Source organism: Gillisia hiemivivida (genome assembly GCF_007997295.1).
Classification (GTDB): domain Bacteria; phylum Bacteroidota; class Bacteroidia; order Flavobacteriales; family Flavobacteriaceae; genus Gillisia; species Gillisia hiemivivida.
Window position 1 is genome coordinate 1 of sequence record NZ_VORY01000023.1, and the last position, 45,962, is coordinate 45,962.

Below are 45,962 nucleotides of genomic sequence, written 5' to 3' on the forward strand. Positions count from 1 at the left end.
TATAAAAGGATAAGGTCCTATCTATCGGTCGATATATCTTATGATTATCTAGCCATCGGTTGACTCTTACCCCCTTTCACTTATATCTGTAAAACTAGAAATTTATTCCAAATGCAAACATAGGAGCCATCGGGATGCCTAGAATTTTTAAAAATATTTTCCTCCCAAACCATCGGGACATACCTCGTGGGCTTGCCCCGAGGTTCTTGATTCTATCCTGCTCTTTAATGGAAAATACCTTTTGGGTTTTCCCGAGATTTTTAAATTAATTTGAAATTATCACTTTTTTGGAAATTATAGTATCATCCTTATTAGTTATTTTAAGAATATATAATCCTTTGCTCAATTTTCTGGTAGAAAATTCATGGTAATTCTCGTTGGTAATTCCTTTTTTCTCAAAGATCTTCTTGCCTAAACTGTCAAAAAGTACAATATCTCTCGGAGTAGATTTATCAGGAATTCTTATTTCTAATCTAGATTCGGGATTGTTCTGGAATATGCTGAAATTGGTAATATCTTTTACTATATCCCAATTTATATAGATCTGCTCCTTGTTTGTGTAGGTGATTTTAAATCTTTCAGAATATTCGCCAGCCTCCAAATTAAACTTAATTGGCCCATTACTTAGATTGTAATACTGGTTAGTAGAAGAATCCAATAGAAATACTTTGGATGTTATTCGTTTTATTTCAGCAATACTAAAAACGATCTCTGAAGTTTCTGAAAGCACTATAAAAAGGGGGATTTCTTCAAGCTCATCTAATGGCCTAACATTAATAATATAATTCTCGTCTTCAATCATCCAACCCGCATCAGAGCTCAAGTATTCAGGATTAATGGCATCCATTGCATGATCTGCTGCTTTTGTGGCGTTATCGCGCAGCACCAAAAGTATTTGCCTAATGTAGTTGTTCTGTAATTCGATATTTAACCTTAACATGGGGAACTCCTCCTCAGTTTCTAAGCCTTTTCCGCCTCCTTTTTTGGATTTGAACTCAGATAAAAGCTGATCTTCTTTTATAAAGTTCCGGTATTTATTATCGAATGTGATTTTTCCATCTTGGCTTCCAATTACAATAAAGCCTTGACCTATTGGAGAGAACCTTCTGGCGTAATAAGCTCCAATAGTTCCTCCTTCTGAAATTGTATTCCCATAGCCATCAAACTTATTGAAGATAGCCGGCACATATCCGTAAATCCCCCCTCCCGGAGAATAGGCGCCATAACCGCCCTCATATTCTTTCAAATAGTGAGAATCTATATTTTTAGAATCCCAGAAATAAGCAATTCCCGTAGTGCTTTTATTATCCTGAAGAAAGGCATTAAGGTCTAAAGCAGAAGGGTAGGGGTTCCCAATAAGTTTATTGCTTTCTTCCTGAATGTCTAATTCATAAACTCCTGAATTTGGTTTTCCTCGGAGATCATAACGTTGTTGGTTTCCAGGGTTGTTAGGGATATTATAGATGTTTATGGAGGTGTTCGTACCATTCACTCCCTTCATGGTAAACCCTTCTCCTGGCTGAATATTAAAATTGTTCCCAATAAATTCCCAGTCGGAATATTCGTAGCCAGAAAATTTATAGATCCATTTATTAGAGATGCTTAATGGTTGAGAAGTTCCATTATAGTTTGAAGTGATTATTGCTGGCTGACTTTCAGTTTTGGTAACTGGATCAAAAAATAGATTCCCGAAGGAATTATTAGAGCTAGTATTACTAACCGGCATGCTCCAATAATTATAAGTAAAATCACTTGCATTTCCTTCTTGAAATAGAGAGATAATTCCATCTCCACTATTTTTAGAATTGGATTTTCCTTGGATTAACTGTGCTTCTTTTCTTAAATAAATACTGGGTCTTGGTTTCTCTCCAAGATTAGATGTTAAATGAATTCCTTGTTCTACATACACCAGTGCACCTTCAGAATACAAGTAGGTATCTAAATCTTGATATGGTTTTATGTTTAATTGACAATGTGCGTAGAATGGTACAATAAATAGTACTAAAATGTATATTTGCCTCATCGCCTTAATATTTTAATTAAAAATAGTGCTTTAATCCCTCATTGAGGGTTTGATTACCCGAGGCCAGCCCAAAAAGAATTTCATTCAGGCGGGCTTGCCTCGATTATTTAAAAGAATTTTCGGATTCCATACCTTGTGTGCTTGCCCCGAAGTTCTTATTTTAAGTGAATATAGGTATTTAAGTCTTTAAGTGTTAATTATCAGTACATTATGAATAAAAAATACGGTCAACTCATCAATACAATCCTTATCGTAATTGGGGGCGCAATAATAATTTATACTATTTCTGAAGAGGATAGAAACCAATATTTACAGGTCTTGGGTTTGGTCATCATTATGTTTGGATTGTACCGAGCTACCAATTTTTGGATTGAAACAAAGGATGATGAGGACGAAAATAATGAAGAAAAATCTTAAGTATGAAGTTTGAAGTTAATGATAGAGTAGAGGTATTGGATGATGCTTTAAAAGGAAAAGTTATTAATATAGATGGGGAAACTATTTATGTAGAAACGTCTGAAGGTTTTTTAATGGAATTTCATGCTTCAGAATTAGTTAAGATTGAAGAGGAGCAGAGTAGAATGATAGCTTCAGAGAATATTTCTATTTCAGATATAATTAAGGAAAAGCAACCTACAAAACGGGCGAAATCTGTAAAAGTAAAACCTAAAGAACGCAACGCTCCACCTATGGAAGTGGATCTGCATATCGAGAAATTGGTGAATTCCTATAGAGGAATGAGCAATTTCGATATCTTAAACATTCAGTTGGAAACAGCCAAACGACAGATTAATTTTGCTATTAGTAAACGAATCCCAAAGATCGTATTTATACACGGAGTGGGCGAGGGAGTTCTAAAAGCTGAACTAGATTATCTACTAGGGCGATATGATAACCTTAAATTTTACGACGCGAATTTCCAGAAGTATGGCTTAGGAGCTACCGAAGTTTATATTTATCAGAATTCTTAGTTATCAGTTTCAGTTGGTGTAGGTGCTATAATTAAATCTGTAGGGATTGAATTAAAATCTCCCAAATCATAGGATTGGAAAGAGATCACTTCTCCAGTACCATCTTGGCTTTGTAGTTGCAGATTTTCTATGGTAATTATAGATCTATATTTCACCGAAATTTTATTTTCCTTTACAAATGTTACTTCCAGAAAACTATTTGTAACAGCTGGATTTAAGTAATTAGCTAAACCTTCAGCATTAGCGTTTTCTTGAACATTAGGATCTTGAAATGCCTCAGTAACTTCAAATTTAGTCTTTACTTCATCTCCATCGTCATCTTCATCTAGATAATTTGGAGTGCCATCTTCATCGGTATCCCTAAATCTTCCGACAACAGGATCGTCATTAGCATTAGCAGTTTCATTTTTAGTCAGTACATTATCTCCATCGTCGTCAATATCATCAACGTTCATAATCCCATCATCGTCTGTATCTTCATCTAATTCTTCTGCATCTAATACACCATCACCATCTTTATCTGTAACACCTTCTAAATTTCTGTTTGTTGTTATTATAACTTTTCCCCCAACACTTATAAATTCCTCATTTACTTGTGGAGTACTTGGTGGAATATCGGAACAAAAATAAGTTGATGGTACAGTTCCATCATAGGTTCTATAAATAAGCCTGTTAGTGGAGGAGAGGTCAAATTCAATAGTGGGATTGGTAGTTAAAACTTTAGATATCTCGGAAAAAGATGTACTAGTAGCTTGTAGGGAAATGGTTTCGAAAATATCATCATTATTTATTATGTATAAAACCTTTACTTTTCCTTCTTTCCCACAACTTACTAACTGAGCATCATCAAAATCAAAGTTGTTTATTATAATATCACCATCATCACAAGAAGTAAATCCAATAAATAAAAATGCTATATAAAAATACTTGCGCATAGTTTTCGTTTTCAACAAAAATAAAGCATTAGGATTTTATAGCAGAGCATCCCTAAAATAATTTTATTTCTTTTATTTTTGCACCCGATGAGAAAAGTATATTTAGATAGTGCCGCAACCACGCAAATCCGTGATGAAGTTATAGATAGAATGACGACCACAATGAAAGATTTTTACGGAAATCCTTCTTCTATACATAGTTACGGTAGGTCATCTAAATCTTTAATTGAGAACGCTAGGAAGACGATAGCTAACATATTAAATGTAACTGCTGCTGAAATAATCTTTACATCAGGGGGAACCGAAGCCGATAATCTGGCTTTGAATTCTGCCGTGCGAGATCTTGGAGTGAAAAGAATTATCACTTCTAAAATAGAACATCACGCGGTTTTGTATACTGTAGACCAGCTTAAGGAGAGCTATGAGATAGAGGTAGAATATGTAAATATAGATGCTAAGGGTAATGTAGACCTTGTGCATTTAGAAGAATTACTAGCCAATACTGAAGTAAAAACTTTGGTGAGTTTAATGCATGTAAACAACGAAATAGGGAATTTACTGGATGTTCAAAAAGTAGGAACCTTATGCAAAGACCATAAAGCCTTATTTCACTGTGATGCTGTGCAATCTATAGGGCATTATAATATAGATCTTAAGGAAACGCCTATAGATTTTACAGCCGTGAGCGCTCATAAATTTCACGGTCCAAAAGGTGTTGGATTTGCATTTATTCGTAAAAACAGCGGACTTAAACCTTTGATTTTTGGAGGAGAACAGGAACGTGGGCAGCGTGCCGGGACAGAGAGTGTGCATAATATTGTTGGCTTGGAAGAAGCTTTTAAACTGGCTTATGCGAATCTAGAAGAAGAGCAAGCCTATGTGAGTTCTTTAAAAACTTATTTTATAGAGCAATTAGAAGAAAATATTCCTGGAGTTAAATTCAATGGGAACTGCAAGGATTTTTCCAGAAGCACATATACTTTAGTAAATATTTGCTTACCAATTCCACCGGAAAAAGCCTTGATGTTATTGTTTCAATTAGATCTTAAAGGAATTGCTTGCTCTAAAGGTTCTGCTTGCCAGAGTGGAAGCGACAAAGGTTCTCATGTTTTAAGTGCTTTTCTTTCTGAAGAAGATATGAGAAAACCTTCTCTTAGGTTTTCATTCTCAAGATTCAATACAAAAGAGGAGTTGGATTATGTGATCTCTGTACTCAAAGAATTTATGGAGGGTTAAACCCTCATCGAGGGCATATTTCCTTCAAGCCTTTTTTAATATTTAGAAAATATTTTTTATTCTATTTCCTAAAGAAAGTAGCTTCGTAGGTATTGCTGTTACCTACATTATCTATAACGATCAGCTTCAATTTATTTTCGGTTTCAGTAAGTATAGCATCACTAAAATCATGTGTTAAAGTATTGTTCTTATATTCGTATTCCATCAATATGAACTTTCCATTAACAGTTGCTCGATAACTTTTTATTCCTGAAAGATCGTCGGATATTCTTACTTTCAAATTTTCATTACTGGAGATCCATTGCCCATCTTTAAAGTTTACAGGAGATATGGAAGGTGGTTTGACATCTGAAGCCAAAGTATAATCTCCAAAAGTGCGGACACCGGTAGTGAACCTATTCTCTTTTTTATAGGTAGTAGAATAGCTGAGTCTTCCTCTATATCCTAATTTGGCAATAAACATCTTTTCCTTACTTTCTTCAGAATACTCGCTTACATCAAAACCAATAGTGATATTGCTATGGATGGGAGTATTGTCCTCGTGAAAATGAATGGTGTCTCCAGTGAAAGAAATATCCAGAAAAGTATCTTCATATAAACTTCCTTTTGGAATATATACATCAATCCCGTTTTCTTCCACAGTAAATGCTTCATTAGCTTTTACCAGGTAATCGGTCTCTTTGGTGTTTTTCGTGATCGTATTGGTGGGTTGCTGCCCTTTAATAGGCACTCGAATTATTCGCTGATTCCCGGCAAAATCAAGGATAGTAATATTATACAAATAGGTTAAACTATCTTGAATATTAATAGTTCCTTTATCTACAACATTTCTATATACACTTAAAGGATTACTCGGTTGTACGTATAATCTTGTGATCCTGCTTTTATTGTTACTGAAATATTCATAATCTATCAGCTGATTTAAATGTCTCGTTTCTGCAAATGAAAAACGATCGAAATTTAGCTGAAAAATGTTATCTCCATTCAGATTTGTATCAATCTGATAGATCCCATTGTTATTTGGAGCTCCATCCAGTTTATCTGTAGTATTTACGCCAAAGCCAATTTCTCCACAAGCATCTACTTGTTCAGCTTTAAAAGAACCATCTTTTAGCGGAGTAAGTTTTACTCGCTGTCTCTCTCCAGAACCATTTACATGAGCATTCTCTCCTAATGGATATACCCACAAGCTATTTACAGTGGGAGCTTGTGTATCCTTGATCTCAATTCCGAATAAATTAGGATTCATAGGTCGTTGTTGCCCATCCCTTATTTCAAAATGCAAATGCGGACCACCGCTTCCTCCCGTATTACCACTCATAGCAACTAATTCACTGGCAGAAACTTTTAGTTCATCTGCTTTTGGAAAAAGCTCAATTTCATAGGTTTCTTTCGCGTATTGCTGCTTTTTGATATAGGCTTCTATTGCTGGAGAAAATTTTTGAAGATGTCCATAAACAGTAGTGTATCCGTTTGGATGTTGAATATAAAGGGCCTTACCGTATCCGTAGTGCTGGATATTAATTCTGCTTACAAAGCCATCTCCTGCGGCCAATACTTGCAATCCTTCACGTTGTTGTGTCTTTATATCCATCCCAGAGTGAAAGTGATTGGAACGCAATTCTCCAAAAGTACCTGAGAGCACTAAGTCTACAGCTAGGGGGTTTTTAAAGAAATCTGCAGGTATTTTGGATTGAGCTTGAATAGCAGCAGTAAAAAGTAATAATGTTAGGGTTAGGGTCTTCTTCATAGTCATATAAAACAGCATTTTTATGGGGGGATAAATATAATTAAACTTTTAGAGATAATTAAAGCTTTGGTTTAATGTAACTTAGATTAAATTTCACCTATTTTGAAAATAGCTATAAAAGTATTGGGAAATTTCAAGCGGTATGTTAACTTTGTGAATATTAGTAGCGCGTTAAGCTTTTATGAGTGATCTAACCGAAATAGTTGATAGTCTTGAAAATAGAATTAGCAAGTTGCTTCATAAGTATGAAGCTACAAAGCAGTCACAACATTCAATTCAGGAAGAATTAGCAATTTTGAAATTGGAAAATGAACGTTTATCTGAAGAAGTGAAAAATTCAGAAAAACGAATTCATACACTAAAAGCCGCCAACGCGATGCTAGGCAGTAACGATTATAAGAAAGAGACTAAGCTCAAAATAAACGGTTTAATAAGGGAAATTGATCAATGTATTGTTCAACTTTCAGAATAAAAAGAATTAATGTCCGACAAGCTTAAAATTAAATTATCTATTGCAGATCGCGTGTATCCTCTCACCATTCAGGCTGAACAGGAAGAAGGCTTACGTATAGCTGCAAAGAAGATAGAAGCGATGATTAAGCAATTTGAGCAAAGTTATGCCGTAAGGGATAAGCAAGATGTTTTGGCTATGTGTGCCTTACAGTTTGCGGCCCAGACCGAGCAAAAATCTATAGATAATTCTAGCGAAGTGAAACTGATGGAAGAAAAATTGAGGTCACTCAATAATCTTCTTCAGGAACAATTAGCTACCTAGTTCTTTTAAATAGCATTAAGGTTTACTGCCTGTATTAGTGATATATATTTGATAAACTCAACACGAATTCTTTAAAAAGGGTGAGTTTAAGTTGTAAAAGCGAGCCGTCTTCGAGCGGATACTTGATCAGCTTGTTAACCCTATACTTATTTTACGGAGTTTATACAAAATTTGATCTAGTACAGGCTTTTTTATACAATTAAATTAAATATATGGAATCAATAATTATTATGATAGTTGTGGGGATAGTTGGTTTAGCAATTGGATTTGCAGTAGCTAAGTATCTAGAGAAAAATAACGCTTCAAAAATCACTAAAGGTGCTAAAAAGTCTGCAGCCGCCATTTTAAGAGAAGCAAAAGCTGATGCCGAGAACATTAAAAAAGATAAAATTCTTCAAGCTAAAGAGAAGTTTATAGAATTAAAGTCTGAGCATGAAAAAGTGATCCTTTCCCGAGATAAAAAGATCCAAGAGTCTGAAAAAAGAACTCGTGATAAGGAGTCTCTAGTATCTAGTGAACTTGCTAAAAATAAAAATCTAAATAAAGAGATAGAAGACAAGATCAAAGACTACGATCACAGAAACGACTATTTAGAGAAGAAGAAAGAGGATATAGATAAATTGCATCACAGTCAAATCCAGCAATTGGAAGTGATATCTGGATTATCTGCTGAAGATGCGAAGTCTCAGCTTACAGAAACTTTAAGAGATACTGCAAAGGCAGATGCAATGGCGCTTATTCAAGAAACTATTGAAGAGGCTAAACTAACCGCACAGCAAGAAGCTAAGAAGATTATTATAAATACCATTCAAAGAATTGGTACTGAAGAAGCTATTGAGAATTGTGTTTCTGTATTCAATTTGGAGAGCGATGATGTTAAAGGTCGAATTATTGGTAGAGAAGGTAGAAACATTAGAGCGATAGAAGCAGCTACCGGAGTAGAGATCATTGTAGATGATACTCCTGAAGCAATTATTCTTTCTTGTTTTGATAGTGTACGAAGAGAGGTTGCAAGATTGTCACTTCATAAATTGGTTACAGATGGTAGAATACACCCTGCCAGAATTGAAGAAGTGGTTAAGAAAACCAGAAAGCAGATAGACGAAGAAATTATAGACATAGGAAAACGTACTGTTATTGATCTTGGTATCCATGGATTACACCCTGAATTGATCAAAGTAGTAGGTAGAATGAAATATCGTTCTTCTTATGGTCAAAATTTATTACATCACTCAAGAGAAGTAGCTAAGCTATGTGGAGTGATGGCGGCAGAACTTGGTTTGAATCCTAAATTGGCAAAACGTGCAGGACTTTTACATGATATAGGAAAAGTACCAGATACCGAAACAGAAGTACCACACGCGGTGCTTGGAATGCAATGGGCAGAGAAATATGGAGAAAAGCCAGAGGTATGTAATGCAATTGGTGCTCACCATGATGAAATAGAGATGACTTCTTTATTATCTCCAATTATTCAGGTATGTGATGCGATAAGCGGAGCAAGACCTGGAGCAAGAAGACAAGTATTGGATTCTTATATCCAAAGACTTAAAGATCTTGAGGAGATCGCATTTGGATTTGGCGGAGTTAAGAAAGCCTACGCGATTCAGGCAGGTAGAGAGTTGAGAGTAATCGTGGAGAGTGAAAGAGTAACAGATGATAAGGCTGCAAATTTATCTTTTGAGATCTCTCAAAAGATCCAGACAGATATGACGTATCCTGGACAGGTTAAAGTTACTGTGATTAGAGAAACCAGAGCAGTAAATATTGCGAAGTAAATTTAGTATCAAATAATAAAAAAAATCCCGCAATTTGCGGGATTTTTTGGTTTTATAGAATAATATAATTGCTTATTCTTAACCGTCATTCTGTCCCGAGGCTTCGGGAGTTTCAGATTCTATTAATACTATAAATGAGCAAAATAAATGAGACCCTGAAATAAATTACCATTGACATGTTTTATAATTTTCTGATTTATAGATAATTAATACACCTAATTTCTTATTTATTTTTAATACGCTATTTGTTATCATTGATGAAATTCCAAGAATTTGTAAAACAATCCCTTTGGTCTATAACGCTTTGATTAATTTCAATGATTGTTCATTTTTTTGCTTGTCCAAAAAAACGAACCAAAAAAAGGACACTTTTTTGTAGGTGTTTCCAATTATGCTACCGCATAATTAGAACCGTACTTCCACGGCTAAATTTTCTCCAAGGCTTCGAAAATTTTACGCCGTGGAAGCACTACACTTGCAAAAAAGAAGTTCTTAAGAAGATAAATCTACTAGAAACCATTATACGTCAAAAACCTACGCTCTATAAATTTTTTATCACGGGTTACAGGGACTAGATATTATCACGACTGAAGACGGATATACACTAGAAAAATCCTATTGTTCGTCGTAAATATCACTATAGCTATTTCCTTTAGTTACAAAGAATTCTCCAGTAACATATCTAAAGTGTTCATCCAAAGAAGCGATTTGTTTAAGATCTTCTTCATCTAAATTCACTCCCGTACTTTCCATATTCTCTATTATTCTCCCTTCATTAGTAGACTTCGGGATTACGGCAGTTCCACGTAGAGTGTTCCAATTAATTAAAACTTGAGCAGGGGAAGCTCCATGTTTATTCGCGATTTTTTGGATGACCTTATTTTCTAAAAGAGAAGGCTCATCTGCTGCTTTCATAGCGTCCACTCTGTCTCCACTTCCTAATGGAGAATAAGCGGTTAAGTGAATACCATTTTTACTACAAAATTCTATCAATGAGTTTTGTTGCAGGTAGGGATGCAATTCTACTTGATTTACTTCCGGTCCATCCTCGGTTTTAGATAAGAGATCCTTTAATTTGGTTGCGCTAAAATTAGAAACTCCCACATGTCTTGTAAGACCTTCTTTTTTGGCCTCCAGCATCTTGTTCCACGTATCTATGATAGGTGCCTCCTCGAGCGATAAAAAGTCCTCATCCTTTTCCGGGTTAGCTACATCTGGTTTAAAGGCTACTGGCCAGTGTATAAGATATAGATCCAAGTAGTCTAATTGAAGATCTTTTAAGGTTTGCTTAAGTGCTGGAATTACATCTTCAGACTTATGGGCGTTATTCCAAAGTTTCGAAGTGATCCAAAGATCTTCCCGCTTTATGATTCCTTCTTTCAGGACTTCAGAAAGCGCTTCCCCAATTTCAGCTTCATTCCCGTAAACAGCTGCACAATCTATATGTCTGTAACCGTTCTTTATAGCAATTTTTACCGCCTTTCCTACTTCTCCTTTATCAGATTTCCAAGTGCCTAGTCCAATGGAAGGCATTTTATTTCCGTTTTTAAAATTTAAATACTTCATTGTTTTAATTTTTATTGAATTTACTCAGGAAGAAGCTCAATAAAAAATTAATAAGAAGGTTTAGCAAAACATTAATAATTGCTTCTGGGGTGAAAACTATGCATCACTTGTTTTAAATGGCTTTTATCCACGTGCATGTAAATTTCGGTAGTTGTTATGCTTTCGTGTCCCAGCATAAGCTGTATGGCTCTTAAATCGGCTCCATTTTCTAATAAATGAGTAGCAAAGGAATGTCTAAAGGTGTGCGGACTTATTTTCTTCTGAATTCCAGCTTGTTTTGCAAGATTTCTAACGATTGTAAAGATCATCGCTCTGGTAAGAGAATTGCCCCTTCTATTTAAAAATATGATATCTGAAGCTTTTGGATGGATAGTATAATTATTTCTGGAATTTTGAAGATATTCTGTAATATAATTCTCTGTGATGGAACTCACTGGAACAAAGCGTTGTTTGTCTCCCTTCCCGGTAACTTTTATAAATCCTTCTTTAAAGAAAAGATCAGAAATTCTAAGATCTAATAATTCAGATACTCTGAGACCACAGCCATACAAAGTTTCAATAATCGCTCTGTTTCGTTCTCCTTGCGCATTACTTAGATCGATAGCCACTATCATTTTATCAATTTCAGAAAGTGAGAGTACATCTGGGAGTTTCCTTCCAATCTTTGGAGATTCAATAATTTCCATGGGATTATGTTCCCTATATCCTTCAAAGATCAAATAATCAAAAAAACTTTTCAAGCCTGAAATTACTCTGGATTGTGATCTGGGATTTAAAGATTTAGCTATTTCAAAAATAAATTGCTGGAGTATTTCCGCAGAGATCTTTATAGGAGAGATCGAGATCTTATTAGTCTCCAGATGGTTAATAAGCTTATGAATATCTAAAGAATAGTTGGCCACAGAATTATCTGATAGCCCCCGTTCTATTAGCATATAATTCTTATAATCTAGTAAAGCTTGTGCCCAGGTCATATTTATGATTATTAACAAAAGGGGATTTTACAATTGGCAATACTTTAAGTTTGAATAACACTTTCTTAACAAATGTAGGACTAATTTTGCTCGTGAACTTAAAATTTAAACAAATGAAAAAGTCAATTTTATTAATAGGAATAGCTTTGTTAAGTATGGGTGGTTTAAGCGCTCAGGAATATGTAATGTTTGGGGTAAAAGGAGGTATTAACTCCAGTACTTTTAGTGGAGATGGATTTGGAGATTTTGACAATCCCAATTCCAGAACATCTTTTAATTTAGGTCTCTTGGCAGAGATCCCGGTTTCAGACAAATTTTCTGTACAACCAGAGGTCCTTTATTCTGGACAAGGATATGACATTGCCAGTAGAAATGACGCCAATGATGTAGAATATCAATTAGATTATATCAATGTGCCGATATTAGCTAAATATTATTTGATAGAGGGACTTTCTATAGAAGCAGGGCCTCAGATAGGGTTTTTAGTGAATAGTGAAATAGATTCTAATCCAAGTGGAGATAGTGGAGATATTTCCTTAGATGAAGATCAGTTTAATAAAGTAGATATTAGTTTAGGACTTGGAGCTTCCTATAAATTTAGAGGTGGATTTTTTGTGAATGCACGTTATAATTATGGTCTTTCTGATGTTTATGATGATTCTTTTTTCAATAACAGTGATGTAAAACATTCTGTATTTCAGGGTGGAATTGGATTTATGTTCTAGAAAAGAAATTTAAAATGTTTTAAATGCGGAAGATTCTCTTCCGCATTTTTTTTGCTCTCATTTTATTAGGTGTAAAATTGATATTTATGGTACTTTTATTTTTTAAAAACAAGGATATGCCAAGAATCGCTTTATTCATTTTTATAATTTTAACTTCAACATCAATTTTAAATGCACAAAATAGAAGGTCTAAAGACACCAAAGTTGGATTTATTGGGGGCTATGTGTATGCCGAAGTAAATGGAGAAAAAGAGAATGCAAAGTGGAACGATTACGGCTCAGGAGGATATGCTGGCGCATTTGTAGATATTTATATTAACGAAAAATTCCATTTACAACCTGCTGTAAATTTTGCATACGTAAATGACTTTAATATTATTTATTTACCACTTATGCTTAAATATCAAATTGGGCAGAAAGGCTTTAATGTACAGGCAGGAACCCAAGTAACTTATTTATTGGGGGGTGAGGATGATATAGGGACTAAAGATCAATTTGGTTGGGAGCTAGGCGCAGGATTGGGTATGGATATTACCAAATCTATATTTATTCAAGGTAGATATACCTATGAGGTGAGTAGAAGAAAAGTAGATGATTTTTTGGGGTTGCCCTCTCAAGATTTTAAATTCAATAATATAATGATCGGTATTGGTTATAGGTTAAGTCCTGTAGACAGACTATAATAGAATAATCAAGAACCTCAGGGCAAGCCCACGAGGTATGAATTAGAAAATACTTTCAAAAATTCGAGGCAAGCCCGCCTGAATGTTTCGGGCAGGCCTCGGGGAATTAAACCCTCAATGAGGGATTAAATAGCCTCACTTTATCACTAAGTTAATCCTATGAAATTAATTATAATAAACGGTCCTAATCTAAATCTGTTGGGAACTCGAGAACCAGATACTTACGGAAATCAAAATTTCGAAGATTATTTCTCCAAACTTCAATTTCAGTTTAGAGATGCCGAGCTGTCGCATTTTCAGAGTAACATAGAAGGAGAGTTGATCGATGAACTCCAAAAAGCAGATAACGAATTTGATGGTATTATCTTAAATGCCGCGGCTTACACTCATACTTCTATAGGAATAGGAGATGCGGTTAAAGCTATCTCTACTCCAGTGGTAGAAGTCCATATTTCCAATACGTTCTCCAGAGAAAAGTTCCGCCATAAATCTTATATTTCTCCTAATGCTAAAGGGGTAATCCTCGGTTTTGGATTACAAAGTTACGATCTGGCGATCTCGAGTTTTATAAAAGGATAAAGCACATGTACAAAACCTATTTAAATTGGAGTAGTGGAAAGGATGCCGCCTTGGCATTATATAAGCTTCAAAAGACCAAGGAATATCAGGTAGAAAAACTCGTCACTACTGTTAATTCTGAAGTAGATAGAGTTTCAATGCATGGCCTAAGAACCGAGTTACTAGTCAAACAGGCAGAAAGTATTGGTGTGCCCTTAAAACTAATAGAGCTAAAAGAAACAGTTTCAATGGAAACGTATAATGCTGCTATGAATGAAGCTGTTATGGAATTGAAATCTGAAGATTATTCTCATAGTGTTTTTGGAGATATTTTTTTAGAAGATCTCAAAAAGTACCGTGAGGAGCAGTTGGATAAAATGGGAATTGAGGCTGTTTTCCCTCTTTGGAAAAATGATACAAAGGAGTTAATTATCGAATTTATTGACCTTGGATTTAAAGCAATCACGCTATGTATAAATGCGAAAGTTTTAGATAGGTCTTTTTGCGGAAGAGAAGTAGATCTGGAATTTATAAATAGCTTACCTGCAAACGTGGATCCTTGTGGGGAGAATGGAGAATTTCACACTTTTGTTTATGACGGCCCCAATTTTAGAGAGCCTATAAAATTTGAAATTGGAGATATTATCGAAAAAAAATACTCACCTTCTAAAACGGAGGATGATTGCTTTAAAGATAAAACCCCATCTTGGGATACGGCTTTCTGGTATTGTGATCTTATTCCAAAACAATAAATTTTAAACATAAAAAAACTCCGAAATTTAGGAGCTTTTTTATGTTTAAAATAATATAATTATATTTTAATTTTAAAATATTCTAGTTTCCCTGAGCGTAGTCGAACGGTCAAAAACATCTCGACTACGCTCGATGTGACATTTTAATTTATAGATATCAATTAGAACGCGAAACACACACTTTTATAAGTGGATCACTTCTCCATAAGCTGCAGCAACAGCTTCCATCACTGCCTCACTCATCGTTGGGTGTGGGTGAATTGTTTTTAAAACTTCATGTCCTGTAGTTTCTAACTTTCTTCCAAGCACCGCTTCTGCGATCATATCTGTTACCCCGGCACCAATCATATGGCAACCTAACCATTCTCCATATTTAGCATCAAAAATAACTTTTACGAAACCATCCGGAGTTCCGGCAGCTTTTGCTTTTCCAGATGCAGAGAAAGGAAATTTACCAATTTTAAGTTCGTAACCAGCCTCTTTAGCTTGCTTTTCTGTCATACCAACAGATGCGATTTCTGGAGAAGCGTAAGTACATCCAGGGATGTTTCCGTAGTCTATCGCTTCAACATGAACTCCTGCAATCTTTTCTACACAAGTAATACCTTCCGCAGAAGCTACGTGAGCTAATGCAGGACCATCTGTCACATCTCCAATTGCATAAATGCCGGCAACGTTGGTTTGGTACCATTCATTAACAACAATCTTATCTTTATCTGTTTTTATACCAAGTTCTTCTAAACCGATGTTTTCTATATTGGTTTTTATACCAACTGCAGAAAGTACGATCTCTGCTTCAAGAGTTTCTTCCCCTTTTTTGGTCTTAACTTTAGCTTTTATTAATTTTCCTGAAGTGTCTACACTCTCTACCGAAGAATTAGTCATTACTTTAATTCCGGCTTTTTTCACACTTCTTTCAAACTGCTTGGAAACTTCTTCGTCCTCCAAAGGAACAAGATTTGGTAGAAATTCTACTATGGTAACATCTGTTCCCATGGCATTGTAAAAATGGGCAAACTCCACTCCAATTGCTCCAGAACCAACCACGATCATAGATTTTGGTTGTGTCTTTAAAGTCATTGCTTCACGGTACCCAATTACCTTCTTACCATCTTGTTTAAGATTTGGCAATTCTCTAGATCTTGCTCCGGTTGCAACAATTATATGATCTGCTTCAACATCTTTTGTCTTATTATCCTTATCTGTAACCTGAACTTTCTTTCCGCCTTTAAGTTTTCCAAAACCTTCAATAACGTCTATCTTGTTTTTCTTCATTAAGAACTGAACTCCCTTGCTCATTCCATCTGCGACATCTCTACTTCGCTTTACAACAGCTCCAAAATCTTTATCTGGTTTTTGAAGAGTAAGACCATAGTCTTCGGCGTGTTTTAAATAATCGAATACCTGAGCACTTTTAAGTAAGGCTTTGGTTGGGATACAACCCCAATTAAGACATACACCACCAAGTTTTTCCTTTTCGATGATTGCGGTTTTAAAACCAAGTTGTGAAGCGCGAATTGCGGTAACGTAACCTCCTGGACCACTTCCTAGAACAATGATATCGTATTTACTCATATTTCGAAATTTTTATGACATTTTTAGAAGTTGCGAATTTAAGGAATATAAGCCTAAACTGAAAGAATTAGAATTAGTGATATTTCTAGAATGATCATTAAATTAAAAATGGCTCTCCAAGTTAGGAAGAGCCATTGAGAAAATAATTAATTTTTATCTACTTATTGTTTGATCACATCTGCTTGTCTAATATTCAACTCCTTCATAACTGCATTCATATTAGTGAGATCTAATTGTTTTCTATTCTCAGCAAAAGCTGCTGGTAGAACAATAACTCTGAATTTTTGATTTAACCTGAATTCTGAATCTAAAGCGGCGAAATCTAAAAGTGTTCCATTAGAATTAACTCCATCTAAGAAGATAAAAACATCCTCGTAAGTGAAGTCAAAATTATACTGAATCGTTTTGTCTCCTTGAAAATAGGTTTGCGGTAATGCTCTAAATATTTCAATAGGATTTCCGTCAGCGTCGTCTTGTCCATCGCCAACTTTTACATAAACTAATACAGCATCCGATTCGAATACTTCTAGGTTTATATCATCAAAAAATAAGGATAGAGTATAAGAGTTATCTGCAGTGAAATCTCCAGTTACATCTATAGCAGTTCCAATAAATCCACCTACTCCAGTAGGTCCTTCTGGTCCCTGAGGTCCGGGAGGTCCTTGTACACTATCTGAAGTACAAGAAGTAAGTGCAAAAAGAGCACATATTATAAGAGTGGATAATTTTTTCATAATTTAATTTTAAGTTTTAAGAATTTTTATTGAAAGCTATACTTGCCGAATTTACACAAAATCTTTGACCCGTAGGGGTAGGGCCATCGTCAAATACATGACCTAAATGGCTGCCGCAATTGGCACAAAGAATCTCAGTTCTCATCATTCCAAAAGTTTTGTCCTGTACATATTCTACAGTTCCTTCTATAGCATCATCAAAGCTTGGCCATCCGCAACCGCTTTCAAATTTGCTATTGCTTTCAAAGAGTTTTGATTTACAGGCTGCACATTGATATTCTCCATTATCAAAATGAAGATTGTATTTCCCGGAATTTGGAGCTTCAGTACCTTTCTGCCTTAGAACCTTAAATTGTTCTTCAGAAAGTTCTTGTTTCCATTCCTCTTCGGTCTTCTCTACATTATATTTTTTCATATCTAATAACTTATTTAGTATCTGGAATAAACTTCATGGCATCTCCATTTATACAATGTCTTTTTCCAGTTGTTTCACGAGGTCCATCATTAAATAAATGGCCTAAATGCCCACCACAGGTACCACAATGAATTTCATCTCTGGTATATCCTAATTTTGAATCGGATCCCATTTCTATACCGCCTTCAATTGCTCTATCAAAACTTGGCCATCCTGTTCCGCTCATAAATTTGTGCTCTGTTTTGTATAACTTAGTTTCACAGGCAGCACAAACAAAAGTTCCTGGTTCCTTAACATTGTTAAGTTCGCTCGAAAAAGGTCTTTCTGTTCCAGCCTCTATAAGAATATGATATTCTGCGGGGGTTAAAATCTCTTTCCACTCCGCATCTGTTTTTGAGACTTCATATTTAGAAGCTACTTCCTTTGAATTTGTTTCAGTATCACTTTTTTGAGCACTGCTATTACAACTAACAGCAACAACTGCTAAAAATGCAAAAATTAAATTTTTCATGTTTTTTATTTTAAAACTACAAAGATTATACCGTGATGAATGTTGTTATTTTGTTAATTACTTCAGAATCTCCTAAGATCTTTCTGTGCCCTAGACCTTCGGTTATAAATAACTGGCTGTCATGTAGATTTTTGGAAATTTCGTAAGCAGAACTCACGTGTACATCTACGTCATCTTCATCATGTATAACTAGTGTAGGAATTTTGACAGCTTCCGCAGAAAATGCTCCGGAGTAATTATCCATATCTTCTCCAAACTTTGAATCAAAATAGGATTTCATCTTTTTAGCAACCTCATCATTTAGTTGCATATTTTGTGCAAAGTCCTTTGTAATATGGGTTACGCTATTGGCTGTTCCAATAACCACCAGTTTGTTCAAGGATAGACCATCTTTTACTGCCTTTAGAATAGACATACCTCCTAAAGAATGTCCTATAGCCGCGTGAAATGGACCAAAAATTTTTTCTAGATGATGGATAGATTCAATGAAAAATGGCATCATACTAATTTTACCGGGTGCTTTTCCATGAGCTGGAGCATCAAAAGTGATTACTTCAAAACCCTTTTCCACAAGTTTCTTTGCAATAAGTGCCATTTGAGTCCCGGTACCACTCCAACCATGAATTAGCAGTACCTTATGTTTAGCTTTGCCATAGTGATAAACTACAATTTCTCTATTTATCGAAGGGACATGTATAGATTCTTGAATAGAATTAGTGTCCATCTCTTTTTCTCTCTCCGGTATTTTATATTTAAAGGGAGTTAAAAAGAGTCTTGCTGCAAATCTGCTAGCAATAAAAGGAGAGATTGCGGTTAAAATTTTACCAATTCTGAGTATATATTTTGGAACAAGTAAGACTTGAACTGGTTTCTTTTTATCAGTCATTTGAGTCATAAAATAATTTAGAAGCGCCAAGTTAAATAAATTTCCAAGAGAATAGGATTAAGAAGTATAGTAAAGAAATATAATAATGGTATCATTTTTGAAAAACGATAACTGTTAAAGCAAGCATAAACCTTCTTTACTGAGGGGCGTTGTTTTGTATTTTTATCAACCTAAAACCAAAAATCATGAGAATTAAAAATTTATTTATAGCAGTTTTTGCTGTGTTTGTTATGCTTGGTTGTAAAACCAATCCCTTTACTGGAGAGAAAAACTTGAATTTTGTATCTAACGATCAAATATTTCCTGCAGCATTTGCTCAGTACGATCAGTTTTTATCTGAAAATAAAGTGGTAACAGGTACTACTGAAGCGAGAATGGTGAAAAATGTGGGACAGAAAATAGTTACAGCTTCTGAAAGATATTTAAATGCGAATGGATACCAAGGATATTTAAAAGATTTCGCTTGGGAATTTAATTTAGTAGATGATGAGGCGGTGAATGCATGGGCTATGCCAGGAGGAAAGGTAGTAGCTTATACAGGTATTTTGCCAGTTGCTGAAGATGAAACAGGCTTAGCTGTAGTTATGGCTCATGAGGTTGCACACGCTTTGGCCGATCATGGTGCACAACGTATGAGTGCTGCACAATTACAACAGTTAGGAGCTGTAGCAGGAAGTGTTGCAGTTAGTGGAAGAAGCCAACAAACTCAACAGATATTTGCTCAGGCCTACGGATTAGGTTCTCAGTTAGGAGTAATGTTACCTTTTAGCAGAAGTCACGAAACTGAAGCTGATAGAATTGGATTAACATTAATGGCTATAGCTGGATATGATCCAGCTGAAGCTGCAGGTCTTTGGAGAAGAATGGCTGCGCAAAGTAGTGGGCAGGCACCACCAGAGTTCTTAAGTACTCACCCTTCTTCTCAAACCAGAATTAATAATCTTACGAAATGGGCTCCGGCAGCTAAAGCTGAAGCAGCTAAATATGGTGTGACTTCATTTAAATAAAGGGTTCATTACAAATTTTTTAAAGCCGTTCTTATAGAGCGGCTTTTTTTGTTATTTTTAAAAAATGAAATATCCCCCTAAAGGAAGCAAGAAATTATTAAATGCCTGGGCATTTTATGATTGGGCCAACTCTGTTTACAGTTTGGTGATCGCTTCAGCAATCTTCCCGATTTTTTATGGTGCTATTACAATTGTAAAAGATAGCGATGGTAAGATTATAGATGATACCATAAATTTTATGGGATTTAATTTTAACAACGACTCTTTAATTAGCTATGTTACCGCCTTAGCATTCTTGGTAGTTTCTATTTTTAGTCCTTTTTTGTCTGGGATCTCAGATTATGTTGGGAATAAGAAATCCTTTTTAAAATTCTTTTGCTATTTGGGAGCTATTTCTTGCATCGGCCTTTTTTGGTTTAGTCTAGATTTTCTGTGGTTCGGTTTGTTATGCTATTTCTTTGCACTTATAGGCTTCTGGTCTAGTTTAGTGTTTTATAATTCATATTTACCAGATATTGCTTTTCCAGAGCAACAAGATAAAATTAGCGCGAAAGGTTTTTCTTTGGGGTACATAGGAAGTGTGATCCTGCTGATTATATGTTTGATCATGATCATGAAATATGAATGGTTTGGGTTTGAAGATGAGGGTTTACCAACAAGATTGTCTTTTGTTTTAACTGGAATTTGGTGGATTGGATTTAGCCAATACACTTACAAGTATTTACCAAAAGGGAATAAGAAGGAAAAGCTTACTAGGAATGTTCTTTTTAATGGATTTAAAGAAATAAAGAAAATTTGGTTTGCTCTTAAACATCAGGTTAGGCTTAGCAGATATTTAATGGCTTTTTTTACGTACAGTATGGCCGTGCAAACCATTATGCTTATTGCTACCTATTTTGGAATAGAGGAATTGGACTGGGGAGAACAAGATGCTACAACAGGTTTAATTGTAAGTATTTTACTGATACAGTTAGTCGCAGTTGTAGGTGCAACTTTAACTTCTAGAATAGCCTTGAAAATAGGAAATATTAGAACTCTTATATATTTGAATATTTTCTGGATCCTAATATGTATTTATGCATATTTCATAATAACCCCACAAGAATTTTATGTGGCTGCGGCAGCGGTAGGTCTAGTAATGGGCGGCATTCAGGCTTTATCTCGATCTACTTATTCTAAAATGATTCCTGAGAACACTTTGGATACGGCAAGTTACTTTAGTTTTTATGATGTTTCTGAAAAGATCGGAATTGTAATTGGGATGTCTATGTATGGGATAGTTGCTCAATTAACAGGAAGTGTTCGTAATGCCATCCTATTTTTAATAGTCTTTTTTGTAGCTGGGGTGTTTTTGTTATTGAGAGTACCAAAAACTAATAATCCAGTAAAAGTAGATTAACTCTTACTGGATCATTATAGTTTATAGATCTAATTTTGAATATTAATTTCTAGATATATCTCCAGAACCAGATGTTTTAAAATCCTGTTTTTCTGGATTTCCTTTATAACTTATATCGCCAGAACCAGAAACGCGAGCTTTCAAGGATTGGGATGCGGAAACCTGAATATCTCCAGAACCTGAAACTGCAGCTTCTACAATTTCAGCATTTAAACTATAGGCCATAAAATCTCCAGATCCGGTTACTTTGCAGTTGAATTCTCTTGCTTTTCCATTTAATTTAATATCACCAGAACCTGTAATAGATCCCCATAATTCTTTTGCTTCAACATTAAGATTTATATCTCCAGAACCAGTAACTCCTACTTTCAGCTCATTAGCCCTTATTACACCAGTGTTGGAAACATCTCCAGATCCGGTTACATAAAGACTACTAATAGTCTCTACAGGAACAGTCACTCGGATACTCATATTTCGGGATGGATTTAAAGACACATCCTTTTCAACAGAAATTTTGAGTTTTCCATCTTCAACTTCAGTTAGAATATATTCCTGTAAATTACTTTCTGCTTCTACTTTAATTTTCCCCTCGGTGCCAGAAATAATTTGAACATCTAAAGAACCCACTAAGGCAATTCCGTCGTAATTGGAAGTGCTGCGGGTATCCGTTACCATATTGCCATTTCCATTTACTTTTTTATTTCCCCACCATTGGGCATTCATAGTGGTAGACCCCATAAGTACAAGAGCTAATAAAAGAATTACTTTTTTCATGATTGATTTGTTTTAGTTATTGGTTTATTTTTTTTGAAATGTGATACTTGCGTAGTTGCTTCTTACCACAATGTTACTCGAGTTTCCAGATTTTAGATAATACCCAGAATAACTTTTTTTATTTGATTCATCATTTTTCTTTTGAACATCTAATCCATCCATCCCATCAATTCCTCCATAAGTGGATACGATATCAAAATCGAAAGCTTGATCCATTGCATAGCCAATTTTTACTCCAGCGTAATTGGATTTAATTTTAATGTCTCTAGCTCCCTTCATAATTTTATTTATTTCGAGACTTCCATAGTCTAGATCAAGATCTAAAGATTGATAAACTTGTCCAATTTTAGTGCTTACATAATCTGCGTTTCCATCAAGTTTTCTAAGCTTGTCTATATTTAAACTCCCATAATCTCCATTGTATTTTAGATACTCTACTTTTCTTATTTTGCTTTTAGAATAATCTGCATTGATATCTAGCGTTTTTGCGTCCTCTATTTCAAATTCAGAATAATCTGCATTTATTACTGCATTTTTAACAACTCTTATATGGCTGTTTCTCGAATAGTCAATATTAATTTGATTACTATTTCCTAACAGTTCTCCGATATCGATGCTTCCATAATCACAATTTATTTTTGCGTTCCCAGTTAATTTATCCAGATAGATATTTCCGTAGTCATTAATAAGATGGACATTATTTGTAATGGGGGCCTTAATAATATAATTTATCTCCATATTCAAATTATTATTTTCTCCAAAGATCATATCCCACCAGGATCTATTTTCTTCTTCAAAATAGGTTTTAGCACTTACCCCTTCAGAAGATTGATCAAATTTCACGAAGATCTCTTCTAGCTTTTCTTTTACTTTTTGTTCGTCATTTCCATTTACTTTAATGACTACTTCAATCTGAACTTTATTCTGGCTCCAAGTAGAGACATCTATATTTCCATAGCTATTGTCAATCTTAAGTAGGGCATCTGCAGCTACATCATAAGATTTGGAGATCTTTTTCTCTTTAGTATGTTTGCCAGAAACTTTATCTAAAGTTGTATCGTTCTCAACGGAATTTGCAACTGCAGGATACGTTACTGCAAGGATTAATATATTAAATAACAGTGCTTTCATTTTTATAGTTTTTTAGTTCTTTAATTTCTTCAATTTGGGTTAAAACGTCATTTAGGAGATCTATACGTTGTTGCAAGTTGGAAACCATTGCAAATACTACTCGCTTATCCTTCCCACTCTTAGAAAGGTCTACTTTAAGTTTTTTATATTCTTTATCTAAACGTTCCAGTTGCACTAAGGCATCATCGATTATAATTTTCGTTTCAGGAGATTTAGAAGCATTTACCTTTTCCAGTTCTGCTCTTATAGCATTCGCATAAAAATCTTGCGTTTCTTTCATTTCCGGAGAAATAGCAGCAAGCCCTGCAGGCTTCGATAAAATGTTTGAACTTAAAAAGCTGCCAGCAATAAGTATTATAAAAACAATACTCGCAGCAATGGCTATCCAGGATTTCCATAAAGGTCTAACAGGACTTTCGCTTCTGGAGCTTTTTAATTTTCGGGACTCCTTTAATTTATATAGAAAACGTTCTTCATGACCAGTTTCTGGCTCTTCCAGATCGCAGTCTTCGTTTATAAAGAGTTTATATAATTCTTCATCTTTCATTTCCTGATACTATTTTTCTTAATTGTTCTTTTGCTCTAGAAATGGTAGTTCTACAATTAGCAGGGCTTAATTTTAGGATCTCACAAATTTCATCATAATCATAGCCTTCAATTAAATGAAGGCTAAGAACGACTCTATAACTTTCTTTTAGTAATTCGAACTTTTTTAAAATATGCTGAATTTTACACTTGTTTTCCTCTTCTTCAATAATACCTATTCCGTCTCCTTCAGTAATTTCATTCCTAAATTCATCATTATAGGAAACCTGTGTGTATTTTATTCTTTTGTTATAGGCATTGATACTTAGGTTTACTACAATTTTCTTGATCCAGGCCCCAAATGTCGATTTCCCTTCAAAAGTATGTATCTTAGAAAAAGCCTTGATAAACCCTTCTTGCATAATGTCTTCAGCTTCCGCAGAATCCTTTACAATTCTGAGCGCTGTATTATACATCGCTTTGTAATATTTCTTATATACTTCTAATTGTGCTCGATGCTCCTGTTTTTGGCAACGTACAATCAAATCTTCTGTGTAAGTAATACTTGGTGTCAAGAAATTTCTATTAGGCTTCTACTTTAAAGATACCTATGTTTTTAAATTGTTACAGTTTCTGAAAAAAAAGTTGAATTCTTTTTGGTGGCATAACAATTGAAATAAAAGATTAAAATAATACCCGCTACGTGCAGAGGCAGTAGGATTAAACCCTAGCAGAAGATTGTACGTAGATATAAATAATAAACTGTAATGACAGTTTGACCTAAATAAAGATATGGCTAAATCTAAATTATTAAATATTGACAGTTTGTCATTTCAAGGAATCGATGAAGATGCAGAGTTAATTCCTTTGATGACCCCAGAAGATGAAGAGGAGATAAATAAAGAAGAACTCCCCGAAATTTTACCAATACTACCCTTAAGAAATACTGTGTTATTTCCAGGTGTTGTAATTCCAATTACCGCCGGGAGAGATACCTCTATAAAGCTTATTAACGATGCGAATAGCGGAAATAAGGTAATAGGTGTTGTAGCACAAAAGGATGAGGATGTAGAAAATCCAGGAGTAGATGATATTTATAAAACCGGAGTAGTAGCAAGAATTTTGCGAGTGCTTAAAATGCCCGATGGAAATACTACGGTGATCATCCAAGGGAAAAAGCGATTCAAAATAAAAGAGGTTATTTCTGAAAAACCTTACATGACTGCTTCTGTAGATGAAGTGGCGGAAGTTAGACCAGATTTAAAGAATGCTGAATTTGGAGCAATTATAGAATCTATTAAAGATCTTGCGCTTCAAATCATCAAGGGAAGTCCGAATATCCCGTCGGAAGCTTCTTTTGCTATAAAAAATATTGAAAGTCCTTCTTTCTTGATAAATTTTGTTTCTTCTAACATGAATTTGAGCGTAGATGAAAAGCAAAAATTATTGAAGACCAATAATTTGAAGAACAGAGCGCTGGATACTTTAAAATTCATGAACGTTGAGAATCAGAAACTGGAATTGAAGAATGTGATCCAGAGTAAGGTTCAAAGTGACATGAGTCAGCAGCAGCGAGAGTATTTCCTACATCAGCAACTGAAGACCATCCAAGAGGAACTTGGTGGGGCTTCTAATGAGGATGAGATGGAAGAAATGCGCGTTCGTGCTAAAGATAAAAAATGGGACGAAAAAGTTGAAAAGCACTTTACTAAAGAGCTTGCTAAAATGCAGAGAATGAATCCTCAGGTTGCTGAGTACTCAATCCAAAGAAATTATTTAGATCTTTTTCTGGATCTTCCTTGGGATAAATTTAGTAAAGATAAATTCGATTTAAAACGAGCTAAAAAGATCTTGGATAGAGATCATTATGGTTTAGATGATGTAAAGGAACGAATCATTGAATATCTAGCAGTTTTGAAGCTAAGAAATGATATGAAATCTCCTATTCTTTGTCTATATGGACCTCCGGGAGTTGGTAAAACATCTTTAGGGAAATCTGTTGCAGAAGCTTTGGGAAGAGAATATGTTAGAATTTCTTTAGGTGGACTAAGAGATGAAGCAGAAATAAGAGGTCATAGAAAGACCTATATTGGCGCGATGCCAGGAAGAATTATTCAGAGTCTTAAGAAGGCTGGAACAAGTAACCCAGTTTTCGTACTAGATGAAATAGATAAACTTAATAGTGGTCATAATGGAGATCCGTCTTCAGCATTATTAGAGGTTTTGGATCCAGAACAAAATAGTGAGTTTCATGATAATTTCTTAGAAATGGGATATGATCTTTCTAAGGTGATGTTCATTGCAACCGCCAATAGTTTGAGTACCGTTCAACCTGCTCTTAGAGATAGAATGGAGATCATTAATGTTACAGGATATACCATAGAGGAAAAGGTAGAGATCGCTAAGCAGCATTTATTGCCTAAGCAACTTAAGGAGCATGGACTTACTAAAGAACACATCAAGATTGGTAAAGCTCAATTAGAAAAAATTGTTGAAGGTTATACCAGAGAATCTGGAGTGCGTGGTCTAGAAAAGCAAATTGCAAAGATGGTGCGTTATGCAGCCAAGAATATTGCGATGGATGAAGAATATGTTAAAAAGATCGCTAATGAAGATGTGATAAAGATTCTGGGAAGTCCTAGAATGGAACGTGATAAATATGAAAATAACGATGTTGCCGGAGTAGTTACAGGATTGGCCTGGACGAGTGTTGGTGGAGATATCTTATTTATTGAATCTATCTTGTCTAAGGGTAAAGGGAATTTAAATATTACCGGAAACCTTGGAAAAGTGATGAAAGAGTCAGCAACCATTGCAATGGAATATCTTAAGTCTAATGCTGAGTTGTTAAACTTAGATCCTGAAGTATTCGAGAAATATAATGTACATATTCACGTACCAGAAGGGGCAACTCCAAAAGATGGTCCTAGTGCGGGAATTACAATGCTTACCTCATTGGTATCCTTATTCACTCAGCGTAAGATCAAAAAGAGTCTTGCAATGACAGGTGAGATCACTTTGAGAGGAAAAGTATTGCCTGTTGGGGGAATCAAGGAGAAAATTCTTGCAGCCAAAAGAGCAAGAATAAAGGAAATTATTCTTTGTGAAGAGAACAGAAGAGATATAGATGAGATTAAAGCTGAGTATGTGAAAGGTCTTACTTTTCATTATGTTAGTGAAATGAAGGATGTTATTGAACTTGCTCTTACCAATGAGAAAGTAAATAATCCTAAAGAATTATAGGATCATAAGCCCTGAAGCAATTCAGGGTTTATTTTTTTGTTCCAATTAAAATCTGGTTTATTTATCTTTGAACTTGAAAAGTAAACAGGATTAATCCATTAAATCTAATAGCTTGACAGATCATAAAATTACCATAGCAATAGACGGTTTTTCTTCCACAGGAAAAAGTACGGTTGCAAAACAATTAGCCAAAGAATTAAGTTATGTCTATGTAGATACAGGCGCTATGTATAGAGCTATTACGCTTTATGCAATGCGAAAAAAATATATTACGAAGGATTCCTTTGATGAAGAAAGTCTAATTAAAGACTTGCCTTCTTTACACTTAAAATTTGTTTTTGAGGCTTCTCGAGGTTTCGCTGCTATATATTTGAATGAAGAAAATATAGAAGATGAAATTCGTACAATGCAAGTTTCTCAGAATGTTAGCAGGGTATCGGCTCTATCAGGAGTTCGTAAAAAACTAGTTTCTCAGCAACAGCAAATGGGACTTGAGAAAGGAGTGGTAATGGATGGTAGAGATATTGGAACTGTAGTTTTTCCAAATGCCGAATTAAAAATCTTTATGACCGCTTCTGCAGATGAAAGAGCAAATCGCCGATTTAAAGAAATGAAAGAGAAGGGGCAAGAAGTAAGTTACGATGAGGTTCTTAAAAATGTAGAGGAGAGAGATCTTCTGGATACTACCAGAGAGGATTCTCCATTAGTGAAGGCAGAAGATGCTATTGAGATAGATAACTCTACTTTAAATATAGACCAACAGTTCCAAAAAATACTTCAATTAGCAAAGGCTTCGATCGAAGCTCATAATAAATAAAACATCTTCCTATTTTATTTAGTTTCAGACTTTTGAAATAAAGAAAATAATATGTATTTTTGCACTCCTTTTTAGATAAAGAAATGGAAATAGAAAAGGACTGAAAATCAAATATATAATCACTTCTGTGTTTAATTATCTGAAATTTCCATAAAGAACTCAGAATACAAATATTACAATCAGCAATGGCTGAAGAAACCAAAAATCCAGAAGTTGAAGAGTCTAACTCTGAAGTTTCAAATCACGCAGCACCGTCTGCACAACAGGAAAACCCTGAGCAATTCTTAAAAGACTTTAACTGGCACAACTACGAAGAAGGAATAGATCCTGTAGATGATACTAAGTTAGTAGAATTTGAGAAGTTAGTAGCTGAAAATTTTGTAGATACTTTAGATGATGAAGTAACTACAGGTAGAGTTATTAATATCACAGATCGTGATGCTATTATTGACATCAACGCGAAAAGTGAAGGAGTTATCTCTTTAAACGAATTCCGTTACAATCCAGATCTTAAAGTTGGAGATGAGGTTGAAGTATTAATTGATGTACGTGAAGATGCTACAGGTCAATTGATTCTTTCTCACCGTAAAGCTAGAGTGATCATGGCTTGGGATCGTGTGAACAAAGCACATGATGAAGCATTAATCGTAAACGGTTTTGTTAAATGTCGTACTAAAGGTGGTATGATCGTAGACGTATTTGGAATTGAGGCATTCTTGCCAGGTTCTCAAATCGACGTGAAGCCAATTAGAGATTACGATGCTTATGTAGGAAAAACAATGGAATTCAAAGTTGTGAAAATCAACCACGAATTTAAGAATGTTGTTGTATCTCATAAAGCGCTTATCGAAGCGGATATCGAAGAGCAGAAAAAAGAAATTATTGGTCAACTAGAAAAAGGTCAAGTATTAGAAGGTACTGTTAAGAATATTACTTCTTACGGTGTATTCGTAGATCTTGGTGGAGTTGATGGATTGGTCCATATTACAGATCTTTCTTGGTCTCGTATTAACCATCCAAACGAAATAGTTGAATTAGATCAGAAATTGAATGTTGTTATTCTTGACTTCGATGAAGCTAAGACTAGAATTCAATTAGGTTTAAAACAATTACACAAACATCCATGGGAAGCTTTAGATGAAAACCTTAAAGTTGGAGACAACGTTAAAGGAAAAGTAGTTGTAATTGCAGATTACGGAGCATTTATTGAAGTTGCTGAAGGAGTTGAAGGACTTATTCACGTTTCTGAAATGTCTTGGAGTACTCATTTACGTTCAGCTCAGGATTTTGTTAAAGTAGGGGATGAGATTGAAGCTCAAATCTTAACTTTAGATCGTGACGATCGTAAAATGTCTCTTGGTATTAAGCAATTAAGCGCAGATCCATGGACAGATATTACTTCTAAGTATCCAGTTGGTTCTAAGCACACAGGTATTGTACGTAACTTTACAAACTTTGGTGTATTCGTAGAATTGGAAGAAGGAATTGACGGACTTATTTATATTTCTGACCTTTCTTGGACTAAGAAGATCAAACATCCATCTGAATTTACTAACGTAAGTGATAAGTTGGAAGTAGTTGTATTAGAATTAGATGTTGAAGGACGTAAATTAAGTTTAGGTCACAAACAAACTGAGTCTAACCCTTGGGATAAATATGAAACTGAATTCGCTGTAGGTACTAAACATACTGCGGAAATAGCTGAAATAGTAGACAAAGGCGCAACTATAGAGTTTAATGAGGATATTACTGCATTCGTTCCTACTCGTCACCTTGAAAAAGAAGATGGTAAGAAACTAAATGCTGGTGAGTCTGCGGAGTTCCAAATTATTGAATTCAACAAAGAATTCAAGAGAGTGGTAGCTTCACATATGGCTATACATAAAGAAGAAGAGCAAAAAATCGTGAAACAAGCTGCTAAGAAATCAGCTCAAAACACTGAAAAAACCACTATTGGTGATGTAAATGCAGATCTTCAAGCATTAAAAGACAAAATGGAAGGGAAAAAATAGTTTTTCCAACCATAAGTTTTTAAGCTTAAAAGAAAAAGCCTCCTTAATTTAAGGAGGCTTTTTTATTGCTGTTTTTTTAAAGTTACTTATTCTATAATTTCATATAAAAGTCTCTAAAGAGCTTCAGGAAGGATAATGTGCTTTACAATTTCGTTAGATTTTAATGCATCTGCAGGATCTAAAGTAGATGTAATAATATGAATAGAAATTGTTTTATCAGTCTTGATTTTCGTGAATGCATCTAAGAAATGCCACCCATACATTATGGGCTTATATAACCTCTTCCTTGAAGCATTTAGAATGGAATTTTAAACATACTCCGGGAATTTCTCTTTTATAAATCCCTTAACTCCGTTTGCAAATAAGGGCTTGTTTAGGATCCCAGAAATTTGGGGAATGCCCTTTGCCTTATCCCTTTCATCTGGATTAAGAGCTGAACTGTATATTTATCGGTACTTAATTCCAGCATATCCTACCCAATGTGTATTTTTCGCTGGTGCAGTTGTACCCATTCCAAGATCATCTACCCGAATATGTTTATTGTGAATACTTGATCTATAATCTACTAGAGAACCTTGTAATGGTTCTCTGTGAAGCAGGAGATTTAGTTTATTAGCCATTAAAACACCGAATGGAATAGAATACCTTCCGCACCAAGTCCAGTTATATTCCATATAGTTTTCTTCTTTCACCGTGATTTTGTTGAAGTTGCTAATTCCTTCTTTGCTGATTTCTTCTGTCAAAAAGTTCTTAATGATATCTAGATCTTTTTCATAGGCTTGGGCGGTGCCAAGACTATCCACTCCAAAAGGAGCTAAATTAGAACTTCCCCATCCTTCATTTCCATAATGTATAGCATCGCTAGAAATTACAACAGCCAGATCCTCGCCGTAATTCATGTTTGTCTCCTTCATAAGATCTGCCAGAGCTTGGGCTATTACTTCTGAAAAAGTGTCCATATTTTCAAATGATTTATAAGGAACAAGCATTGGAATGATCTCTACTGATTTGTTTTTATGCTGAAGGAAAGGCGTAATGGCTTCTAAAGAGTGCTCTAATTGCATCATTTCATTATGAACGATATAAGTGCTGTCTGGAATTAATGAAAGCAACTTGTCCCTTAAGGGCGATATTTTAATGCTTCCATAGGCAGTTTTCCATTCCTTAAAGGAACCGAATACGATTTTGTCTTTGAGCTCGAAATTCCTTGCTCTATGGGCAACCCCTACAAGTACAATGGTTTTTGCTTTTATACTTGAAAGTGTCTTTTTATAAAGTCCAGCCGCATACGCATAATCATCATGTGGGCAGATCACTGCTTTACTTACTTCAGAAGTAGAGACTTTATCTTCCGCAGCAATTCTAGACAAGATGCTATCCATTTGCCATTTATATTGAGGGAAGCCAATAGTGTCTTCTAAATGCCTTATTTTAATATTTGAGACAGTAGAATTCTCATTATCTTTCTGTTGCCCAAAACAGAGCACACTCATTATAACAAAGCTCAAAGTGAGTATATATTGAATTTTAATTGTTTTCATTTCTATTATAGTGTGATTTCTTGAAGTTCCAGCTCATAATCATACTGGAGGTCTTCATGTAAGAGTGTAATTCCTTTTTTTACCAGGAGTAACTGTCTATTATACAAGTTCAACATGGTAGTGTTCCTTTTAATTGAAGGTGAAAAATCAGCTAACTGAGCACAAAAGAATAACAAAAGTTCAACTTCAGTTTCTTTCTTTTTGGAATATCTTATATACTTCTTTATCATTTTTAAAATCTTCCTCACACTTTTCTTAATGAGATAAAACTTCTTCTTATTAATAAGTTCGAATTGTATTTCTACTTCCTGTTTTATTTGTGCGATGAACTCTTCTTCATTTATAGAATCAAATAAGACATAGGTAAGTAGTTCTTTATTCTCTTTTTTGAATTTAGAAAGCTGTAAACAATAATCTAGTAGTTCTTCTTTAGATCTATGTCCAAGCTCATCTTTAAGCTCCTTTATACTGGCAACCTTCATGTTTAATATGTTTTATATTTATTCAAAATTAAGCTAGCAGGAAACCCGAAATTCATCTTCTAAGCCAGACATACTATTTACTGAAGCCATAATAGCCATACGTCATTAGAAATCCCAGTCTTTTTCTTCATATCTAATTGCTTCCGGTTAATAATTAGGCAACGGATTTCTTTTTTTCTGAAATAGTGCAAGTACTCCTATAACGGGGCCAATTACCAATATTAAATATAAGAATTTAGGATCTATATAATTACTTAGCAGTGATATGGTTTGGAGACTCACAATGGTAATCGCAAAACCGATGCTATTTACTAAAGTTAAAGCTGTAGCTCTATGCTCTGCTGGAGCATTTTGCGCTACCAAAGTAGAAAGTACCGGAGAATCTGCTACCACGACCATTCCCCAAAAAAATAAGAATGCAAGAAAAATAGGAGTAGAATCTGTGTAAAAGATAAGCGGAGATAATAAACAACAACATCCAGACAATAATAGTGCAGTTCTGGCCACTTTTTTTTCTCCAAAAGCACTGGAGAGATAGCCTCCAATTACGCATGAAAACCCACCAATTCCAATTATAAGAAAGGAAAGCAGCGAGATATTAATTTCAGCTAAAGGATGAAAATTTAAATAGGTGGCTAAGATCACCGGCACAAAGGCCCAAAAAGTATATAGTTCCCACATATGTCCAAAATAGCCGAAAGCTGCAGTTCTCAATTTGATATCCTTAAAAATAACTTTTCCCGTATTGAGAGCTGGTTTATAATTTCTCTTCCTATATGGGCCGTTTGGAACAAATACTAAGATTAACAGTCCCCCAATACAGGCAATACAAGAAGTTGCTAGTATTACATTTTCCCAAGACACTTTAAAAAACGCACTATTTAATAAATGTGGAAAAGCGGTTCCAACTACCAAAGCACCCACCAAAAAGCCTAAAGCTTTTCCAAGACCTTTGCTGCTATAATCTGAAGCAATCTTCATCCCAACAGGATAGATCCCTGCTAAGAAAAATCCGGTTGCAAACCGAACGCATAATAAGCTTATAAAAGTATTGCTTTCCAGAATTGTGGAAAGATTTATAACTGCTACAGCAATGGCACACGCAAAAAATACTTGAGAAGGAGAAAAACGATCTGCTATTGCCAATAGAGCGAATAACAATGTTCCTAGAATAAAACCAAATTGTACCGCAGAGGTTAAGTGTTCTAGTGCGTTTTCATTTAAACTGAAATTTATAATAAGATCTGATAGCACAGCATTGGATGCGAACCAAACAGAAGTACAGCAAAACTGGGCAATTACAATAATGAAAATTATTAACCTGGTATTTTTCATTATTAAAAAAGTCTATGGTATGTTTTCAATTTATTTTCTATTTCAGAAGATACACACTTTCAAAAATACAATAACAAGTGGGTATTTAGTTTGAATATGTTAAACATTTCATATTATTTTATAAATACCTGTTAATTAATGAGTTATCGAAAACCAACACGGTTATTACTACGTATATTAATTGTATCCCCCCGATATATTAGATTATTAAAAATCCTCCCTTTTCAATAAGCTTAAGTTTTATTGCCCATAAATCTTAAAATTTACTTGACCAAATTTCCTGAATAAAGATTTCCTACTTGCGTGGTTTAATATTATTAATAACGTTTAATTATGAAAAAACCAATGATCAATGTTCAGTCATTCCATGACGGACGCGAAGGAAAAATGAATTCTAGAAGAAAATTTCTTAAAATAGGAGGCTTAGCTGTAGTTGGCTCAAGTTTGTTCCTCTATTCTTGTGAGGAAGATGGAATCACCGATGAAGAAATTACATCACTAGATGCTAAAGGTGGAAAAAACAAAAAAGTTTTTAACCTGGGGACGGGGGATCTCGCCATCCTGAATTTTGCTTATATTTTAGAGCAATTAGAAGCGGCGTTTTATGCAAATGTAGTAAAAGATGACGGCAGTCTTTCTTTTCCAGCACAAGGTAAAGATGTAGAAATTTTCAATGACATTTATCAGCATGAGTTAATCCATAGGGATTTCTTTGAAGTAGTTTTAAATTCTTTATTCAGTCCGGGACGAGTAGCCCCCAAACTTGAATTTGATTTTAATGCGGTGGATTTTAGTAGTAGGGACATAGTTTTAGCCTTTTCCCAGCTATTGGAAGATACCGGGGTACAGGCTTATAATGGTGCGGGTAATTTAATTGAAAACCCAACCTATTTATTATTGGCAGGAAAAATAGTTTCGGTGGAAGCAAGACACGCTGCTGCGATTAGAGATCTTATTTTACCTGATTCGACCAATTTTGCATCTGGAAATTATGTAGACGAAGAAAAATTATTGGTAATTCTACCTGGATCTTCGACTAGTGCTGTTGCAGATGGGGGTGATGACATTGATGGACGCGCTTATGACCAAGCTACAGAACCTCGACCAATTTTAGAAATGGTAGCCGGCACAGGGTTTATTGACATTAAAAAATTCATCACTAATAACATACCCACAGAATAATTATTAACTAATCTTAAAAACTAAAAATTATGAATATTATAAAATTCTTAGACGATATTTCTAATAAAGAACTTTTAGAAACCAAGGGATCAAGAAGAGATTCCTTTAGTCAAATGAAAAAAGCAGGAAAAAATATGGCTTTAGCCTCCATTCCTTTTGCCTTGGCAGCAACGAGCAAGAAAACGGCTGCTGCAACTATGGCAATGTCTTCTGCTGAAGATCAGGCTTCACCTATTGAAGTTTTACAATTTGCCTTGAAATTGGAATACCTCGAAAGAAGGTTTTATGCAGAAGGTTTAGATTCAGGAGTAATTCCCGCAGAAGATAGAGATGTGTTCGGATTGATTTATGATCACGAACGAGCTCATGTAAATTTTTTATATAATTTTTTAGATTCGAAAGGAGAAGCATTCATAGAACCTGAATTTGATTTTACAGGGGCTCCAGGAGGACTAAGTTTAGACCCATTTAATAAAACCGGAATTGGGAAAGAAATTGCATACGCACAATTTTTAATCCTAGCCCAAGGCTTTGAAGATACAGGCGTAAGGGCATATAAAGGCCAGGCTGGTGCTTTAATAGACGATAATGTTTTGCTAGAATATGCACTTCAAATCCATTCTATAGAAGCGAGACATGCTTCGCAGATTAGGAGAATGCGTGGACAAAAGGGCTGGATTACAGGTGAAGGGGAAGGCTCTCCAAGTGTCCTTGACCTTGTATATGCCGGGGAAGGCAATGTCGTGCAGGGAGGTTTAGACCTGGCAGTAGTTTTATCCCAGTATAGTGTAGCCTCACTTACAGAGGCCTTTGACGAACCCTTAGAAATGACTGAAGTAAATGCCATAGCAAATATATTTGTTGCGCCCTAAGCCTGAGTGACGAAAATTGGTGTTTTAAAAGAAAAAATCATGCTTTTAGAATTCATTCTTTTAGCATGATTTTTATTTTTATCTTATTTTATTAAATTATGAGGACCTTTTAAATACCAATCAAAATCCTATTAGTCTAAATCAAAAAAAATCTTACTTTTGTTTTTCAAACATCATCAGTTTCTATTATGAGTCAAAAAGTGTTGCTTAATTCTAAAGAGATCAACATTATTCTTCGTCGTTTGGCTTGCCAGTTGGTAGAAAATCATCCTAATTTTGAAAATACCGTGATCATTGGAATTCAGCCGAGAGGTGTATTCTTAGCAAATAGGATCATTCAATTACTGGAAGAAGAATATGGTATCAAAAATGTAGAATACGGACAGTTAGACATCACTTTTTACCGAGATGATTTCAGAAGAAGTATAAAACCTCTAGAAGCGAACAAAACTAAGATAGATTTTATTGTTGAAGATAAACAAGTGATCTTTATAGACGATGTTCTTTATACTGGTCGTAGCATTCGTTCAGCATTAACTGCAATTCAGTCTTTTGGAAGACCTAAAGAAATAGAATTGCTTACTCTTATAGACAGAAGATTCAGCAGACATTTACCCATACAACCAGATTATAATGGGAGGCAGGTAGATGCAATAAATGATGAGCGGGTCAAGGTGAATTGGAAAGAAGTACATGGGGAGGATTGCGTTTATCTTTTACCAACAGCTAATACAGAAATTGAATCAATTCAGAAGAAAAAAAAACAGTAAATGAGCGAACTGAGTGTAAATCACTTATTGGGAATTAAATATCTTAAAAAAGAAGATATAGACCTGATCTTTAAAACTGCCGATCATTTTAAGGAAGTGATCAATAGACCAATCAAAAAGGTTCCTTCTTTACGAGATATTACCATCGCCAATTTATTTTTTGAAAACAGTACAAGGACGAGACTTTCTTTTGAACTGGCCGAAAAAAGGTTAAGTGCAGATGTAATTAACTTCTCAGCTGCTTCTTCTTCAGTAAAAAAAGGCGAAACCTTAATAGACACAGTAAATAATATCCTTGCAATGAAAGTGGATATGGTGGTAGTGAGACATCCAAATCCAGGTGCAGGAATTTTTCTTTCCAAGCATGTAGACGCAAGTATTATAAATGCAGGAGATGGAACGCATGAACACCCAACCCAAGCTTTATTGGATAGTTATTCCATACGTGAAAAACTTGGGGAAGTAAAAGGCAAAAAAGTTTTAATAGTAGGAGATATCAAGCACAGCAGAGTTGCACTTTCTAATATTTTTGCATTAAAACTGCAAGGAGCAGAGGTGAAGGTATGTGGCCCTAAAACCTTAATTCCAAAGTATATTGAGTCTTTAGGGGTGAGTGTTGAAACCAATCTTATAAAAGCTTTAGAGTGGTGTGATGTTGCCAATATGCTTAGAGTTCAGAATGAACGGATGGAAATTAGTTATTTCCCGACAACAAGAGAATATACCCAGCAATTTGGATTAAATAAGGAGATCTTGAATTCTCTTAATAAAGAGATCGTTGTGATGCATCCAGGGCCTATAAATAGGGGAGTGGAGATAACCAGTGATGTAGCCGACTCTAAACAAGCTATAATATTAGACCAGGTGCAAAATGGGGTTGCAGTAAGAATGGCCGTTATTTATCTTTTAGCTTCAAAAATAAATCGATAAGTTTATAGTAGATTAAAAGTTTGAAAATGAAAATTACACGAAAAGAAGAATTCATTGTTTTAAAGGATAATAAGAATAATCTTGTAGATTTTGCAGAGAGGATCACTGAAAACTATTCAGATTATAGAAATGATAATGTGATTGTAGATCTTCTAAATTACGAAAACTTTGATATAAAAGATGCGCTTCTTTTTTTAGAAATTTCTAATATTCACCGTGCAGAGAAAAAATCCTTTGTAATTGTAAACTCAAACATCTCTATAGATGTTATTCCAGATGAATTAATTGTAGTTCCAAGTCTGCTAGAAGCAGGCGATATCATTAAAATGGAAGACTTGGAGAGAGAACTCGGGTTTTAATCCCTCATTGAGGGTTTAATTCCCCATCCCGATAGCTATCGTGATACTTCGAAATTTTAAAAATTATTTTACTCGCGAACCATCGGGATATACCTATTGAGCTTGGCCCGAGGTTCTTGTTTAAAATTTAAATTTATAGCCATTATTTGTTTTCGCAAGATCATAAAAACATAAGTATGAAATTAACAATACTAGGTTGTTATGCAGCGACCCCAAGAACATTTACAAACCCCACTTCTCAAGTTCTTGAAATAAACAATCACTTATTTCTTATAGATTGTGGAGAAGGCACTCAAGTTGAATTACGTAGAAACAAGATCAAATTTTCAAGGATCAAACACATCTTCATATCACATTTACATGGAGATCATTGCTTTGGACTGGTAGGACTTATCTCTACCTTTAGATTATTAAATAGGGAAACAGAACTGCATGTCTATGGACCCAAGGGGATAAAGGAAATAATTACATTACAACTTAAGTTGTCTAAATCTTGGACAAATTATCCTTTATTTTTTCATGAGTTAAATAGTAAAGAACCAGAATTATTATTTGAAGATGAAAAAGTTACAGTGGAAACAATTCCTTTAAATCACAGGATATATACAAATGGGTTTTTATTTAAAGAGAAACCGGGGCCTAGAAAGCTTTTGATCAATGAGATCATGAAATATAACATTGATGTTTCACTATACCAGAGTGTAAAGATGGGTAAAGATGTGGAATCCAATGACGGAGAAATAATTCCGAATCATTTGGTAACTGGTCCTCCAGAGAAACCTATGAGTTATGCTTTTTGTAGTGATACTGCGTATTATCCAGAAATAATTGCTCAGATTTTGAATACAACAGTACTTTATCATGAATCTACCTTCCTCGAAGCCAATAAGGAATTAGCAGCACCTACAAAACATTCTACAGCTATACAGGCTGCTCAAATAGCCAAGGATGCAAAAGTCGAAAAATTGATTCTTGGTCACTTTTCTACAAGATATCCAAGTATTCAATTATTTAAGGAAGAGGCACTTACCACATTCCCAAATGTAGAATTAGCCGATGATGGTAAAATATTTACCTTTTAACGGATAATTTTCAATTTTCTTACACGCTTATTTTAAAAACAACAGCTTAAAGTAGGATTTAGCGTACAAAATATGTTAAAATTACCATAAAATCGATTAAGTACATGTCTCAGAGTGTATTTAGTCGATTTTATTTGTATTTTGGCTAGACCAAATCGCTTAACCTACTTATTATGTTGAACTATACAAAACAATTTTTTCTTGTTTTTGCTTGTATTCTTACGTTTGCATCATGCTCTAAAGACAATGCTATTCCAGAAAATGAGGCACAACTTAAAACTGCCAATTTATCAAATTCTATCGCTTATACCTCATTGGAATCTGAGATTCTAAATGGTGTAAATAAGTACAGAGAAAGTATAGGTATGAAAGCTCTTGCAAGAGTAGATGAGGTAACTTATCAAGCAGATGATCATACCGTTTATATGACGAGCAATGAAGTTGTAAATCATGATAATTTTAATGTGCGTTATAGTAATTTAGTTTCTGAGGTAGGAGCAAAAGCAGTAGCGGAAAATGTTGCTTTTGGATACGGTAATGCAGATGCGGTTGTAAAGGCTTGGATAGCTAGTGAAGGTCACCGTGTTAATATTGAAGGTGATTTTACACATTTTGGAATTTCAGTAGATAAGGATAAAAACGGTAAGAACTATTTTACCAACATCTTTATGAGAAGATAATATATAAGATTTAGTTTACCCCGATCGGTATTAATTATAGCAGAAAGTTTAATTAGCCTCCATGTAATCAAAAGACCCACATTCAAAATAATTGAATGTGGGTCTTTTAGTTTGTATAAATCATCAGAGACTCAAGACCCAAGACTCCAGATTCAATAGTATTGGCTCTGGTTAGCCTTCAGTCACAAAAGCACCATCTATATCATAAGTATATGATTCAATTAAATACCTAAGGTTTTCCCATTTCAATAGTTTAATAGTCAGGTCTTGAGGAATCTTTCTGCTTTCGCTAAGAGCAGACTAATATTTAGTGGTTGGTAACTCCTAGATCACAAATGGATTTAGGACATTCGATGTGACAACAGAAAATTATTCAGTTGAATAAGAGGGAATACTTCATTGAAAGTTATACTAACGAAAACGCCCAGATAATAAAATACTATCTGGGCGTTATATTTTTTATTAATGAGATCTACTTCATTTTTACAACACTAAACATAGATCTTCTATTTAACTGATGTTCTTCCTTACTACATAAATCACATGCTATTGCCGGTTCTCTTTCACCAAAACCTTCATGTGCATTAATACGTCCTGAAGCAATTCCATTAGCTACTAAATAATCGTAGGTAGATTGCGCTCTTCTTTCAGCTAAACCTACATTATATTGATCAGATCCTCGCTTATCTGTATGAGAACCGATCTTAATCACTAAGTCCGGATATTTGTTGGACATTAAATTAACCAACTTGTCTAGCTCCTTAGCTGCATCTGGTCTAATATTGGATTTATCAAAGTCGAAATAGATGTTATTGATCTCAGCTAAATATTCTACATCTTCAATAGGATCTAATTGTATGTTATAGATAAGTTCTTCAACATCATCTGTATTATTAGAATCTACGGTGCCAGTCATTTCTTTATATTGAATGTGCTTAGCTTCAATAGGATATTTCATGTTTCTATTGATCTCCTGCTCATAGTTCCCATCGGTATCAGTTTCAAGGAAAGCAAGTTGTTTATTGTCTGGTGTGAATAAACGCACTGTAGCATTTGGAATTGGTTCTCCATTCACTTTGTCCGTTACTTGTCCTTTTAGAATCAATGTCTTTAGTAGATTGAATCCGTAGATATCATCACTTCCGGCTCCGCCATCTCTGTTAGAAGCGAAGTAACCTAAATTGCTCCCCTTTTTTTGAAAATATGCGAAATCGTCTAGGTTGCTATTTATAGGTTCTCCAATATTAGTTACTTCTGAAGTTTCTTTAGAAAGATCTACTTTAAAGATATCCATCAAGCCGAAGCCAGGATGTCCATTTGAAGAAAAGTATAGAATTGAATCTTTAGCCATAAAAGGGAAAGATTCGTCCAGGCTAGTATTGATCTTATTTCCAAGATTCACAGGATTCCCGAACATATTGTTCTCCATGATCTCAACTTTATATAGATCTGCACCACCAAAACCATTTGGCATATCAGAAACGAAATAAAGTGTTTTTCCATCTGAAGATAAACTAGGATTCCCTACAGAATATTCAGTATCGTTAAAAGGAAGATCCATAACATCTCCCCAAGAATTGTTATTGTTGGTAGCTCTATATAACTTTAGATTATTAGTTTCATCCTTAAGTTTTTTACCCTCTTTATTATTAAGGTAATTATTTCTAGTGAAGTACATGTATTTACCATCCTTGGTAATAGCAAGTGGACCTTCATGCAAAACTGTATTGATATCTCCAGTTACAGAAGATACTGTTTCAGAATTAGCAGCTAACTGATAAACATCCAAAAATGGTTCACCGTTCCAGGAATATACCTTATTCTTTTTAGACATTCCGCCATCTCTTGCAGAAACTAAATAGGTAACGCCATTATGCTCATAAGCTCCAAAATCACTATATCCAGAGTTGAAAGCAACTTTATCTAAAGTGTAATTATCCTTTATTTTAAAGTCGGCTATATCTTTAGAAAGCAATTCATCTACTTCAGCTTTGTTCTTTCCGGCGGAACTATATTTCTTTAGCCATTCTTTAGATTCGTCATATCGTTTGACTCCTCTTAAGGCTTGCGCATACTTAAAATAATACTCTGGAGAAATACTGGTATCTTTAACAGCTTCAGCATAATAAAATACAGCATTTTCTGGGCTGCTTAATTTTAGATAACTATCGCCAAGTTTACTTTGATTGTAGGTGGTGTTATAATCCTTTTCTATAAGTTCCTTATAAACATCTACAGCTTCAATATAAGCAAGATCATTATATAGACGATCGGCTTTTTTTTGCTTTCCGCTTTGTGCGGAAGCCATAAAACTATTTCCAATGAATAGTAGGAGTATTAAGTAGTTGAAATTCTTCATAATAGTTTTATTTATGTTAGAAAAATCTTGGAGATTTATATTTGGTATTCTTAGATCTCAATTCGAAAATCAAAAGAATTTCATGAGATCCAGAAGTATAAGGCCTAAGATCTGAAATTGAATATTCGTAAGCATAACCTATTCTTAAGGACGGTAAGATCTGGAAATCTGCAAATGCACCCACAGCGTCATCCAATCTATAGGTACCTCCTAAATATAATTTTTCGTCATAAATAACCGTTCCAGACATATCAAAAGATAGGGGAGCTCCGTTAGTAGCTTTAACAAGTGCAGTTGGACGAAGTTTCCATGTTTCATTAAGATCAAATACATATCCACCGGTTAGGTAATAGTGTACTTGCTCTAAAGCTACATAATCACTAAAATCGTTATTGTTGTTATTTATCAATTTAGGAGCAGAAAGACCTAAGTACCAATCTTGTGCAGATAGATAAACACCCGCACCAAAATTAGGTGTCCATTTGTTGAATTGATCGTTGAAAAACGGATCACTAAGTACAGAAGGTTCTACAAATAGATCTTCATCCAGATCATAATAACTAGCACCTCCCTTTAAACCAAATGCAAGTGTAGTATTATCGCTTACATTTATGGTATAAGAGAAATCGGCATATAAATACGTGTATTTTTCATAACCAGCTTTATCGTTGATCACGGATAAGCCAAGACCGACTTTCTCATTGCTAAGAGGAGTGTGCACAGATAGAGTTTGAGTTACAGGTCCTCCACTTAAGCCAGCCCATTGATTTCTGTTCAAAGCAGTTAATGAAAACCCATCCCTGCTTCCTGCGTAGGCAGGGTTTATAGATATGGTGTTATACATATATTGCGTGAACTGTGGTAATTGCTGGGCATTTGATGTAAAGAGACCAACAAAAAATATCGTTATAAGGATATAGAAGTTTTTCATGTTTATAGCTTTATTTAGTTCCTAAGTAGATGTATCCCTGAATTGGTTGTAAACCACCTGCGCCATTAATTTCTATGATATAGTAGTAGGTTCCTGAAGGTAATTGGTTCGAACTTGAAAATGATTTGTCAGAAAATCCATCCCAATTATTTTGATAATTTCTCATGGTGTAGATCTCTGCTCCCCATCTATTAAAGATCTTCACATCGAATGTAAATCCACAATCTAAGTCAATTCCAATATTGAAGAAGTCATTAAATCCATCGCCATTTGGCGTTACTGCTTTAGATATACTATCTCTAACGTCGTCTATGCTACAAGCCAATACGATACAAGAATCATCTATTGTTAATTGCACCTCTGTTGTAGAAGGACAATTCCCTGCAATAACATAATTGAAAGTATAAGTACCCAGATCATTCTCAAATGAACTTAAGTCTAAGATACTACCATCTAAGCTTCCTACTGTATTTGGGTTTTCCCAAGTTCCTGTGCGATCAAAATCTCCAACTAATAAGTCGAATAAGTCATAAAAACCATTATCATAACATTGTGATACATTAGTCCTTGTTTCAATTGCTATAGCTACTGGTGCATTAAGAATCACCTCAGTTATTTCAGAATCTTGTTCAAATCCGTCCTGCGCAATTACAGAATAGGTACCAGGCTCAAGATCTGCAAAAACTCCGCTTTCTTGGTAATCTACACCATTAAGACTATATGTTAATCCTTCTATAGTTTGTACTGTGATAGTACCAGTTGGATTTTCACAAGTTGGTTGAGTTACCGATACTGTTGGCGGGGCAGGAGGAGAATCGTCTACTGGATTTACAGTTATTGTAACTGTAGCAGTATCTGTTCCACCGTTACCATCAGATATTGTGTATTCAAAAGAATCACTTCCGTTGAAATTATCGTTAGGAGTGTAAGTGATAGTTCCATTTTCGTTGATCACTACGGTACCATTATCTGGATTTGTAGTATCAATAACTGTTAGATCATCACCATCTACATCAGAGTCATTATCTAGAACTGATATAGTTACTGGATTATCTTCATCTACTTCAGCAACATCATCATTTGCTATCGGAGCATCGTTGATTGGATTCACAGTAATAGTTACTGTAGCAGTATCTGTTCCACCGTTACCATCAGATATTGTGTATTCAAAAGAATCACTTCCGATGAAATTATCGTTAGGAGTGTAGGTGATAGTTCCATTTTCGTTGATCACTACAGTTCCGTTTGAAGGAGAAGTTGTACTTACTACTGTAAGATCATCACCATCTACATCAGAGTCATTATCTAGAACTGATATAGTTACTGGTGTATCTTCATTTACAGAAGCTGAATCATCCACAGCAATTGGTGCATCATTTATTGGATTCACCGTAATGCTTACTGTAGCTGTATCAAAACCTTCATTACCATCTGTAATTGTGTAGGTAAAGGAATCTGGACCGTTATAGTTCGCGTTAGGAGTATAAGTGAATGTTCCATCTTCGTTGTCTACTAAAGTTCCGTTAGTTGGATTTGTATTACTTACTATTATAAGTTGGTCTCCATCTGGATCTGAGTCGTTATCTAGAACTGAAATCACTACTGAAGTATCTTCGTTTGTGCTAACAACATCATTCACTGCAACTGGAGTTCCTTTTACAAGAACTGTGAAGCTACATTCTGTTTGATTTCCTGAAGCATCGGTTGCCATGTAAGTAACTACAGTTGTTCCTATTGGGAACTGAGCTCCGGAAGCTAATCCAGTTGTTCTTTCTACAGTTACTCCACAATTATCTGTTGCAGTAACCTCTGTATATTTCACAACTGCATAATCTTGGCCTATAACATTTGTAGTTATAATATTACCAGGACAAGCTATTGTTGGATCTTGGTTATCTGTTACTATCACATCAAAGGATACTGTAGAAGTATTTCCAGCTGCATCTGTTGCAGTATAGGTAACACTTGTAGTTCCCACAGGGAATTCACTTCCAGAAGCTAAACTTCCTTCATTAAGTGTCACAACTGTTCCGTCACAATTATCTGTAGCAGTAGGAGCAGAGAAAGTAACCACTGCACCACATGAGTCTGCATCTGTATTTACATTGATATCTGATACAGTATCAAATATTGGATCTTCATTATCAGTAATTGTTACATCGAAGCTACATGAAGCTTGATTTCCAGCTGCATCTGTTGCGGTAAATGTTACAGTTGTAGTTCCTACCGGGAATACTTCCCCTGAAGCAGGACCTGCAGTTTGAGTTACAGTGACATCAAGATCAGAATTATCTATTGCTATCGGTGTTTCAAATGAAACCACAGCTCCACATACTCCTTGATCTACATCCATATCTATATTAGAAGGACACACAATTGTTGGTGGTTCTTCATCAGTAATAGTTATCGTAAAGTTACAAGTAGTTGTATTTCCAGAAGCATCAGTTGCAGTAAATTCTACAGTTGATACTCCAATTGGAAACTCGCTTCCAGATACAAGACCTGAAGTTTGTTCTACAGTTACATCACAATTATCTAAGGCTTTTGCATTTTCAAAATTTACGATTCCAAAACTTTCACCAATCTCTGTAGTTTGAGTCACAGCTATTGGACAAGATATTGTTGGATCTTGGTTATCTGTTACGATCACTTCAAAGGATACGGTTGAAGTATTTCCAGCAGCATCTGTTGCAGTGTAAGTAACACTTGTAGTTCCCACAGGGAATACACTTCCAGAAGCCAGGCTTCCTTCGTTAAGTGTAACTTCTGTTCCATCGCAATTATCTGTAGCAATAGGAACAGAGAAAGTAACAACTACACCACAAACATTAGGATCTGTGTCTATAACAATATCTTCCATTTCTGAAAGTTCTGGATCATCTGTGTCAGGAATTGCTAAGATTTCAATTTCAGTTGAATCAGAAATACAATCTCCATCAACAAATTTCGCAGTTACAGAGTATGTTGCTGGAGCAAGATCACTGAACAATCCACTAATTTGATAATTTTCACCGTCGATACTAAATTCAACTCCTTCAATTTCAGTAATAGAAATTGAACCATTGTTTAGATTACATGTAGTGTTTATAGTAGAAGAAACTAAAGGTAGTTCCGGTGTAGGATTGATAGTTACTTTAAAGCTACTTTCATTCGCACATATAACTTCATTTCCAGATTCAATATAGATAAATATAATTTGCGTTGAAGTTATTTTATCACCTTCAAACAATTCAGTTCCATTTCCACCAGCTTGAGTAAGGTATTGGTTACCGACTGCAAGAGCAGGTAGGAAATAGGAATCACAAGCTTCTAAATCATCCATTGCTATTGCAACAGGCGTATCATTTATAGTTACATCAAAATCAGACTCTGCTGCAAGACAAGTTCCTGTTGGAGCTGCATAGATGTATATAGTTGCGGATTCAGAGATCACATCACCTTCAAACAATTCAGTTCCATTTCCACCAGCTTGAGTAAAGTACTGGTTTCCGGCTGCAAGAGCAGGTAGGAAATAGGAATCACAAGCTTCTAAATCATCCATTGCTATTGCAACAGGCGTATCATTTATAGTTACATCAAAATCAGACTCTGCTGCAAGACAAGTTCCTGTTGGAGCTGCATAGATGTATATAGTTGCGGATTCAGAGATCACATCACCTTCAAACAATTCAGTTCCATTTCCAC

At 35.0% G+C, this 45,962-nt stretch carries 43 protein-coding genes and 1 other RNA gene; 23 read left to right on the top strand and 21 right to left on the bottom strand.

Annotated features, from left to right (window positions below):
- Window positions 1–265: 265 nt before the first annotated feature.
- Window positions 266–2,023: a T9SS type A sorting domain-containing protein gene (locus ES724_RS14200; protein ID WP_146934023.1), complete on the bottom strand. Its 1,758-nt coding sequence runs from the start codon at window positions 2,021–2,023 to the stop codon at window positions 266–268.
- 210 nt (window positions 2,024–2,233) lie between these two features.
- Between ES724_RS14200 and ES724_RS14205 the strand changes: the two genes are divergently transcribed.
- Both ES724_RS14205 and ES724_RS14210 read left to right on the top strand, forming a co-directional pair.
- Window positions 2,234–2,440 carry a hypothetical protein gene (locus ES724_RS14205; protein ID WP_026838824.1) on the top strand — a complete coding sequence of 69 codons (207 nt, stop codon included), beginning with the start codon at window positions 2,234–2,236 and terminating at the stop codon, window positions 2,438–2,440.
- Between the two features lie 2 nt (window positions 2,441–2,442).
- Window positions 2,443–2,994: a Smr/MutS family protein gene (locus ES724_RS14210; RefSeq protein ID WP_146934026.1), complete on the top strand. Its 552-nt coding sequence runs from the start codon at window positions 2,443–2,445 to the stop codon at window positions 2,992–2,994.
- Here the strand turns inward: ES724_RS14210 and ES724_RS14215 are convergent.
- A complete protein-coding gene (locus ES724_RS14215; protein WP_146934028.1) occupies window positions 2,991–3,929 on the bottom strand; it encodes a hypothetical protein in 939 nt (312 codons plus the stop codon). The genes ES724_RS14210 and ES724_RS14215 overlap by 4 nt on opposite strands.
- A gap of 87 nt (window positions 3,930–4,016) precedes the next feature.
- On the opposite strand from ES724_RS14215, the gene ES724_RS14220 reads away from it, so the two are divergent.
- Complete coding sequence (locus ES724_RS14220; protein WP_146934031.1) at window positions 4,017–5,165, top strand: cysteine desulfurase family protein; 1,149 nt, start codon at window positions 4,017–4,019, stop codon at window positions 5,163–5,165.
- Between the two features lie 61 nt (window positions 5,166–5,226).
- Here ES724_RS14220 and ES724_RS14225 read toward each other — a convergent pair whose 3' ends face one another.
- The gene (locus tag ES724_RS14225) at window positions 5,227–6,921 is read right to left on the bottom strand and encodes a M23 family metallopeptidase (protein WP_146934033.1); all 1,695 of its coding nucleotides are present in this window, start codon (window positions 6,919–6,921) and stop codon (window positions 5,227–5,229) included.
- A gap of 175 nt (window positions 6,922–7,096) precedes the next feature.
- Here ES724_RS14225 and ES724_RS14230 point away from each other — a divergent pair, with 175 nt between their 5' ends.
- From ES724_RS14230 to rny, 4 genes are all read left to right on the top strand, one after another.
- Complete coding sequence (locus ES724_RS14230) at window positions 7,097–7,387, top strand: DNA replication initiation control protein YabA (RefSeq protein ID WP_146934036.1); 291 nt, start codon at window positions 7,097–7,099, stop codon at window positions 7,385–7,387.
- A gap of 9 nt (window positions 7,388–7,396) precedes the next feature.
- The gene (locus tag ES724_RS14235; RefSeq protein ID WP_026838818.1) at window positions 7,397–7,690 is read left to right on the top strand and encodes a cell division protein ZapA; all 294 of its coding nucleotides are present in this window, start codon (window positions 7,397–7,399) and stop codon (window positions 7,688–7,690) included.
- Between the two features lie 55 nt (window positions 7,691–7,745).
- A non-coding RNA gene (ssrS, locus tag ES724_RS14240) (6S RNA) lies at window positions 7,746–7,852 on the top strand.
- 50 nt (window positions 7,853–7,902) lie between these two features.
- Entirely contained in the window at window positions 7,903–9,468 is a 1,566-nt protein-coding gene (gene rny / locus ES724_RS14245; RefSeq protein ID WP_146934039.1) for a ribonuclease Y, read from the top strand.
- Between the two features lie 615 nt (window positions 9,469–10,083).
- Here rny and ES724_RS14250 read toward each other — a convergent pair.
- Together ES724_RS14250 and xerD are read right to left on the bottom strand one after the other, a co-directional pair.
- A complete protein-coding gene (locus ES724_RS14250; RefSeq protein WP_146934042.1) occupies window positions 10,084–11,034 on the bottom strand; it encodes an aldo/keto reductase in 951 nt (316 codons plus the stop codon).
- A 71-nt stretch (window positions 11,035–11,105) separates the two neighbouring features.
- On the bottom strand, window positions 11,106–12,008 hold the full coding sequence (xerD, locus tag ES724_RS14255; protein ID WP_146934045.1) for a site-specific tyrosine recombinase XerD: 903 nt from the start codon (window positions 12,006–12,008) through the stop codon (window positions 11,106–11,108).
- A gap of 113 nt (window positions 12,009–12,121) precedes the next feature.
- Between xerD and ES724_RS14260 the strand changes: the two genes are divergently transcribed.
- From ES724_RS14260 to ES724_RS14275, 4 genes are all read left to right on the top strand, one after another.
- The gene (locus ES724_RS14260) at window positions 12,122–12,733 is read left to right on the top strand and encodes a porin family protein (RefSeq protein ID WP_146934048.1); all 612 of its coding nucleotides are present in this window, start codon (window positions 12,122–12,124) and stop codon (window positions 12,731–12,733) included.
- A gap of 86 nt (window positions 12,734–12,819) precedes the next feature.
- The gene (locus tag ES724_RS14265) at window positions 12,820–13,416 is read left to right on the top strand and encodes an outer membrane beta-barrel protein (protein ID WP_170249906.1); all 597 of its coding nucleotides are present in this window, start codon (window positions 12,820–12,822) and stop codon (window positions 13,414–13,416) included.
- A gap of 159 nt (window positions 13,417–13,575) precedes the next feature.
- Window positions 13,576–13,995: a type II 3-dehydroquinate dehydratase gene (gene aroQ / locus ES724_RS14270; protein WP_146934054.1), complete on the top strand. Its 420-nt coding sequence runs from the start codon at window positions 13,576–13,578 to the stop codon at window positions 13,993–13,995.
- Window positions 13,996–14,000: 5 nt separating this feature from the next.
- Window positions 14,001–14,726, top strand: a complete 726-nt coding sequence (locus tag ES724_RS14275; RefSeq protein WP_146934057.1) for a Dph6-related ATP pyrophosphatase — start codon at window positions 14,001–14,003, stop codon at window positions 14,724–14,726.
- 183 nt (window positions 14,727–14,909) lie between these two features.
- Here the strand turns inward: ES724_RS14275 and lpdA are convergent, their stop codons facing one another.
- The 5 genes from lpdA to ES724_RS14300 form a co-directional block, all read right to left on the bottom strand.
- Complete coding sequence (gene lpdA, locus ES724_RS14280; protein WP_146934060.1) at window positions 14,910–16,301, bottom strand: dihydrolipoyl dehydrogenase; 1,392 nt, start codon at window positions 16,299–16,301, stop codon at window positions 14,910–14,912.
- Between the two features lie 161 nt (window positions 16,302–16,462).
- On the bottom strand, window positions 16,463–17,035 hold the full coding sequence (locus ES724_RS14285) for a collagen-like protein (RefSeq protein ID WP_146934063.1): 573 nt from the start codon (window positions 17,033–17,035) through the stop codon (window positions 16,463–16,465).
- A gap of 16 nt (window positions 17,036–17,051) precedes the next feature.
- Window positions 17,052–17,450, bottom strand: a complete 399-nt coding sequence (msrB, locus tag ES724_RS14290) for a peptide-methionine (R)-S-oxide reductase MsrB (protein ID WP_146934066.1) — start codon at window positions 17,448–17,450, stop codon at window positions 17,052–17,054.
- Between the two features lie 10 nt (window positions 17,451–17,460).
- Window positions 17,461–17,961: a peptide-methionine (R)-S-oxide reductase MsrB gene (msrB, locus tag ES724_RS14295; protein ID WP_146934069.1), complete on the bottom strand. Its 501-nt coding sequence runs from the start codon at window positions 17,959–17,961 to the stop codon at window positions 17,461–17,463.
- Window positions 17,962–17,986: 25 nt separating this feature from the next.
- The gene (locus ES724_RS14300) at window positions 17,987–18,847 is read right to left on the bottom strand and encodes an alpha/beta hydrolase (RefSeq protein WP_146934071.1); all 861 of its coding nucleotides are present in this window, start codon (window positions 18,845–18,847) and stop codon (window positions 17,987–17,989) included.
- A gap of 185 nt (window positions 18,848–19,032) precedes the next feature.
- Here ES724_RS14300 and ES724_RS14305 point away from each other — a divergent pair, with 185 nt between their 5' ends.
- Both ES724_RS14305 and ES724_RS14310 read left to right on the top strand, forming a co-directional pair.
- Window positions 19,033–19,854, top strand: a complete 822-nt coding sequence (locus ES724_RS14305) for a M48 family metallopeptidase (RefSeq protein WP_146934073.1) — start codon at window positions 19,033–19,035, stop codon at window positions 19,852–19,854.
- 64 nt (window positions 19,855–19,918) lie between these two features.
- A complete protein-coding gene (locus ES724_RS14310) occupies window positions 19,919–21,253 on the top strand; it encodes an MFS transporter (protein WP_146934076.1) in 1,335 nt (444 codons plus the stop codon).
- A 42-nt stretch (window positions 21,254–21,295) separates the two neighbouring features.
- Here ES724_RS14310 and ES724_RS14315 read toward each other — a convergent pair whose 3' ends face one another.
- The 4 genes from ES724_RS14315 to ES724_RS14330 are packed head-to-tail and all read right to left on the bottom strand — an operon-like array spanning window position 21,296 to window position 24,258.
- Window positions 21,296–22,027 carry a head GIN domain-containing protein gene (locus tag ES724_RS14315; protein ID WP_146934077.1) on the bottom strand — a complete coding sequence of 244 codons (732 nt, stop codon included), beginning with the start codon at window positions 22,025–22,027 and terminating at the stop codon, window positions 21,296–21,298.
- 24 nt (window positions 22,028–22,051) lie between these two features.
- Window positions 22,052–23,158 carry a hypothetical protein gene (locus tag ES724_RS14320; protein WP_146934080.1) on the bottom strand — a complete coding sequence of 369 codons (1,107 nt, stop codon included), beginning with the start codon at window positions 23,156–23,158 and terminating at the stop codon, window positions 22,052–22,054.
- Window positions 23,139–23,705, bottom strand: a complete 567-nt coding sequence (locus ES724_RS14325) for a DUF4179 domain-containing protein (RefSeq protein ID WP_146934083.1) — start codon at window positions 23,703–23,705, stop codon at window positions 23,139–23,141. Before ES724_RS14325 ends, ES724_RS14320 begins: the two co-directional genes overlap by 20 nt.
- Complete coding sequence (locus tag ES724_RS14330; protein WP_146934085.1) at window positions 23,695–24,258, bottom strand: RNA polymerase sigma factor; 564 nt, start codon at window positions 24,256–24,258, stop codon at window positions 23,695–23,697. Before ES724_RS14330 ends, ES724_RS14325 begins: the two co-directional genes overlap by 11 nt.
- Window positions 24,259–24,475: 217 nt before the next feature.
- Here ES724_RS14330 and lon point away from each other — a divergent pair, with 217 nt between their 5' ends.
- From lon to rpsA, 3 genes are all read left to right on the top strand, one after another.
- Window positions 24,476–26,926 carry an endopeptidase La gene (gene lon, locus ES724_RS14335; protein ID WP_146934087.1) on the top strand — a complete coding sequence of 817 codons (2,451 nt, stop codon included), beginning with the start codon at window positions 24,476–24,478 and terminating at the stop codon, window positions 26,924–26,926.
- Window positions 26,927–27,038: 112 nt separating this feature from the next.
- Window positions 27,039–27,743, top strand: coding sequence for a (d)CMP kinase (gene cmk, locus ES724_RS14340; protein ID WP_146934090.1), 705 nt, complete (start codon window positions 27,039–27,041; stop codon window positions 27,741–27,743).
- A gap of 185 nt (window positions 27,744–27,928) precedes the next feature.
- On the top strand, window positions 27,929–29,755 hold the full coding sequence (rpsA, locus tag ES724_RS14345; protein WP_146934093.1) for a 30S ribosomal protein S1: 1,827 nt from the start codon (window positions 27,929–27,931) through the stop codon (window positions 29,753–29,755).
- A 113-nt stretch (window positions 29,756–29,868) separates the two neighbouring features.
- Here the strand turns inward: rpsA and ES724_RS16540 are convergent, their stop codons facing one another.
- The 4 genes from ES724_RS16540 to ES724_RS14360 all read right to left on the bottom strand — a co-directional run bounded on the left by ES724_RS16540 (window position 29,869) and on the right by ES724_RS14360 (window position 33,113).
- A complete protein-coding gene (locus ES724_RS16540) occupies window positions 29,869–30,018 on the bottom strand; it encodes a hypothetical protein (RefSeq protein WP_170249907.1) in 150 nt (49 codons plus the stop codon).
- 183 nt (window positions 30,019–30,201) lie between these two features.
- Complete coding sequence (amrB, locus tag ES724_RS14350; protein ID WP_146934096.1) at window positions 30,202–31,296, bottom strand: AmmeMemoRadiSam system protein B; 1,095 nt, start codon at window positions 31,294–31,296, stop codon at window positions 30,202–30,204.
- A 5-nt stretch (window positions 31,297–31,301) separates the two neighbouring features.
- Complete coding sequence (locus ES724_RS14355; RefSeq protein WP_146934099.1) at window positions 31,302–31,778, bottom strand: hypothetical protein; 477 nt, start codon at window positions 31,776–31,778, stop codon at window positions 31,302–31,304.
- 147 nt (window positions 31,779–31,925) lie between these two features.
- On the bottom strand, window positions 31,926–33,113 hold the full coding sequence (locus ES724_RS14360) for an MFS transporter (RefSeq protein ID WP_146934102.1): 1,188 nt from the start codon (window positions 33,111–33,113) through the stop codon (window positions 31,926–31,928).
- Between the two features lie 333 nt (window positions 33,114–33,446).
- On the opposite strand from ES724_RS14360, the gene ES724_RS14365 reads away from it, so the two are divergent.
- From ES724_RS14365 to ES724_RS14395, 7 genes are all read left to right on the top strand, one after another.
- Window positions 33,447–34,295: a ferritin-like domain-containing protein gene (locus ES724_RS14365; RefSeq protein ID WP_146934105.1), complete on the top strand. Its 849-nt coding sequence runs from the start codon at window positions 33,447–33,449 to the stop codon at window positions 34,293–34,295.
- Window positions 34,296–34,324: 29 nt separating this feature from the next.
- On the top strand, window positions 34,325–35,167 hold the full coding sequence (locus ES724_RS14370; protein ID WP_146934108.1) for a ferritin-like domain-containing protein: 843 nt from the start codon (window positions 34,325–34,327) through the stop codon (window positions 35,165–35,167).
- Between the two features lie 188 nt (window positions 35,168–35,355).
- Window positions 35,356–35,937, top strand: coding sequence for a bifunctional pyr operon transcriptional regulator/uracil phosphoribosyltransferase PyrR (gene pyrR / locus ES724_RS14375; RefSeq protein ID WP_146934111.1), 582 nt, complete (start codon window positions 35,356–35,358; stop codon window positions 35,935–35,937).
- Window positions 35,938–36,867, top strand: a complete 930-nt coding sequence (locus ES724_RS14380) for an aspartate carbamoyltransferase catalytic subunit (RefSeq protein ID WP_146934114.1) — start codon at window positions 35,938–35,940, stop codon at window positions 36,865–36,867.
- A gap of 26 nt (window positions 36,868–36,893) precedes the next feature.
- On the top strand, window positions 36,894–37,226 hold the full coding sequence (locus ES724_RS14385; protein ID WP_026838785.1) for a hypothetical protein: 333 nt from the start codon (window positions 36,894–36,896) through the stop codon (window positions 37,224–37,226).
- Between the two features lie 176 nt (window positions 37,227–37,402).
- Window positions 37,403–38,308: a ribonuclease Z gene (locus tag ES724_RS14390; protein WP_146934117.1), complete on the top strand. Its 906-nt coding sequence runs from the start codon at window positions 37,403–37,405 to the stop codon at window positions 38,306–38,308.
- A 173-nt stretch (window positions 38,309–38,481) separates the two neighbouring features.
- Window positions 38,482–38,988, top strand: a complete 507-nt coding sequence (locus tag ES724_RS14395) for a CAP domain-containing protein (protein WP_146934120.1) — start codon at window positions 38,482–38,484, stop codon at window positions 38,986–38,988.
- A gap of 472 nt (window positions 38,989–39,460) precedes the next feature.
- Here the strand turns inward: ES724_RS14395 and ES724_RS14400 are convergent, their stop codons facing one another.
- From ES724_RS14400 to ES724_RS14410, 3 genes are all read right to left on the bottom strand, one after another.
- Entirely contained in the window at window positions 39,461–41,347 is a 1,887-nt protein-coding gene (locus ES724_RS14400; protein WP_146934123.1) for an OmpA family protein, read from the bottom strand.
- 16 nt (window positions 41,348–41,363) lie between these two features.
- Window positions 41,364–42,278 carry a PorP/SprF family type IX secretion system membrane protein gene (locus ES724_RS14405; RefSeq protein WP_146934126.1) on the bottom strand — a complete coding sequence of 305 codons (915 nt, stop codon included), beginning with the start codon at window positions 42,276–42,278 and terminating at the stop codon, window positions 41,364–41,366.
- A 10-nt stretch (window positions 42,279–42,288) separates the two neighbouring features.
- Window positions 42,289–45,962, bottom strand: a 3,674-nt coding sequence (locus tag ES724_RS14410) for a tandem-95 repeat protein (RefSeq protein WP_146934129.1), incomplete at its 5' end; no start/stop codon positions are given.

Bases quoted from the DNA above. Each gene is read 5' to 3' on its own strand.
- rpsA (WP_146934093.1), top strand. From the start codon at position 27,929: ATGGCTGAAGAAACCAAAAATCCAGAAGTTGAAGAGTCTAACTCTGAA.
- ES724_RS14205 (WP_026838824.1), top strand. From the start codon at position 2,234: ATGAATAAAAAATACGGTCAACTCATCAATACAATCCTTATCGTAATT.
- ES724_RS14310 (WP_146934076.1), top strand. From the start codon at position 19,919: ATGAAATATCCCCCTAAAGGAAGCAAGAAATTATTAAATGCCTGGGCA.
- ES724_RS14250 (WP_146934042.1), bottom strand. From the start codon at position 11,034: ATGAAGTATTTAAATTTTAAAAACGGAAATAAAATGCCTTCCATTGGA.
- ES724_RS16540 (WP_170249907.1), bottom strand. From the start codon at position 30,018: ATGTATGGGTGGCATTTCTTAGATGCATTCACGAAAATCAAGACTGAT.
- pyrR (WP_146934111.1), top strand. From the start codon at position 35,356: ATGAGTCAAAAAGTGTTGCTTAATTCTAAAGAGATCAACATTATTCTT.
- ES724_RS14385 (WP_026838785.1), top strand. From the start codon at position 36,894: ATGAAAATTACACGAAAAGAAGAATTCATTGTTTTAAAGGATAATAAG.
- amrB (WP_146934096.1), bottom strand. From the start codon at position 31,296: ATGAAAACAATTAAAATTCAATATATACTCACTTTGAGCTTTGTTATA.
- ES724_RS14315 (WP_146934077.1), bottom strand. From the start codon at position 22,027: ATGAAAAAAGTAATTCTTTTATTAGCTCTTGTACTTATGGGGTCTACC.
- ES724_RS14260 (WP_146934048.1), top strand. From the start codon at position 12,122: ATGAAAAAGTCAATTTTATTAATAGGAATAGCTTTGTTAAGTATGGGT.
- ES724_RS14325 (WP_146934083.1), bottom strand. From the start codon at position 23,705: ATGAAAGATGAAGAATTATATAAACTCTTTATAAACGAAGACTGCGAT.
- ES724_RS14285 (WP_146934063.1), bottom strand. From the start codon at position 17,035: ATGAAAAAATTATCCACTCTTATAATATGTGCTCTTTTTGCACTTACT.
- ES724_RS14400 (WP_146934123.1), bottom strand. From the start codon at position 41,347: ATGAAGAATTTCAACTACTTAATACTCCTACTATTCATTGGAAATAGT.
- ES724_RS14395 (WP_146934120.1), top strand. From the start codon at position 38,482: ATGTTGAACTATACAAAACAATTTTTTCTTGTTTTTGCTTGTATTCTT.
- ES724_RS14405 (WP_146934126.1), bottom strand. From the start codon at position 42,278: ATGAAAAACTTCTATATCCTTATAACGATATTTTTTGTTGGTCTCTTT.
- msrB (WP_146934069.1), bottom strand. From the start codon at position 17,961: ATGAAAAATTTAATTTTTGCATTTTTAGCAGTTGTTGCTGTTAGTTGT.
- ES724_RS14215 (WP_146934028.1), bottom strand. From the start codon at position 3,929: ATGCGCAAGTATTTTTATATAGCATTTTTATTTATTGGATTTACTTCT.
- msrB (WP_146934066.1), bottom strand. From the start codon at position 17,450: ATGAAAAAATATAATGTAGAGAAGACCGAAGAGGAATGGAAACAAGAA.
- ES724_RS14360 (WP_146934102.1), bottom strand. From the start codon at position 33,113: ATGAAAAATACCAGGTTAATAATTTTCATTATTGTAATTGCCCAGTTT.
- ES724_RS14380 (WP_146934114.1), top strand. From the start codon at position 35,938: ATGAGCGAACTGAGTGTAAATCACTTATTGGGAATTAAATATCTTAAA.
- ES724_RS14370 (WP_146934108.1), top strand. From the start codon at position 34,325: ATGAATATTATAAAATTCTTAGACGATATTTCTAATAAAGAACTTTTA.
- lon (WP_146934087.1), top strand. From the start codon at position 24,476: ATGGCTAAATCTAAATTATTAAATATTGACAGTTTGTCATTTCAAGGA.
- lpdA (WP_146934060.1), bottom strand. From the start codon at position 16,301: ATGAGTAAATACGATATCATTGTTCTAGGAAGTGGTCCAGGAGGTTAC.
- ES724_RS14305 (WP_146934073.1), top strand. From the start codon at position 19,033: ATGAGAATTAAAAATTTATTTATAGCAGTTTTTGCTGTGTTTGTTATG.
- ES724_RS14390 (WP_146934117.1), top strand. From the start codon at position 37,403: ATGAAATTAACAATACTAGGTTGTTATGCAGCGACCCCAAGAACATTT.
- ES724_RS14265 (WP_170249906.1), top strand. From the start codon at position 12,820: ATGGTACTTTTATTTTTTAAAAACAAGGATATGCCAAGAATCGCTTTA.
- aroQ (WP_146934054.1), top strand. From the start codon at position 13,576: ATGAAATTAATTATAATAAACGGTCCTAATCTAAATCTGTTGGGAACT.
- ES724_RS14275 (WP_146934057.1), top strand. From the start codon at position 14,001: ATGTACAAAACCTATTTAAATTGGAGTAGTGGAAAGGATGCCGCCTTG.
- xerD (WP_146934045.1), bottom strand. From the start codon at position 12,008: ATGACCTGGGCACAAGCTTTACTAGATTATAAGAATTATATGCTAATA.
- ES724_RS14230 (WP_146934036.1), top strand. From the start codon at position 7,097: ATGAGTGATCTAACCGAAATAGTTGATAGTCTTGAAAATAGAATTAGC.
- ES724_RS14200 (WP_146934023.1), bottom strand. From the start codon at position 2,023: ATGAGGCAAATATACATTTTAGTACTATTTATTGTACCATTCTACGCA.
- ES724_RS14300 (WP_146934071.1), bottom strand. From the start codon at position 18,847: ATGACTGATAAAAAGAAACCAGTTCAAGTCTTACTTGTTCCAAAATAT.
- ES724_RS14210 (WP_146934026.1), top strand. From the start codon at position 2,443: ATGAAGTTTGAAGTTAATGATAGAGTAGAGGTATTGGATGATGCTTTA.
- rny (WP_146934039.1), top strand. From the start codon at position 7,903: ATGGAATCAATAATTATTATGATAGTTGTGGGGATAGTTGGTTTAGCA.
- ES724_RS14235 (WP_026838818.1), top strand. From the start codon at position 7,397: ATGTCCGACAAGCTTAAAATTAAATTATCTATTGCAGATCGCGTGTAT.
- ES724_RS14225 (WP_146934033.1), bottom strand. From the start codon at position 6,921: ATGACTATGAAGAAGACCCTAACCCTAACATTATTACTTTTTACTGCT.
- ES724_RS14320 (WP_146934080.1), bottom strand. From the start codon at position 23,158: ATGAAAGCACTGTTATTTAATATATTAATCCTTGCAGTAACGTATCCT.
- ES724_RS14220 (WP_146934031.1), top strand. From the start codon at position 4,017: ATGAGAAAAGTATATTTAGATAGTGCCGCAACCACGCAAATCCGTGAT.
- ES724_RS14365 (WP_146934105.1), top strand. From the start codon at position 33,447: ATGAAAAAACCAATGATCAATGTTCAGTCATTCCATGACGGACGCGAA.
- ES724_RS14355 (WP_146934099.1), bottom strand. From the start codon at position 31,778: ATGAAGGTTGCCAGTATAAAGGAGCTTAAAGATGAGCTTGGACATAGA.